This is a genomic window from Rheinheimera soli (assembly GCF_021290985.1).
GTDB lineage: Bacteria > Pseudomonadota > Gammaproteobacteria > Enterobacterales > Alteromonadaceae > Pararheinheimera > Pararheinheimera soli.
Map to the genome: position 1 here is coordinate 1 of NZ_JAJOYU010000032.1, position 50938 is coordinate 50938.

General features: G+C 46.3%; 48 protein-coding genes. 25 read left to right on the forward strand and 23 right to left on the reverse strand.

The window, feature by feature from the left end:
* Nucleotides 1-55: 55 nt before the first annotated feature.
* A complete protein-coding gene (locus LSG37_RS17470; protein WP_233081090.1) occupies nucleotides 56-1249 on the reverse strand; it encodes a Tle-like phospholipase domain-containing protein in 1194 nt (397 codons plus the stop codon).
* A gap of 213 nt (nucleotides 1250-1462) precedes the next feature.
* Here LSG37_RS17470 and LSG37_RS17475 point away from each other — a divergent pair, with 213 nt between their 5' ends.
* Both LSG37_RS17475 and LSG37_RS17480 read left to right on the forward strand, forming a co-directional pair.
* Complete coding sequence (locus tag LSG37_RS17475; RefSeq protein ID WP_233081091.1) at nucleotides 1463-2026, forward strand: Panacea domain-containing protein; 564 nt, start codon at nucleotides 1463-1465, stop codon at nucleotides 2024-2026.
* Nucleotides 2023-2427, forward strand: a complete 405-nt coding sequence (locus LSG37_RS17480) for a hypothetical protein (RefSeq protein ID WP_233081092.1) — start codon at nucleotides 2023-2025, stop codon at nucleotides 2425-2427. The genes LSG37_RS17475 and LSG37_RS17480 overlap by 4 nt, the downstream gene beginning before the upstream one ends.
* Nucleotides 2428-2494: 67 nt before the next feature.
* Here the strand turns inward: LSG37_RS17480 and LSG37_RS17485 are convergent, their stop codons facing one another.
* From LSG37_RS17485 to LSG37_RS17505, 5 genes are all read right to left on the reverse strand, one after another.
* Nucleotides 2495-3448 carry a tyrosine-type recombinase/integrase gene (locus LSG37_RS17485; RefSeq protein ID WP_233081093.1) on the reverse strand — a complete coding sequence of 318 codons (954 nt, stop codon included), beginning with the start codon at nucleotides 3446-3448 and terminating at the stop codon, nucleotides 2495-2497.
* On the reverse strand, nucleotides 3432-3887 hold the full coding sequence (locus tag LSG37_RS17490) for a hypothetical protein (RefSeq protein ID WP_233081094.1): 456 nt from the start codon (nucleotides 3885-3887) through the stop codon (nucleotides 3432-3434). Before LSG37_RS17490 ends, LSG37_RS17485 begins: the two co-directional genes overlap by 17 nt.
* Nucleotides 3887-4636, reverse strand: coding sequence for an IS21-like element helper ATPase IstB (gene istB, locus LSG37_RS17495; protein ID WP_233081095.1), 750 nt, complete (start codon nucleotides 4634-4636; stop codon nucleotides 3887-3889). Before istB ends, LSG37_RS17490 begins: the two co-directional genes overlap by 1 nt.
* 1 nt (nucleotide 4637) lies before the next feature.
* A complete protein-coding gene (istA, locus tag LSG37_RS17500; protein WP_233081096.1) occupies nucleotides 4638-6173 on the reverse strand; it encodes an IS21 family transposase in 1536 nt (511 codons plus the stop codon).
* A 273-nt stretch (nucleotides 6174-6446) separates the two neighbouring features.
* On the reverse strand, nucleotides 6447-6815 hold the full coding sequence (locus LSG37_RS17505; RefSeq protein ID WP_233081097.1) for a hypothetical protein: 369 nt from the start codon (nucleotides 6813-6815) through the stop codon (nucleotides 6447-6449).
* A 406-nt stretch (nucleotides 6816-7221) separates the two neighbouring features.
* Between LSG37_RS17505 and LSG37_RS17510 the strand changes: the two genes are divergently transcribed.
* Nucleotides 7222-7938, forward strand: a complete 717-nt coding sequence (locus LSG37_RS17510) for a hypothetical protein (RefSeq protein WP_233081098.1) — start codon at nucleotides 7222-7224, stop codon at nucleotides 7936-7938.
* 224 nt (nucleotides 7939-8162) lie between these two features.
* Here the strand turns inward: LSG37_RS17510 and LSG37_RS17515 are convergent, their stop codons facing one another.
* Nucleotides 8163-8813: a hypothetical protein gene (locus tag LSG37_RS17515; protein ID WP_233081099.1), complete on the reverse strand. Its 651-nt coding sequence runs from the start codon at nucleotides 8811-8813 to the stop codon at nucleotides 8163-8165.
* On the reverse strand, nucleotides 8810-16297 hold the full coding sequence (locus LSG37_RS17520) for an FG-GAP-like repeat-containing protein (RefSeq protein WP_233081100.1): 7488 nt from the start codon (nucleotides 16295-16297) through the stop codon (nucleotides 8810-8812). Before LSG37_RS17520 ends, LSG37_RS17515 begins: the two co-directional genes overlap by 4 nt.
* A 238-nt stretch (nucleotides 16298-16535) precedes the next feature.
* Here LSG37_RS17520 and LSG37_RS17525 point away from each other — a divergent pair, with 238 nt between their 5' ends.
* The 4 genes from LSG37_RS17525 (at nucleotide 16536) to argA (ending at nucleotide 19910) form a co-directional block, all read left to right on the forward strand.
* A complete protein-coding gene (locus LSG37_RS17525) occupies nucleotides 16536-16871 on the forward strand; it encodes a hypothetical protein (RefSeq protein WP_233081101.1) in 336 nt (111 codons plus the stop codon).
* A 52-nt stretch (nucleotides 16872-16923) separates the two neighbouring features.
* Entirely contained in the window at nucleotides 16924-17274 is a 351-nt protein-coding gene (locus LSG37_RS17530) for a hypothetical protein (RefSeq protein WP_233081102.1), read from the forward strand.
* 170 nt (nucleotides 17275-17444) lie between these two features.
* The gene (locus LSG37_RS17535) at nucleotides 17445-18290 is read left to right on the forward strand and encodes a hypothetical protein (protein ID WP_233081103.1); all 846 of its coding nucleotides are present in this window, start codon (nucleotides 17445-17447) and stop codon (nucleotides 18288-18290) included.
* A 300-nt stretch (nucleotides 18291-18590) separates the two neighbouring features.
* Nucleotides 18591-19910, forward strand: a complete 1320-nt coding sequence (gene argA / locus LSG37_RS17540; protein ID WP_233081104.1) for an amino-acid N-acetyltransferase — start codon at nucleotides 18591-18593, stop codon at nucleotides 19908-19910.
* On the opposite strand, the gene LSG37_RS17545 is transcribed toward argA, so the two are convergent.
* Entirely contained in the window at nucleotides 19905-20987 is a 1083-nt protein-coding gene (locus tag LSG37_RS17545) for a glycerol-3-phosphate dehydrogenase/oxidase (RefSeq protein WP_233081105.1), read from the reverse strand. The genes argA and LSG37_RS17545 overlap by 6 nt on opposite strands.
* Nucleotides 20988-21163: 176 nt before the next feature.
* Between LSG37_RS17545 and LSG37_RS17550 the strand changes: the two genes are divergently transcribed.
* Nucleotides 21164-21409: a DUF1272 domain-containing protein gene (locus LSG37_RS17550; RefSeq protein WP_233081106.1), complete on the forward strand. Its 246-nt coding sequence runs from the start codon at nucleotides 21164-21166 to the stop codon at nucleotides 21407-21409.
* On the opposite strand, the gene LSG37_RS17555 is transcribed toward LSG37_RS17550, so the two are convergent.
* From LSG37_RS17555 to proB, 3 genes are all read right to left on the reverse strand, one after another.
* Nucleotides 21406-21882, reverse strand: coding sequence for a hypothetical protein (locus LSG37_RS17555; RefSeq protein WP_233081107.1), 477 nt, complete (start codon nucleotides 21880-21882; stop codon nucleotides 21406-21408). The two genes, LSG37_RS17550 and LSG37_RS17555, sit on opposite strands and share 4 nt — an antisense overlap.
* A 67-nt stretch (nucleotides 21883-21949) precedes the next feature.
* Nucleotides 21950-23200: a glutamate-5-semialdehyde dehydrogenase gene (locus LSG37_RS17560; RefSeq protein ID WP_233081108.1), complete on the reverse strand. Its 1251-nt coding sequence runs from the start codon at nucleotides 23198-23200 to the stop codon at nucleotides 21950-21952.
* Nucleotides 23201-23202: 2 nt separating this feature from the next.
* The gene (gene proB, locus LSG37_RS17565; RefSeq protein ID WP_233081109.1) at nucleotides 23203-24321 is read right to left on the reverse strand and encodes a glutamate 5-kinase; all 1119 of its coding nucleotides are present in this window, start codon (nucleotides 24319-24321) and stop codon (nucleotides 23203-23205) included.
* A 239-nt stretch (nucleotides 24322-24560) separates the two neighbouring features.
* Between proB and LSG37_RS17570 the strand changes: the two genes are divergently transcribed.
* The 3 genes from LSG37_RS17570 (at nucleotide 24561) to LSG37_RS17580 (ending at nucleotide 26874) form a co-directional block, all read left to right on the forward strand.
* Entirely contained in the window at nucleotides 24561-25136 is a 576-nt protein-coding gene (locus LSG37_RS17570; RefSeq protein WP_233081110.1) for a gamma-glutamylcyclotransferase, read from the forward strand.
* A 126-nt stretch (nucleotides 25137-25262) separates the two neighbouring features.
* The gene (locus LSG37_RS17575; protein WP_233081111.1) at nucleotides 25263-25913 is read left to right on the forward strand and encodes a YiaD family glycine zipper/OmpA-like lipoprotein; all 651 of its coding nucleotides are present in this window, start codon (nucleotides 25263-25265) and stop codon (nucleotides 25911-25913) included.
* Between the two features lie 112 nt (nucleotides 25914-26025).
* Nucleotides 26026-26874, forward strand: coding sequence for an EamA family transporter (locus LSG37_RS17580; RefSeq protein WP_233081112.1), 849 nt, complete (start codon nucleotides 26026-26028; stop codon nucleotides 26872-26874).
* 26 nt (nucleotides 26875-26900) lie between these two features.
* On the opposite strand, the gene LSG37_RS17585 is transcribed toward LSG37_RS17580, so the two are convergent.
* The gene (locus LSG37_RS17585; protein WP_233081113.1) at nucleotides 26901-27476 is read right to left on the reverse strand and encodes a hypothetical protein; all 576 of its coding nucleotides are present in this window, start codon (nucleotides 27474-27476) and stop codon (nucleotides 26901-26903) included.
* A 126-nt stretch (nucleotides 27477-27602) separates the two neighbouring features.
* Nucleotides 27603-28460, reverse strand: a complete 858-nt coding sequence (gene speE, locus LSG37_RS17590; RefSeq protein ID WP_233081114.1) for a polyamine aminopropyltransferase — start codon at nucleotides 28458-28460, stop codon at nucleotides 27603-27605.
* Nucleotides 28461-28654: 194 nt separating this feature from the next.
* On the opposite strand from speE, the gene speA reads away from it, so the two are divergent.
* From speA to LSG37_RS17610, 4 genes are all read left to right on the forward strand, one after another.
* Complete coding sequence (gene speA / locus LSG37_RS17595; protein ID WP_233081115.1) at nucleotides 28655-30541, forward strand: biosynthetic arginine decarboxylase; 1887 nt, start codon at nucleotides 28655-28657, stop codon at nucleotides 30539-30541.
* Between the two features lie 128 nt (nucleotides 30542-30669).
* Nucleotides 30670-31563 (forward strand): 1-acylglycerol-3-phosphate O-acyltransferase, YihG family, encoded by an 894-nt coding sequence (gene yihG / locus LSG37_RS17600; RefSeq protein ID WP_233081116.1) that lies wholly within the window; start codon nucleotides 30670-30672, stop codon nucleotides 31561-31563.
* Entirely contained in the window at nucleotides 31563-32486 is a 924-nt protein-coding gene (yihG, locus tag LSG37_RS17605; RefSeq protein ID WP_233081117.1) for a 1-acylglycerol-3-phosphate O-acyltransferase, YihG family, read from the forward strand. The genes yihG (LSG37_RS17600) and yihG (LSG37_RS17605) overlap by 1 nt, the downstream gene beginning before the upstream one ends.
* On the forward strand, nucleotides 32480-33685 hold the full coding sequence (locus tag LSG37_RS17610) for a mechanosensitive ion channel family protein (protein ID WP_233081118.1): 1206 nt from the start codon (nucleotides 32480-32482) through the stop codon (nucleotides 33683-33685). The genes yihG (LSG37_RS17605) and LSG37_RS17610 overlap by 7 nt, the downstream gene beginning before the upstream one ends.
* On the opposite strand, the gene LSG37_RS17615 is transcribed toward LSG37_RS17610, so the two are convergent.
* Nucleotides 33682-34878 carry a methyltransferase gene (locus LSG37_RS17615; RefSeq protein ID WP_233081119.1) on the reverse strand — a complete coding sequence of 399 codons (1197 nt, stop codon included), beginning with the start codon at nucleotides 34876-34878 and terminating at the stop codon, nucleotides 33682-33684. The two genes, LSG37_RS17610 and LSG37_RS17615, sit on opposite strands and share 4 nt — an antisense overlap.
* A gap of 179 nt (nucleotides 34879-35057) precedes the next feature.
* On the opposite strand from LSG37_RS17615, the gene LSG37_RS17620 reads away from it, so the two are divergent.
* Nucleotides 35058-35453 (forward strand): response regulator, encoded by a 396-nt coding sequence (locus tag LSG37_RS17620; protein WP_233081120.1) that lies wholly within the window; start codon nucleotides 35058-35060, stop codon nucleotides 35451-35453.
* Between the two features lie 69 nt (nucleotides 35454-35522).
* Here the strand turns inward: LSG37_RS17620 and LSG37_RS17625 are convergent, their stop codons facing one another.
* Genes LSG37_RS17625 through LSG37_RS21455 form a run of 3 tightly spaced genes read right to left on the reverse strand, consistent with a single transcriptional unit; the run spans nucleotide 35523 to nucleotide 38613 of the window.
* A complete protein-coding gene (locus LSG37_RS17625) occupies nucleotides 35523-36500 on the reverse strand; it encodes an FHA domain-containing protein (protein WP_233081121.1) in 978 nt (325 codons plus the stop codon).
* Nucleotides 36491-37744, reverse strand: a complete 1254-nt coding sequence (locus LSG37_RS17630; protein ID WP_233081122.1) for a S1 family peptidase — start codon at nucleotides 37742-37744, stop codon at nucleotides 36491-36493. Before LSG37_RS17630 ends, LSG37_RS17625 begins: the two co-directional genes overlap by 10 nt.
* 23 nt (nucleotides 37745-37767) lie before the next feature.
* Nucleotides 37768-38613: a tetratricopeptide repeat protein gene (locus tag LSG37_RS21455; protein WP_233081123.1), complete on the reverse strand. Its 846-nt coding sequence runs from the start codon at nucleotides 38611-38613 to the stop codon at nucleotides 37768-37770.
* A gap of 473 nt (nucleotides 38614-39086) precedes the next feature.
* Here LSG37_RS21455 and LSG37_RS17640 point away from each other — a divergent pair, with 473 nt between their 5' ends.
* A complete protein-coding gene (locus LSG37_RS17640; RefSeq protein ID WP_233081124.1) occupies nucleotides 39087-39329 on the forward strand; it encodes a type II toxin-antitoxin system Phd/YefM family antitoxin in 243 nt (80 codons plus the stop codon).
* A gap of 14 nt (nucleotides 39330-39343) precedes the next feature.
* Nucleotides 39344-39637 (forward strand): type II toxin-antitoxin system RelE/ParE family toxin, encoded by a 294-nt coding sequence (locus LSG37_RS17645; RefSeq protein WP_366515573.1) that lies wholly within the window; start codon nucleotides 39344-39346, stop codon nucleotides 39635-39637.
* A 141-nt stretch (nucleotides 39638-39778) separates the two neighbouring features.
* Here the strand turns inward: LSG37_RS17645 and LSG37_RS17650 are convergent, their stop codons facing one another.
* Complete coding sequence (locus LSG37_RS17650) at nucleotides 39779-40567, reverse strand: DUF2971 domain-containing protein (protein WP_233081126.1); 789 nt, start codon at nucleotides 40565-40567, stop codon at nucleotides 39779-39781.
* Nucleotides 40568-41238: 671 nt separating this feature from the next.
* Between LSG37_RS17650 and LSG37_RS17655 the strand changes: the two genes are divergently transcribed.
* Both LSG37_RS17655 and ilvN read left to right on the forward strand, forming a co-directional pair.
* Entirely contained in the window at nucleotides 41239-42978 is a 1740-nt protein-coding gene (locus tag LSG37_RS17655) for an acetolactate synthase 3 large subunit (RefSeq protein WP_233081127.1), read from the forward strand.
* 1 nt (nucleotide 42979) lies between these two features.
* Nucleotides 42980-43471 carry an acetolactate synthase small subunit gene (gene ilvN, locus LSG37_RS17660; protein ID WP_008899063.1) on the forward strand — a complete coding sequence of 164 codons (492 nt, stop codon included), beginning with the start codon at nucleotides 42980-42982 and terminating at the stop codon, nucleotides 43469-43471.
* A 61-nt stretch (nucleotides 43472-43532) separates the two neighbouring features.
* On the opposite strand, the gene LSG37_RS17665 is transcribed toward ilvN, so the two are convergent.
* Both LSG37_RS17665 and LSG37_RS17670 read right to left on the reverse strand, forming a co-directional pair.
* Nucleotides 43533-44819: a cation:proton antiporter gene (locus tag LSG37_RS17665; protein WP_233081128.1), complete on the reverse strand. Its 1287-nt coding sequence runs from the start codon at nucleotides 44817-44819 to the stop codon at nucleotides 43533-43535.
* 171 nt (nucleotides 44820-44990) lie between these two features.
* A complete protein-coding gene (locus tag LSG37_RS17670; RefSeq protein WP_233081129.1) occupies nucleotides 44991-46235 on the reverse strand; it encodes an NRAMP family divalent metal transporter in 1245 nt (414 codons plus the stop codon).
* A gap of 161 nt (nucleotides 46236-46396) precedes the next feature.
* On the opposite strand from LSG37_RS17670, the gene LSG37_RS17675 reads away from it, so the two are divergent.
* Nucleotides 46397-46660 (forward strand): hypothetical protein, encoded by a 264-nt coding sequence (locus LSG37_RS17675; RefSeq protein WP_233081130.1) that lies wholly within the window; start codon nucleotides 46397-46399, stop codon nucleotides 46658-46660.
* A gap of 170 nt (nucleotides 46661-46830) precedes the next feature.
* Here the strand turns inward: LSG37_RS17675 and LSG37_RS17680 are convergent, their stop codons facing one another.
* On the reverse strand, nucleotides 46831-47397 hold the full coding sequence (locus LSG37_RS17680; RefSeq protein ID WP_233081131.1) for a GNAT family N-acetyltransferase: 567 nt from the start codon (nucleotides 47395-47397) through the stop codon (nucleotides 46831-46833).
* 90 nt (nucleotides 47398-47487) lie between these two features.
* Here LSG37_RS17680 and LSG37_RS17685 point away from each other — a divergent pair, with 90 nt between their 5' ends.
* Both LSG37_RS17685 and LSG37_RS17690 read left to right on the forward strand, forming a co-directional pair.
* Entirely contained in the window at nucleotides 47488-48828 is a 1341-nt protein-coding gene (locus LSG37_RS17685; protein WP_233081132.1) for an NAD(P)/FAD-dependent oxidoreductase, read from the forward strand.
* A gap of 134 nt (nucleotides 48829-48962) precedes the next feature.
* Nucleotides 48963-49163: a hypothetical protein gene (locus LSG37_RS17690; protein ID WP_233081133.1), complete on the forward strand. Its 201-nt coding sequence runs from the start codon at nucleotides 48963-48965 to the stop codon at nucleotides 49161-49163.
* On the opposite strand, the gene LSG37_RS17695 is transcribed toward LSG37_RS17690, so the two are convergent.
* Nucleotides 49096-49845, reverse strand: coding sequence for a substrate-binding periplasmic protein (locus LSG37_RS17695; protein WP_233081134.1), 750 nt, complete (start codon nucleotides 49843-49845; stop codon nucleotides 49096-49098). The genes LSG37_RS17690 and LSG37_RS17695 overlap by 68 nt on opposite strands.
* Nucleotides 49846-49922: 77 nt before the next feature.
* Between LSG37_RS17695 and LSG37_RS17700 the strand changes: the two genes are divergently transcribed.
* A complete protein-coding gene (locus LSG37_RS17700; protein ID WP_233081135.1) occupies nucleotides 49923-50183 on the forward strand; it encodes a GNAT family N-acetyltransferase in 261 nt (86 codons plus the stop codon).
* 198 nt (nucleotides 50184-50381) lie between these two features.
* Complete coding sequence (locus LSG37_RS17705) at nucleotides 50382-50921, forward strand: glycine zipper 2TM domain-containing protein (RefSeq protein ID WP_233081136.1); 540 nt, start codon at nucleotides 50382-50384, stop codon at nucleotides 50919-50921.
* The last annotated feature ends 17 nt before the right edge of the window (nucleotides 50922-50938 follow it).

A 50938-nucleotide genomic window follows, 5' to 3' on the forward strand; every position in this document is an offset into this window, starting at 1 on the left:
GCGGAGGCACAAGCACTGAGTGAACATACTAAAATTAAACAGCTGATGAACATCTTTAGCATGATGTACCTGCCCGTTTACACATGGATCCCATCCCGTGCGCTCCCGCATGCCCCAAGCCTATTTGTCGTCCAGGCACGCTGACCGGTGAAACGGAGTTCAGCACCCGAATACCATCATAACCACTGTAATAGTGGGTAATTTTAGGGGAATAGAGGCTACCTTTTATTGTGCTTGAATTAAGACCTGCGGCATTAAACAGTGTAGCCCTACCACCTGTGGTATAAGCAGCAGCCGCTGCCAAACCTCCACCCAAAGAATGGCCCACAAAACGGAGATTACTGTATTGACTTGAGTATCTTTTTGCCAAATTTTTTGCCCCAGAATATTGTGCAGATTCCATCCCTAAAGCCTGTAAAAAGTTTGTTTTCATGTCGGTTAAGAAACCACTAAAACTTGATGTATCTGTCCCTGCAAAACTGAGCACAGCGTCACCAGAATCGCTGACAAATAAACCTGCACGTAACCCGCTCGCATCGTCATTATGGATCTTGAGTAACTTATGACCTGCAACCTCCTGTCCCTCAACCGCACCATTGCCATCGTTGTAGATCATTTCCGCCATTTTCATATCTCCCTGGACTTCACTGTCTACTTCCTCTGCAGAGGAAGATAAAGCCGCAGCAAACGCACCTGAGAATGCACCATTCGCAAACTTGCCACCAGTAATTTTTGAAACGGTACCCCCAACAATAGAACCAACTACAACTTTCGAGATAGTGTTAGACATTCCTCTAGCAATACCGCCAACAGCAGCACCTAAACCGGCAGACACAAAACCATGGCCAAATTTTCCTCCCTGAATAAGAGAGGCAACCCCACCTATAGCTGCACTTGCAAACACATTCCCTACACTACCTCCTCCGGGCATCAGGGCTGTAGACAAACCTGACGTCAAAGCAGACTTAAGGCTACCTGTCAGCGCATACGTAGATAATGTGTTATATACAACCAAACATGCTTGGCAATAAAATGCCAATACAGCAGTAACAACAGCGTTCAAAATAGGTATATCTGCAATAGCTTTAAATAACTTCTTAAACAAATACCCACTAGGATCGGTATAACTCAGCGGATTATTCAGCACATAGCTATAGCGGTTATAACTCTGAGTATTAGTCGGTGCCTGCACAATAGGATCAGCCTGCATAAACCTGGCTAAAGTTGCATCGTAAATCCGGCCGTTCATATGAACCTGTTGTTACTATAACGTTAAATAGCCAGCAAAATCAAACGCTAACCTGCAGCTATCAATAACATTAAAAATGCGACAATCCGGCGTTTTTTACCTGAACAGTTCTCTTTACACTTACTGTATCTTTTTTGTACATTAGCGGGATAATTTACAAACATGCTTTCTTTGCCGATAACACGTATAATAAGCAGCAAAGGCAGGAGATATATGTACTCAGAAACTCGCGCAGCACAGATGGCAGCATTCATGCTTCAGTTACATGGTGGCCGTATGCCATACCTGAAGCTCATCAAGCTTATGTATTTGGCTGAAAGAAAGGCTATGGAATTATGGGGAGAATCCATCACAGGAGACTCCTTTGTTGCTATGCGTCATGGCCCTGTTCTGTCACAAACATACGACCTTATCAAAGCGGGTAGCAGATATCCTGTGGAGAAAGGTTGGGAATATTACGTCAAAGATGAAGCCAATCATGAAGTGAGTCTGGCCCGAGCCGTTGATGAAGATGATTTCGCTGATTTGAGTCTGTCCGAAACCGACATTCTTGAAAGTATTTTCAGCGAATTTGGCGCAAAGGATCAGTGGCAACTGGTTGATTACACCCATGATGGAAATTGCCCTGAATGGCGTGATCCGGATGGAAGCTCTCTCCCTATCCGCCCTCAGGATATTTTCATGGCGCTCACCAACGATATGAAAAAGACGACAAAGCTAACGGACAGATACCGTGAGAATTTGCAACTGAAGGAACAGAAACGCAAAATCTTATGACAACTGCCTTCGCTCCCGTCCGCCGTGGGACAATTCTTATCCCATCAGGTCCTGTAAAGCATCTTCATTTCGTCTGCAGTGATGTTCACTTTTCCCCACATAAAAATGGCGACAAAGTGTTACTCGTGAACATATCAACAATTGATCCAGATCTTTATTTTGACACTACCTGCATCCTCAAGCCCGGAGAGCATCCTTTCGTAAAACACGATAGTTTTATCTACTACCGATATGCCGAACTGTATTCACCCGATCGCATTACAGACGAAGTGATTAAAGGAAACTTCGATGTTCACCAGCCGTGTACTGAAGAACTAATGCAAAGGATCCTGGACGGCTTTCAAGTCACCAGAGAAGTCAAACGTTACGTACAAAAGTTCTACGAAGCACACTGTAAGTAAAGCGTACACTGCCTCAGTTCAGTAAAGAGGACGGCACCTATGCGCCGCCACTCTGAAATCTCTGATCCTATCTTATGCGTGCCGCCGGATGCGTTTTCTCATAAACCTCCCTGAGCTTAACGATAGTGACATGGGTGTAAATCTGAGTCGTTGAAATACTTGCATGCCCCAGCATCTCCTGCACATGACGTACATCCGCACCATATTCCAGCATCAGAGTGGCTGTGGCATGTCGGTAAAGGTTACAAGCGCCTTGCTTCCTGATCCCTGCCAAACGCACATATTTACTGGCAAGCTCAGATAGCTTTCGTGGCCGAAACGCTTTGCCCTGATTATCCAGAAACAAGGTACGGCCAGAATGCAGGTTTGCCAGGAGAGGACGAACCTGCTCCAAATAATGCTCTACCCAAGTGCATGCCCGTTTCGCAATGGGAACAAACCGGTCCTTATGGCCTTTTCCACAATTGACCCGCAACAATCGTTCCGTCAAATCTATATCGTCCAGAGTCAGTCGGGCTAATTCGCTGCGCCGGATCCCTGTAGCATAATAAGTCTCAAAAATAGCTCGGTCCCGCTTTCCCCAGTCTCCATATATCAACGTCTGGCTGAGTATTGCCTCAATTTCTTTTTCATTGAATATAGCCTTAGGGAGTACCCGTCCAATCAAAGGCAACTCAATACGATCCAAAACTGATGCAGCAATACAGCCTTTGATGTACATCGTATGCATAAAAACTTTCACGACCGTCAGCCGGTTTCGTTGCGTTCCCCGACTTAATGGCCGACCATGATTTGGCTGGCGATAACTGTGCAAATAGTTCTGGTATTGGTCCATCACATCCAGCGTAATGTGCATTAAACGGCTTACGTCAAAAACACCCGCCCATAGCATGAATAACTTCAGTCGACTGCGTTTAGACGCTATGGTTTCCGGGCTTTCTCCTTTGCAAGCACACAGCTGTAAATAATAACTGATGCACTCGTCAATCTGGTCACCAACAGGTTTAATCAAGCTGGTCATACATACCTCCTGAAGCAGAAACTGCTTCTCTTTGCCAGTCAATCCAGCGCGGCTTACCACTGGGTAATCTGGTTGCAACACGCTTTCCTTTGATGGCAAGCAGCATTCCATTGCCATCAAACACAGGGATCACAATGCAACCACGAAACAACTCGCGGCCATTTGCTTTAAATACTCCAAGTCGCTGCAAGGCACCACGCATAGCACCGCCTTCACTGTCCCTTGCACTTGGTAACTGCACACCAAGAGTGCGGTCACAATACCCCCACTGCCGTTGCTTCACGTCTTCCAGACTCAAATGCAGCGGAACCGCCGCAGATAACTGCTGGTAATGTGCAACTAACTGCTGATGGTAATAACGAACCACCTGCATCAGGTACACATTGTCCGTACTGGCATAAGGCGAATTCATTTTTAGGTGTTGGGCAGAACTACGCATTATTCACCTCCTGCAGCTAAACGCTGACGACGACGCATCGAACCACCCGTTAATTCAATACGATGTGAGCGGTGCACGATGCGGTCCAAAATAGCATCGGCGATAGTAGGCTCCCCGATATAGTCATGCCATTTATCCATCGGTAACTGGCTTGTGATCAAAAGAGAACTGCGACCGCTGCGCTCTTCTATCAACTCCAGTAATTCATGTCGCCCTGCAGTGGACAATGGCGTCATCGCCCAATCATCCAACACAAGCAATTTAACCTTCGCCAATTGCCCTCGCAGTTTGGGTAGTGAACCATCCCGCCGGGCAACATCCAGCTCTTCCATTAATAACGAAAACCGCTTGTACAGTGTTGGGGATCCCTGTCGAATCGCCTGATTGGCAAACGCACACGCCAACCAGGTTTTTCCTACGCCAGTGGGACCAGTCAGCACTAAGAACTGATCCCGTTGCACCCATTCGGATGAGGCCAAAGAGGCAATATAGCTACGCTCCAGCCCGCGAGACGCCTTGTAGTCCACATCTTCCATGCACGCCTGTACATATTTGAGTTTGGCCCGCTTAAACAAGCCCAGTTGCTTACGTTCGTCTCTGGATAACTGTTCGGCGTCAATTAACTGCGCCAACCGCTCTTCAAAGGAGCGACCAAGTGATTCAGGCGAGGCTAATTGTTTGTGCAGCGCGTCCGCCATACCAGGCAGATGCAAACGACATAACGCTTCAACACTATGATGATTCAGCATCTCAGAGCCCTCCACGGAAATAGTCGGCACCACGCACATTGTGATGCAGTGGTAACTGGCTCTGCACCGGAACCGCAGGCTCCTGACGCTGATCCAGTTTGCACTGCAAAATAGAACGCACGCTCTTGACCGTTAGCGATTGAATATCACAGGCACAGCGGCAGGCAAGCTCAAAGCGTTCAGAGCCATATGCCCTTGCCAGACGTTGCAGCTCTTTACAGGCGTTCCCGGCCGGAGCTGAGTGCTCAGGTCGTCCGGCAAACTGCGCCTTCACCAACGCCAGTGCTGCAGAGCCAACCGTTTCCGCCCACTGCACAAAACGTGGTAAACACAGTTCAGCATACTCCTGGTGAGTAGCGTGACGGTGACTATCCTGTGTACTTTGCCCCCCTTCAACGCTGCTTCGGGCATGAGTGGCTACACGCACGCCTTTGTGGATCAGCTCTACCGTATCTGCCGTCACCCGCACTTCCACCTTTTCCCCCGTCAGCAGATAGGGAACGGAATACGCATGGCCAAACACAAGCACATGGTAATCGGTCGGTACTTTTCTGGCAGGTAGCCACTCTGCCGGACAATACCGCTCCGCAGGTAGTGGCTGCAGTGCAGAGCGTTCAGTCTGTTCAAACCGGCTACGCCGACAACCGGGCATGCGCCTGAATGCTTTGCTATTCATCCGTTCCATCACTTCTTCAAGGGCCTGATTAATCTCAGCAAGGCTAAAGAAGGTACGTCCCCGAAAAACATGGGTGATATACCGCGACACCAGTTTCACGGCGTTTTCAACCAAGGATTTATCTTTAGGCCGCCGCACCCGGGCAGGTTCAACCACCAGGTTGTAGTGACTGGCCATTTCCTGATAATCCCGGTTCAAATGCGGTGACGCTCCGGCGCGGATCACCGCCGCTTTCAGGTTATCCGGTACCACCACTTTGGTCACACCACCAAAGTATTCAAACATCGCCACATGCGCAGCCACAAAACAGGCGGTCTGCTGACTGTTGCTGGCGCGAATAAAGGTCAGCAATGAATACCCCGGTAGGCCAACGAAAATCTGTGCATAGCGCTGGCATTGGGCTTTCGTATCCGTCCAGGGAATGGTTTTACCTGCATAATCCACGTAGCAGGTATCCCCCGGATAATGAGTTTGCCGCATCGACCAGCCTCGCCGGGCTTTGAACAACCGGTAAATCTCACAAAACTGGGAAAATGAATAGGCCGTTTCCGGCTCTGCACGGCAGTAGTCTTCCCAAATGTGCAGCCGGGTTTGCATTGGATCTTCGAGCAATCTGTCCATGTACAGTAAGTCAGGCATTCGCTTGTTAAGCGCCAGTGCCCGCACTTTATTAAACCGCTGGTTAAGAGTGTCGTCGTCCATCTGTTTGAGTGCCGACCAACTGGTATTCTGCTGCTTCAGCAGCGTCCGGTAACGCCTTACCGTATTGGGCGCCAGACACAACAATCTGGCAATACGCCGGTTAGAGTATGCTGTGTTTAGCAATAACCTGAGTACTTCCCTCAGTGTGAATGCAGTCATGGGGTTCACCTTGTTTTTTGGCAACACGACTCTGCATCAGGCAAATAAACCCAATGACCAGAACCGGTTGTAAAAGTAATCAATGGCGCAGCATCACAACGCGCTGCACCGGCTTGACAACAGCAAGGGGAGAAACAATACTTAGGCTCAAGTCAGGCCTTGTAAACTTTGACTCAAGTAATAAAACCTCGGAATGAACGTCCGGGGTTTTATTGTTTCTGGCCCTGTCGATTTTTTTCGGTTACATACTCACCTCCTTCCTGTATGGCCAGGTTAGTTTGTGCCCGCCAGACGCTGTTCGGCGAGCCACAGGGCCACATCCCTTGTCAGCGCAAATTTGCCGCGCCGTTCTGCAATAGGAAACACCGCCACTGGCACTGTTTGTCGGCTGACCGCCTGACGAAACGCATCAGCGCTGCCATAACCCAGGGCTTTTACCAACACCATGCCTGACATCAAGGGGCCATAACGCTCCTGCAGTTCTTCATAAAGCAAAAGTGACAACACGGCTTGCGGACTCGGCTGTGCCGGTTTTGCTTCGCGCTCAGAAACGGCCACACTGGTCCCCTGCAATTCCCTGAGTTCCAGACTTAAAGCCCTGGCCAATGCCGCAACAAATTCTTTATCTACCATGTTTTTCACAAACCATGCCCCTTAATCACAGGATCACATAAACTTTGAATGTAGCTGGTAAACAGGAAAAATCAGCGGGATCGGGAAAAGATGATTTCTGTGTTTTGATCCCGGAATAAACTGTGTTTGAAAATGACTAAGGTGCATATACAGGTGAATTTATGGCCCTAAACCACTTTCGCATCTGTTGATGCGAAATTCTGCCGACAATCTGAGCCGGAATATCTACCTGTTCCGGGCTCAGCTTTTTATCTATTTGGTCTGTGATCGACTGAAGATCCCACGGGCAGGACCCGATTTGGCTGAGTACTTTGAAGGTGACCGTAGCTTTGGCTCAAAATGGCGGCGCTATCTGGAACGAAAAACTGCACCTTCGACAGAAAGTTACCGGCTTATTCTGGACAGAGCCGCTACAGTGCCAGGGTTAAAAGCAGAGCTGCACAATTTTTATACCTCGCCCTTCTGGCAGGCGCTTAGCTTTGCACCCGGTCAACAGATAGAAAACACACAGCGCATGGCGTTTTACAAAACGCTGCCTGCCAAACTGCAATCTCACCTGTTCAAAAAAGCCAACGGCAGTGATGCAGCCGATGGCAATCGCATCCCGATCCTCAGCTGCTCACTGGAAGCCATTGCAGATGTGGCGGATCTGAATGCACTGGCCGCGCTTATTGTGCTGGCAACACAAGGACAGGAAGTTGGTTTATATTTCAGGGGCCAAATCAAATTAAAATTATTTAATCTGCTGTTGTATTTTCTTCGTTCATCCCCTTTTCATTATTTTTATTATGAAATCTTCTTCCTCGTCAAAACACTGTCTTTTACAGAAGAACAGCCAGACTTTGCCGATTATGCGAAGGATTATCTTTGGTTAAGCAGCCAGGACAAAATACAGAATTTTATAAGGATGGACGGCATTATTATTTCTATGGTCAAAGAAGCGGCATTAATAACCACAGAGCAGGAAGAACGGGATTTTTTAACCCTTCACAATAAATCAGGCAACAGCTTTTTAGAGATCGTATTGAACACCAGTCCAAGTACTGCATCCGACATCCGGCTAAGGAAGATGTACATAACCCGATTGAACCGCAAACGCCCCAAACATCGACATATCCCGCTGAGCAGCTAACCAGCGAGGCAGGCAGGGCTTTTTGGTTGAAGTGGGCAACACAAACCGGTTTTTATGAGCATACCAACCGGTGTCAACACTTGCAGGCACCGACAGCCATTGCCCGCCCTGCCGATGTGCCCTGACCACCGCAACCGGAAAAGGTTGACCGGGCTGCTGGTGGTTTTGCGTATTATTGACATAAAAAAAGACACCGCTGAATGGGTGTCGTTGTTGTCATGGTTTTACAAAGCTTCGTGTTTCCATGAATCAATTTTTGAAAACACCAAATCACTTATCAATCGAAAATTCTCAACTAAGTTCTTTTCTGTTGAGGAAAATCTAATGACAAGGTTGCCTCTTTTGATAGAAACTTTGCAAGAGGTTGGTATATTTTCGTCAATGCGCGAAGCCTTTATCCCATCAACACCGCCCAATGCTGTACATTCCAATACCCTTTCTGCAACCACTCCATTTGAGTTGAATACAGCCCCATTTTTCGGTATCGCTTTCCAGTGGTTACTAAATTGTTTTCTGAATACACGATAAACCTTTTCAAATTCAATAAATTCTACATCAGCAGTTGGAATAGCCTTAGAAAGAGCCATTTCAAAATCGCCTGCCTTTTCATCATAGATTATGATGGAAATAGGACTGTGAGGTAACCAACCATTTTGCCCTGTTAAATGACCAAACCCTTCTTCTTCAGAAAATGTGAGGGCAACCATATTACTAGCATCGTCAAATCCAGAAGAATCGCTAGTACTCTCATAAGAAACAATATAGTGTGAAGGGATCTTGTACCCATTACCGCCCAAAGTAATATACTTTTGTGTTTCCGAGCAAGATAGTAAGACCATCGGAACGAAAATTAAGAGCAGAAGCTTCTGTATCACCTTATCCGCTCTCCTAAATTATCACAACCAGTACACCAAATGCCTCGCATTAAATTTGGAGAGGAAGCTAAATGCCAACTCCCCCAATACACTCCTAATGTACCTCCAAATTGTGCAGGAGAAAGCCCATGAACAGGGAATATATCGTGATGGTATGCCGCTGCCTGCGTTGGGCTTAGTAAGCCTGGTATGCCAATATTGTTGTTGTAATCAAAGTCTACAGCATCAATATGAGCATTCATTAAATCCACCCCTAGTGCATTTAACGCATCCCCTTCCAAGCCTGTGTACATATTTGCCAACGCTCCCCCTTTAAAGAATGGTCCTATAAAATTCTCATCATTCACTATTGCCATTGCAGTCCTCGCGACACTATCCCCCTTTGCTAGCCTTGACTCCCAGAAAGACTTTCGATCTCCAGCTTCTGCAAAAGCTCTCTCTTCATCACTTATTGCCAAATTCCCATACTTCTCTTGCATGTAGTCTTTTAACGATTGCTCTCGCTTAGCCTGTGTATTCCCATTAAACGCTTGAGCAAATCCAGCAGTTACTGCTCCGTTTGCAAATTTACCGCCTGTTATTTTAGATATAGTCCCACCAATCACTGCGGCTGCTGATATCCTTACCTGATCCCACAAGCCTCCCTGCTGAGTGCCTACAAGACTGTTAATATTTATCGCTTTTGTTAGGCCAGCGCTAACAAACCCATGTCCAAACTTTCCGCCTTGCAGTACCGACGAAATACCTCCAGCCGTAGCATGAGCGCCGACATGCCCGACACCTCCAGCCTCCCAGAAGCCGGACTTAGCGTCAAAACTTGCACCTATTTGTTGAAATGCAGCCCCTGATACAGCACCTATAACAGCGCCCTTCAGGCTACCTGACGCAACTCCGCCGGCCATAAAACCATACATTGCTGCGTTCCACATATTTAACGCCGCCCATTGTCCAATGACTGGCACAAACAAGAGCGCAACACCTAAAAGAGGAGCAAACTTTCCTAACATTTTATTTAATTTTTTAAAGATGAACCCACTAGGATCGGTATAACTCAGCGGATTATTCAGTACATAGCTATAGCGGTTATAACTTTGGGTATTGGTCGGGGCCTGCACAAAAGGATCGGCCTGCATAAACCTTGCTAAGGTTGCATCGTAAATCCGGCCGTTCATATGAATAATATCCAGGCCTTCCACATTCTCATGGCCTGTATAAGCGCGGCGGCTGGCCGCTGGTGCTATAGGGTTCGCTCCCACAAAACCTGTCATAATCTGGCTTTGTTTGCCCCAGGCGTCGTACAAATAATGCGCTTTTAAGTTGCCGCTGCCATCTGTCACAGCCACAGTAGAACCTAAAGCGTCCCCATGCAGTACTTCGTATTGCTCTTCTGCGCCACTTTCAAAGTTGGTGATCACCACAGGGCCTATATACCAGCGGTGCTCTATGCTGGCTGTACTTTGGCTGCCAGTCGTTTTATGGTTTTGCTCGTACACTTTACCGGCATAAAAGGTTTCTGTGGTCGTAGCCACACCGTTTTCAGTGCGGCTGTCTTTACGGTAAAACCTTTGATTATCAGGGCCATAAGCAAATTCAGTGATAGTGCCATTTTGTTCAATTTTCAGGGGCATATCGCTGGAGGAATACTTAAACTCACGCTGGCCATCATGAGTGATATTGCCGTGCGCGTCGTAGACCATGCTGTAGTTTCTGTTACCTGTCACAGTGTTCAACTGATAAGGGTTGGTTTGATCATAGGTGTAGGTATTGTCTACAGTGCCCGTTTTGCGGGTGATATTGCCAAAACCGTCGTACCCCATACTTTCAGTGATAGTGCTGACATGGTTACCCAGCGCTGCATTAGTCACCGTCATCACCCTGTCTTTCAGCCTTGAATGACCTTCTTCTGAATACACAAAGTCTTCGCTGATGGTCTGGCTCAATACATGATTCTGGTCATAATACTGGCTGGTTCTGAGTTCTGTTGTGCCTTTGTTATCGTAGTCGTAGCTCACGTTATAAATAGAAAGACTGCCCTTAGACACAGTGATGCTGTCTATAAAACCACGGTCTTGATCAAAGGCTGTGACTCTGCTGGTTCCACCGTATAACTTCTCTTGTGTGACACGGCCTGCAGCGTCCAGGCTTTCTACTTCACTTAATAAAGTTCTGGCCGGGTATTCATAAACACCCTTCTGGTAACCATTTTGATATTCGAGGCTAATTACCCTACCTAAAGGCAGTACTTGCAGGCTGACCCGGCCATAGGCATCATAACTTGTAGATTGACTGAACGTTTTACCGCTATGCTTTTGCTCTGAACTGGCTGGGCGGCCATACACATCATAACTTTGGGTTTCACTATAGCGTGCTGCAGTTGCTGTCAGTTCGCTACAGTCACGTTTTTCTGCAATAGAATACTGAACCGTTTGTATCAGTTTACCGACATTTTTCTGAGCCGGGTCATTACCATAGCGGTAACAGGTTAGATCATAACCACCACCTTCATCGAGGCTGCGTTGCTGTGATTTCGCGACCAGTTGCCCCAGTTGGTTGTATTCCAGTGTGCTGGATTCATTGCGACCATTGAGCTGTGCAATCTGTTCACCAAAACCGTTGTAGCCGTAATACCATGTGCCTTTGGTTGCGTCTTGTGTCGATAATTTCCGGCCATAACTGTCATAGCTATGAGTAATAGTAACGACTTGTGACAAGGTGCCTGAATAGGCAGAACTCATAATGTCAATGATGGGAGGCTTTGGCGGATCAATTCCATCAATTGGCGGTTTGGGTGGGAGCGGAGCATCCGGGTACTCAGAGGTTCTCACAATAAATGACTGTGTGAGCAGATCACCAAAAGCTGAATACCTGAACTCCACACCATTTTTATTCAGGTTTGCATAAGCAGATGATGAACCTTTATAAGGATTTGTAGTATGGATGGTTCTGCCTGCCACGTCTTTATGTTCATCGCGCCAAAAACCATTCTCATCCACAGTAGAGGTTCGTAATCCCCAATATGTTACTTGTGAAGTTACACCGCCCGGATAAGTCACTTTTGTTGGGCGTTGGAATTTATCAAATGCAAAAGTCGTTAGCTTTCTGTGGGCAATATTGAAATAAGGATCAGATTGCTGAGTAAGATTGCCATGTTTGTCATACTCAAAGTCTACGTAGCTGTAGGAATTCGCATCAGCAAAAGTCGTACTGGCCTGCCGAACTTTGCGGCCATACTTATCTGTCACCACAAAAGTGGTTGGCGCACCAGGGGTTATTGTTTTGGAGATCAATAACCCCTGGGTACCACATATGCCGCCATATACACTGGAGCTACAAAACAGGGTTTCTGTGGTGCTGACATTACCATCCGCAGAGGTGACCTGAAAACCTTGTCCCCAACCATCCAAATGACTGGTCGAGCTGACCCCATTAGGACCGGTCGAAGTCACCGAATACAATATGCCTCTGGCAGAGCTCTGGCCGTTGTATAAATAATGTTCCTGCTGATTTAACGCGTTGGTTTTAGTAACAACAAAACGCCCATCAGTACTGTAGCTGGTCGTCTCTGAGCGGCTGCCACCTGAAGCAGTAACGGTCAAGGTCTCGATGTTACCGTACTTGTCATATGCATAGGTTTTAGTGCTGATATTCGAGCTATCACAATATGAGCCAGTTGAAGCTCTGCTTTTCAGGTTTTCCGGCACAGCAGTGAAAGCGCAATCGCTGCCTATAGTCTCGCTCTGCAAATATCCAGAATCGTAATACGCAAAAGTACTGGAACGGCTTTGAGTGGATGCAGGCTGATAGCTGGTCACAGCTTGTGTTTTTGTCACCACAGATGCAGACAAACGGCCATAGCGCAAATAATCTGTCACGTTAGTTGCATCATAAGCATGAATACTTTCGGTGCTATGTACTGAAGTTCCCTCTTCATCATATAAAGTGACAGTAGATTTAGTTAAATTACCCCATCCAGCTAACGAATCTCCTGTCGATGTTTTGTCATAGCTATTATGGGTCTCTATATGGCTTACAAAACTAAGCTTATCGGCACTATCAATTTGCCAGCCTTTTTCAACAGACTTTTCCAGATAAACATAAGGTCCATCGTTGGCACTCACTCCCTGAGCCCAAGTGGACGTGGCTTCACTGAGCAAGAGAGAGCCAAGCATACTGGTTGTCTTTACAGGCCTTCCGATGAAGGGCCAGTTCTGGTCATATTCTGTTGTTGTTTTAATGCCACTTTGCAAATCCCTGGTGGTGAGGCTAGAGAAACCCAAAGCACCACGGCCTTTTTTATGCAGCCTGTAGCCAGCATAATTGTAACTCACACCTACTGTCTCAACAGAAGAACCGCTGCTGTGGGTTTGAGAAGTAACAGTATCAACCAACCACATACCATATTTAGGCGAAATATAGTCAGGGTTCAGTTCTCCCGAGCTATTTATTGTAGGTTCTGCCTGATAAACAGAACTATCAGTCATCGGTTTGTAACTGATTTCCGTTTTCACACCAAAGCCATTAGTTACGGCTTTTAACTGATGTTTGGGAATGCCTGCAAGTTCTGCAGCAGACGATGCATGTGATAACACCTGCTGGTTAGACGTATTATTATGATATGCAGTCCAGCTTGCATTCTGAGCTGCTGTACTATTGGTAAATAATAAATCTGTGTCACCGTCTGCATTAATATCCGCCAAACGAACTACCGTTTGTTTGCTCACTGGAACAAAGGCTGCCAAGCCTTGTACCGTGCTGAAACCAAAGTTACCTGCATCATCAAAAGTGCTTGTCAGCATAATAACGCGATTGGAATTGGAAGGTTCTTGCCTTGCCTCGGAAAGATCCGGACAGACAGGTCCATCATGTTCAAACTCGCCGCCGCGAGCTGCTATTGAGGCCCCCTCTGTCATTAATTGACTGTAAGGAATAGTTCCTCCGGTATCACGACAGAAATAGCGGATTATGCTGGTAGATTCGATCGCCAGAATATCGGCTTTACCATTGTTATCCAGATCGGCTAATTGCACTAAATGCTTGTAATCTTCGGTGGTGTTTATAGCAGGTAAATTCAAACTGACAGGCGAAGAAAAAGCAGAAGTTGCAGACCCCAACTGCCCTGTTGATAACTGGTATTTCCAGGCGTTATTATGGATATACATTAAATCGGATAAACCATCGCCGTTTAAGTCGGCTGTTCTGTGATCTGTGCCAGCCAAAGAGAAGTCCTGGTACTCAAAACTTTGAGCTCCCTTGCTATAAATGAGTACCGATTTAGGTTCTGGACAGTTTGTTCCACAACGTGGCACCATGGCCGTTAACTGGACAACAACATCAGACACACCATCACCATTAAAATCGCCAACATGGGCCTGCCTCGTATTCATGTGTCTGTACTGCGGTACATCTGGATCTACCGAAACTTTCGGAAAAGCCTCAATAGGCACTGTATAAACCGTTGTTTGAGTAGGGGAGAAGGTTTTATCCACGTTTAAAAAAGCGACTATTGATTCATCTGAGAAACCTACCCAATCCATTAAGCCGTCACCATTTACATCGGCAAAGAATCTGTTTTTGTATGTCTCAAGATCAGCAGCCTTGTAATTCCAGCCAAGAACAGTCTTTTTAGTAAAACTGTAGCTTCGACTATAACTCTTACCTGGGGTACAGACAGAGTCCCCTTTAGATCTGCATGGAATCGGCACATCAACAGTATCAGGCTGGTAAATCGCAAACTTCCAACTACTGTCTTCCGGATAAAAAATGTCAACATTGCCGTCGCCATTTACATCCACAAAATTAATGAGTTCAGCGGAAGCAAGTTTTGATGTGATCACCTCTTCAGCACCAAAGCCACCTTCAGCTTTAGACATTTTGATGTACAAGGTTTTCCCATCCTCAGAGGTATAAACCATGTCAGCTCTGCCGTCCCCGTTAATGTCAAAAAATTGGGTTGTATTTTTTAGCCTTGAACTCAATGACTCTGAAGCATTAAACGCCAAAGTATTGCTTTGTTTATGATAATCAAACGTCAGAGGGTTCCGACAACTGACTCTGTCTGAAGCAAGACATTCCTGCACCCAATCCAGATAGCTATATTGGCTAGTGTCGTGCCCCAGATCGTAATAGCGGTATGCTTCACCATCCAATAAAACACTGATACTTTCCAAGCGATATTTTTGATAAAAGCTACCGCCATAACCAAAGCCAGCCCTGGGGAAAGGGTGTTTGTCATAGTGAAAGTTGATCGAAGCGAAAGGTGCGGAACTCGATGTGCCTGTATAACGAATACTATCGATAACAAATACGCCAGCCGACTCAACAGTACCAATATCAGAGGCTGACAAACCACCTTTACGGTAAACATATTCAATATAGTTGCCATAACCGTCTTTGATCCCTTTGAGTGCCCAGCTGCTTGCCACTGAACCAGCGGCTTTACCACCGGGTTCCACAAAAGCATCTGCATCGGATGTGCTAAAGTCAGTGTTGCCAAAATACATAGTTTCTTTAGCTTTGGTTTGAACTTCAAAACCTTGCGGTCCGGAGCCTGAACTATCCTGTCTTATGGCAGTAATTACTGAAAAGTCGTCAATTTCTAAACGATAGGTGGATCCAGCTTGACCATAAGTGCCGTCTGTGAGTATCAGTCGTTGGCCATCCAGACAATAACCATCATTGGCGTTCATGAAAACACCAGAAATAGCCCCGTCTTGTACTATAGATTTTGCACAACGATGAATGGAAGACAGGCCTGAAACATTCCAGCCCATGCCAGCTATACCTTCCCCTGCACCTGAGTTGTAGCTTAAAGAAACACTGGGTTGAACACCTGCAATACCTGCGGGAATGACGATTGGAATCTGATATGTGGCCTGACCTGACTCATCTACTCTGAATTGGGCTGCGGTTAAGCCAGGATTGTCACCATCAGCACTGGTTTTGATTTGCCCCGTATAAAGCATAGTCCCACTGCGCTGCCCCAGAAAAACTGTATTGTTATCCACAATATCCATAATGCCATCGGAGTTAACATCCTGAAGCACAAAAGCCGGACTCAGGTAACCTGTATTTAAAGAACGAACAACAGCATTGCTATTTAAATTGGTCAGAGATAAAGCCGGAAAGTGGGTGTTGTTTAACGACATAACCAGATCAGGCACGCCATCACCATCTATATCGCCAAAACGCAATTGGTCAACAAGAGCATTACCTGGGGTAAGAGCTAAAGCATTCCATTGAGACGAAGTCAATTCCTGCACTACCCAAGAGCCATTCACCAGGGAAAGTTTCAGCAGACCATTTTTAGGCGGGACAAACAAAGGCACTGATACATCTGAATGGATCAAAACAAATTTTTCTGGCGCCTTTAAATAAATATTACCAGCCGCATCGGTAAATACGCTGTACTGGCTAACATTTGCCTTTACAGGAACGGATGTTAATAACGCACATAAGGCAATTAAACGAAAAATCGCTTTGATCATCGAGGATTCATCCCTGAGTTTTGAGGCTAATGGCTTAAAAGGCTGGTTGATTTGCAGTGTCTTTCACAAAACAGCTATTTAGCTCGAGTGCGAAGGAAAATGGAGGACAGACCTTTAGTCGTAATATCGTAACCAAAACATTTACCATCAATCAACATAAAAGATGAAAACGGATACAAGAAGTGATAGGATTTTTTGCGCGCATCGGACCGGACTTAATCCTTTTAAGGATAAACATATGAATTTAAGAAAGATAATAAAAATTTTAGCATTAGTTCCTATGACCGCTTTCGCCCTTCAGCTTTCGCCTGTTTCAGAAATAAAAGCTTTACAAAGTTATACCAATTGGGGAAATGCAGATGTCGTGGTCGTGCTACAAAGCACTTCTGGTGTGTGTAAAGGATATTGGTTCAACAAAGACGACGCAGGATATCAGTCTAACCTGAGCATGCTCATAGCGGCTTATCAGGCTAATACAAAGCTGCAGTTACATGGTCATGAAGAGATATCTTCAAAATGGGCAGGCTCAGCGACACATTTTTGCAAGCTATATAGCGTGACATATTCCCGATAATGTATGAACGACATATAACTAAAATTTAGACATCTATTTTCACCAGAGAATTATGCACATGATTAAATGTTTTTCCGTAGTCCTTTTAGCATTCATATCTTTATCTGCAGCGGCCGAAAAGTGGACCAATGGCAATCTACTCATCAAGCATATTATCTGGCGGCCTGGCTACCACGGGTTTTATGTTGACCCTACTACGTATCACGATCCGGATAATTGCTCTGCAGGCCCAAAACAATATCTCTATGTGTTTGATGCGGCGACAGAAGCTGATGCTAAAACAATGGATCGCTTGTTTACATTGATGACTACAGCCATGGTTTCAAATAAACGTATTCATGCTTTCGTAAATGGCTGCCGCGGAGAGCTTCCTGTTGTGACTGGATTGCAACTTAACAATTAAAGTAGTACCTGCCCACTCTTGATTCTAAATTAAACCACCTTGAGTTCAGAGCACTGACTTGCATCACTTATTTATCCGCTTTTTCTCCTATAAAAGTAAGGCTTTTTTCTACTTTGGCTCTCATGCTGTCGACTACACCTGTTACAGCGCACAAAGCGCAGAGCGTACTTATGAACAGAATCAGCACACTGAAGCTTTTCCTCTTGGCGATGACAACCGCAAGTTGCCTGTATTTGTCAGCTTGTGGTGGCGGTGCGACAACTGCGACAGGCAATACTGGCGGCGGTGGTCAGGTTGCTCCGAACAATCCTGACTTTGGTCAGTTGCCACTGGCTACCGCAGTGCCGGACAACCGCTATGTCGATCATTATAAAATTCTGATGTTTGGCAACAGCCATGTACGCTCACACAATATGCCTGGCTTGATCCGGCAACTGATTCTGGCAGGACGACCAGGGGCTGTGGTGGATATCACTGTGGCTGATGGTTACGCTTATCTGGATGAACGTTTATCTGGCACCGCGGATTTAAAGTTACTGCAGTCCTTACGCTGGAGCCATGTGATTTTACAAGGTCAGAAGTACTCCACCTCTGGCCTTTATAGCTACCCTGTAGATGACAGCCTGATTTGGCTTAGGGCGGTAAAAGCGCAAAACGCCACCCCAGTGTTATTTCCGGAACATGGTCAGGATGGCAACAGCACAGAAGGCAGCCGTGTGCATCAGTTGCATCAGTCTATTGTGGCGACTGAGCCTGGTTGTGTTGCGCCTGTTGGCATGGCCTGGGACATGGTATTGCAGCAGGATCCTCAGATGATATTGCATGAAGCGGATGGCAATCATGCGGCTTTGGCTGGTACTTTTCTGACAGCTTTAGTGTTTTATCAAAGCATCACAGGAAACAATGCCGAATTGCTGGCGTATTTCCCGCAAATATCTTTAAGCTCTGAGCAACAACAGTTTTTACGTCAAATCGCCGCAGCCACTTTGCAACAGCATCCAGCCTGCCCTTTTTAATGGATAAATTAATATTCATGCAGTAAAGAAACATAACAACCCACAAAGATGAATAGCGGCACCCGAAGGTAAAACATAAAGCATTGATATAAAATATGTTTTACAAAAACACAGTCCCCATGCAAATTAACTGTTGGTTATTTATCCAAAATTGTTTAAAGTGCGCGCTCATTTGTACTGCCCATACAGCGTCAGCTATAGCTTTTGCATTATTTTGCTATGCTTAAGTTGCTGTCGTATTCCTGTCACAAGGCAGCCCTAGTCTTATTTTTGTTTTTGCCAGAAGGAAACAAAACCATAGTGCGCACTACAGAACTTGTTGATGGCTTTCGTCAGTCTGCCCCTTATGTGAATTCTCACCGTGGCAAAACCTTTGTGGTGATGCTGGGTGGTGAAGCCATAGATCAGCCCGGCTTTCGCAGCATTATTAATGACATAGCTTTGCTTAATACGCTCGGCATTAAAATAGTGCTGGTGTATGGTGCCCGGCCACAAATTAATAAGGCGCTGGAAAAGGCCGGTTTAAATTGCGATTACCACAACCGCATTCGGGTGACGGACGATGATTCGTTCCGTGTGATCAAACAAGTAGCAGGTTCTTTGCAGCTGGATATTACCGCTCGTTTGTCGATGAGCTTAAGCAATACTCCTATGCACAATGCGCAAATCAACGTAGTCAGTGGCAACTTTGTGATAGCCCAGCCTTTAGGTGTGGACGATGGCATCGACTATTTACACAGCGGCCGGGTGCGTCGTATTGATGTGCAGGGTATTCGGCGTCAATTGGATAACAACGGCATTGTCGTGATGGGTCCTGTTGCAGCTTCGGTGACAGGTGAAAGTTTTAATCTGACTGCCGAAGAAATTGCCACTCAGGTTGCCATTAAACTCAAAGCGGAAAAAATTATCGGTTTTAACGAAGCTGGCGGTATTGTCGGTGAAGATGGCGATATTACCGCAGAGTTAATGCCCAATTATGCTGAACATTTAATGTGGCAGATGGAACAAAAAGAAGATGCCTGCACAGCCACTATCGCCTTTTTGCATGCAGCTATCACAGCCTGTCGCTCTGGCGTGCCACGTTGTCACTTAGTCAGCTATGGCGAAAATGGTGCCATGCTGCAGGAATTATTCTCCCGTGACGGTATTGGTACCCAAATTGTGACTGAAGCGGCTGAACGTTTGCGTGCCGCCAGTATCACTGACATCGGCGGTATTCTGGATTTGATCCGCCCGTTGGAGCAGCAAGGTTTATTAGTTCGCCGCTCGCGCGAGCAACTGGAAATGGAAATCGATCAGTTTGTCGTGATTGAACGTGATGGTTTAATTATCGGTTGTGCCGCGCTTTATCCATTTCCGGAAGAAAATGTCGGTGAATTTGCCTGCTTAGCTGTACATGAACAATACCGGGATGCAGACCGTGGCAGCGCTTTGCTGAAAAATATTATTCAGCTGGCACGGCAACGTAAGTATTACCGCTTGTTTGCACTGACCACCCGCAGTATTCACTGGTTCCAGGAGCATGGTTTTGAACTGGTGACTGTGCAGGATTTACCAGAGAAAAAACAACAGTTGTACAACTACCAGCGTCGCTCAAAAATACTGGCACTGGATTTATAAATCTTTTTGTTGCACCTGCTCCACTACAGTCAGGGCCAAAGCTCTGGCTGTAGTCCATTTCCCACCTGAGACTGTTAATAACTGCTGTTGCCAATTCAGTGCGTATTCCCTGCTGGCTGTGCTGGCACTGTCACTGCCTCCTAATAAAGGCCGCACTCCGGCAAATTTGTCTTTTACATCTGTTGCTGTTTTCTGACCGACAAAATAATGGTTATACAGCTTCAGTAAATAGCTCTGCTCTGCATCACTGCACTCTATAGGTTCAGCCAGACTTTGCCGTACTTCTGTAGTGCCCAATAAAGTTTGCCCCTGATAAGGCAATACAAACACAATGCGGCGCTCACCCGGCACTTCCAGCATATGGCCATATCGGCTGACAGCTGGCAGCAATAAATGACTGCCCCTCACCAAGTCTAAAGCTTGTTGCACTGGCAGTTCAGACTGTTCTAACAACTGATTACTCCAGGGCCCTGCTACATTCACTACCAGATCAAAGACTTGCCAGTCAGAGCTGTTCCCGGCAAAGACCCCACCAGTAGCAGTGATTTGACTGACAGGGCAATGTTGATGGATTTGCACCCCAGCTTTGATGGCTTGCTCTGCCACCCAGAGCCCAAGTTTTCTGTCGTCCATCTGGCCATCAAAAAATAAATAAGCACCAGTTAAACCATCTGTTTTTAGTTGTGGAGAACAGCGTTTTGCCTGCTCTGCTGTCAGCCAGCGATGGCGGCCTATGCCTTTTTTGCCACTCAGCACGTCATAAAGCCACAAACCAATTTTGATTTGCCAGCGGGGCCTTTGGCCGTTCTGATAAATTGGATACAAAAGCGGTAATCTTTTAGTTAAATGCGGCGCTTTCTTCAGCCACCAGCGCCTTTCCTGCAAAGCTTCATGCACCAACCGAAACTCGCCCTGCTCCAGATAACGCAAACCACCATGCAGTAATTTGGAGGAGGATTTACTGGTCGCCTGCATCAGCTCATCGCGTTCAAACAACTCCACCTGATGGCCAGCCAAAGCTAATTGCCAGGCGGATGACAAACCGTTAATACCACCACCTATTACCGCTATTTTCATATGAGAACCCATTAAGTCTTTGATCTATAAAAGCAGATTAAGAGCAAATTGTCGAACTGAGTTGCCGGGCTGCCAAGCGGCTCTGGCTGATAAGCAACAGAGATTGGCCTGAATTCTGGCAGACAGCTGATGTTGCCTCTGCTGAAATAGATTGAAACGAATCAAAGGAGACAGTGATGTTAGAACTCAGACCCAATTGCGAATGTTGTGATACGGATTTGGCACCAGCAGACCAGGCTTATATCTGCTCTTTTGAATGTACCTTTTGCCCGGCTTGTACCAGCAAGATGGCTGGCATTTGTCCAAACTGCGGTGGAGAATTGGTCAAAAGGCCAGTGCGGCCCGCCAGTAAATTAAAGGCTAATCCACCTTCTTTGGTGCGGCTGCTGAAACCAGATTACGCCGAGATAATAGGATCTTAATTCATCAACGCCATGGCGGTTTGAATTTGCTGTTCGGTTAAGCCTTGGTCTTGCATCGAGCTGACTAAATTATTTTTTGAATCAACCAAGCCGCGACTTAAACTGCTGACTTCAGCTTGCAGCGCCTTTACCTTTTCCTGCTTTTCTTCAGGCGGCATAGAACTGTTACTCATCAGCTGTTGCAGCTCTTGTTGTTTTTTCTCCAGCTCTTCCTGCTTATCACGTATGGCTTTCAGAGCCTGCTTCACACTGTCAGGCAGCTCACTTTCCTCAATATCTTTGTCCCTTTCGGCTTTTTTGGATTTATCTAAACCCAGCGGCGACAGATCGACATGAATACCGACAGGAGCTTTACTGCTGTCTTTTTCCGGCTCTGGGGTGTTGTTAGCCGAAACAGAGGCTGGCGGCGTTGCTGCAGGCACTGCGTTTTGAATGCTCACATTGAGCATCTGGTTTAAGTCCATTTTTATCATCAGCTTTGCACCGAAAACAGAGAATCCACTCTGTTATCGGCGCCACTTCAATAAACTTGAACCCGCTTTAGCGGGTTTGGCCGTCGCCTATCACTATATATTTTTCTGTGGTCAGGGATTCCAGCCCCATAGGGCCGTAGGCGTGTAATTTGGACGTAGAAATACCAATTTCTGCCCCTAAACCCAATTCGCCGCCGTCACTGAAACGTGAGGACGCATTGACCATCACTACAGCACTGTTAATTTGCTTTAAAAACCGCTGTGCTGTACTGATATCCTGAGTGCAAATGACTTCAGTATGACCTGAGCTATGGCGCTGAATATGAGCAATAGCTTCGTCGTAATCAGCCACTGTTTTTACCGACATGGCTAAACGCAAATATTCGGTATCAAACTGAGCGTCATCTGCCTTGGTAGCAGCAGTGAAATAAGGCAAAGACAAGTCGCAGGCAAAGACTTCCACCTTTTGTTCTTCAAAAGCCGCAGACACTAAAGCTAAAAACTCCGACGCTACCGCCTGATGCACCAACAAAGTTTCCAGCGAATTACACACACCTGGCCGCTGGGTTTTGCCGTTTAATAACAACGCCATGGCTTTATCCAAATCCGCAGCTTTATCCACATACAAATGGCAGATGCCTTTGTAATGCTGAATGACCGGAATTTTGCTGTTGTCGCTGACAAAATGAATTAAACCTTCACCGCCTCGGGGTATCACTAAATCGACACTGTCTTTTTGTTGCAGTAATTCCAGTAATAAAGCCCGGTCTGGGTCTGGGATCACGCTAATGGCCGCCGGGTTTACCCCTTGTTTTGCCATGGCTTTGTGCAAGGAAGCAGCAATAGCCAGGCTGGACTGCAAAGCTTCACGGCCACCGCGTAATATCACCGCATTGCCTGATTTTAAACACAAAGCACCAGCGTCTGCCGTGACATTAGGCCTGGCTTCATAAATCATCGCGATCACGCCAAGCGGAATACACATTTTCCCGACCTGAATGCCATTAGGCCGTGGCGCCATCTGACGAATTTGCCCAACAGGATCTGGTAAAGCAGCGATGTAACGCACGGCATTGGCTAAAGTTTTAATCCGATCTTCGGTCAGCAATAAGCGGTCCAGCATAGCCTCTGCTAACTGCTTCTCGCGCCCTGCTGCCATATCTTTGGCATTGCCCGCCAGAATCAAAGCTGTATCGGCTTCTAACTGATCAGCCATTGCCAGCAACAGCTGATTTTTATCTGCTTCAGAGAGCTGCGCCAGCTGTAACGCTGCGATTTTGGCCTGCTGGCAAATGGCTTTAATATTTACATCGCTCATGCTCAGCCCTCCACCAGTGCTAAATCGTCGCGGTGCACCACCACTTCGCTTGGGCAATACCCCAAAATGCTTTCAATCTGCTGGCTATGCACACCACGGATTTTACCAAGCTCAGATACACTGTATTGGCTGATGCCTTTGGCCAGCTGCTTACCCGCCTCGTCACACAACCAAATCGCATCACCTTTATCAAAATCACCGCTGATGCTGCTGATACCTTTTGGCAGCAAAGAAGCACCTTTATGCAATAACGCCTGCACGGCACCGCTGTCGAGCTGTAGCTCGCCACGGGTTTTTAAACTGTGTAACAGCCAGTGTTTTTTTGCACTTAAACGCTCTTGCTGTTTATGAAACAGCGTGCCACAGGCTTTGCCTGCCAAGAGTGCCGCAAAACTGTCAGCTTTCTGACCATTAATAATTAAGGTATCAATGCCTTGCGACGTGGCTTTACTGGCAGCCTGCAACTTGGTGGTCATGCCACCTGTGCCAATGGCATGATGACTGCCTCCGGCCATGGCATAAATGTCCGCTGTGATCAGATGCACTTCAGGGATAAGTAAAGCACTGCTGTCTGAACGTGGATTGGCGGTATATAAACCGTCGACATCAGAGCAAATAATTAAGGCATCGGCATCCACAACAGTAGCGACTAAAGCAGCAAGGTTGTCGTTATCCCCCACTTTGAGTTCAGCAGTAGCTACAGTATCGTTTTCATTGACGATAGGCAGCACACCGTGATCGAGCAAAGTACGCAGCGTATTGTGGATATTTAAATAGCGGTTACGGTGCTGTAAATCATCATGGGTCAGCAGAATTTGCGCACAATCTACATCCAGCAGATTGCGCCAGCTTTGCATCATGCGGGTTTGGCCAACGGCCGCCATAGCTTGTTTGACATTAATGGGTAAGGGGTGATGAGCAAAGGGAATAGCGGCGCGGCCTGCAGCCACACTACCAGAAGATACCAATACCACTTCAACCCCTTGTTGCCTGCACTCGCTGATAAAGCCAGCGATCGCCAACAAATAACGGGTGGAGCAACCTTTTGCTTCCGGTGCAATAAGGGCACTGCCCACTTTGAGCACCAGACGTCGCCACTTTAACCCAGCCATAAAACCCATTTATCTCCAGTGATTTTTTAACCACCCGAGCATACTGGTTTAGACGTATATATGTCTATACCCGTCTTACTATCGGACGAGCTGCGATTTTTACCAGCCCGTTTAAAAGTTGCACATATAGCTCGTGAACTTAAGCTGCCAGATAGGTATTAGCAAAACACGTCGAATTGCATAAGTAAAAAGTCTTTCGTTAACATCGGCCTGAAAATACACTCATATTTTGGCCTGAGTAGAGCTTTATGTCACACAACACCATTTCCCTGAACAAACAACGCCAACCTTTGGATCACCTCGACTCTGTCTGGTTGTTTGGTTATGGCTCGCTGATTTATAAAACCGACTTTGAGTATTTGGCCGCTAAACCAGCCTGTATTTACGGTTGGGAACGCCGCTTTTGGCAAGGCTCATATGATCATCGTGGTACGCCTGATGCGCCTGGAAGAGTGTTAACCCTGATTGAAGCAGTTGGAGCACGTTGCGCCGGCATGGCTTATCAAATAACACCAGCGACTTTTGAACATTTGGACCATCGCGAAAAAAATGGTTATTTGCGTATATTTACCCCACTACACTGGCTGGATGAAACAGGTGAAGAGCAAGGGATTGTGTATTTAGCCAGCGCAGATAATGAGGCTTATTTGGGCCCGGATACAGACGCAGCCATAGCCGCGCATATAGCACGCAGCTGCGGTCCAAGTGGGCCTAACAGTGAATACGTGCTTGAGCTGGCACAGGCACTACGCGATATGAATGAGCAAGATGCGCATGTGGTTGCGATTGAACGTGAACTGTTAACGCTATTAAAGGGATCCTAAGCCAGAGAAAATAAAAAACGGGATGGTATTGGGCTACCTATATTGGTTTACAAATGCGCTAAAGGTTCAGCGCTAATTCAGTTGAACTGAGGTACAATTGCGTCACAAAAATTCAGGAGATTTCGCATGAAAGCCAAACACTTAGGTTTAGTCGCCTTATGTAGCACCTTAGTTTTATCAGGTTGTGCCAGCATGAACATAGCGCCGGAAAACCAAAACACCGCCAAAGGCGCAGCTATCGGTGCAGGTGTGGGTGCTGTGTTGGGTAAAGCCACAGGCAACCATAAAAATAAAAGACTGGCGATAGGTGCTGCTATTGGTGCTTTAGCTGGTGCTGCTGTGGGCCGTTATATGGACAATCAGGAAATGGCCTTGCGTGATCAATTATCCGGTACTGGTGTAAAAGTGCATCGTGACGGAGATATTTTACGTTTAGAAATTCCGTCACAAATTACTTTTGCAGTGAATCAATCTGCCATTCAGCCTCAGCTCTATTCGGTACTCAATGATGTAGCTAAAGTGCTGGGCGAATACGATAAAACTCTGTTAGTGATCAGTGGCCATACCGACGATACAGGCACTTACGATTACAATATGCAATTGTCAAAAAAACGTGCTGAAAGCGTAAAAGATTATTTAGTAGCGCAGCGCCTGAACCCGATTCGTATTGAAACTCAGGGTTTAGGCCCAAGCTACCCGGCAGTGCCAAACAACTCTGAAAGCAACAGAGCAATGAACCGCCGCGTTGAGATTCATATCGAAGCAATAACTCAATAATTTAGCCGTCGCCCTAATGGCTTAGGCTAAAGCCAGAGAGCTATTAAAAATTTAAAACTCCGGCTATGCTGCCGCTGCATTTATTGTAGAGCCAGCACACCGGAGTTTTTTTATGGGTTTATTGTGGTTAGTCACGCTGATTTGGGCTTTTAGTTTTTCACTGATTGGCGAATTTCTGGCAGGCCGGGTTGACCCTTATCTGGCCGTCAGCAGCCGCATGCTGTTGGCTCTGTTCTTGTTCCTGCCCTGGTTACTCAAAAGCACCAGTTCTAAACCTCAGGCTATGGCTCTTGCCGCCATAGGTGCTATCCAATTGGGGCTGATGTACCTGTTGCTGTATCACAGTTTCCTGTATTTGAGCGTGGCCGAAGTGCTACTCTTTACCATTCTGACCCCTGTATATATCTCGATACTGGATTACTTCTGGCGTTATAAAAAATTACACCTTCGTTGGTTAGGTCCTGCTCTGCTGGCCATTTTGGGCGCTTTAGTGATCCGGTATCAAAACTTAAGCTCAGATTTTTGGTGGGGTTTGCTGCTGATACAGGCAGCTAACTTATGTTTTGCTTTTGGTCAGGTGGCGTACCGTCAACTGAACTTAGGCTCCACAGGCGCGCAGCGTTATAACTTCGGCTGGTTTTTTGTCGGCGCAACTATCACCAGTCTGCTGGCAACCGCTTTATTTGCCGACTGGAACAAAATGCCGACGACCACTCTGGATTACGGCATTTTAGTCTGGCTGGGTGTAGTGGCTTCAGGTTTAGGTTATTGGCTGTGGAATGCAGGAGCACGCCAGGTCAATGCTAACCAGTTGGCGGTGATGAACAACGTGCTGATCCCCGCAGGCCTGGTGGTGAACTTTGTGTTCTGGCAACAAAATGTCAACTGGTGGACTTTATCCGCAGGTTCAGTGTTGATTTTAGCCAGTTTAGTCTGGGCAAGCCGGCAGAAAAATATGTAGGGGGGTGAGCTTCGCTCATGAGTCTGCTATTTCAGTGTCGATAAAACTACTTTGTCATCAAGATAAGCAACAAATCGCAGGCTCCAGTTGTACTTACTTTTTTGTTTGGACATGGACAGCGTACGCCAGGATAAGTCTGGAGCATTGAGCAAATGCCGCACTTCATCCACTTTAACTTCTCTTGGCACCATTATTTGCAATAGACAGATGTTATCCCTGCAGCCAAAGGCTTGCGGTTCCGCCTGAAACTTTTGCACTGCAGCTAACATCAGGTGCTTAAGCTTGAGCTCTGTTGTATGGTCTGCAGCTTTTTGCCTGGAGTAATGCAACTGCTCAGCAGCTTCTTTAAAATTCCGGCTTTTAAACACAGCTTCAAGCTCACGATTTAATAAGCTGCCATCCTTGCTCATCAGTTTTAAATGCCAGTTTTCGTGTAAATCCAGAGTGCAGCCGCGCCCATCCAGACATAAGGCGGAAGCTGACTCTACAAACTCTGAGTCAGGCTCCGCTTGCGCATGCTGTAGCTCTATAACCATATCTGGCATTGCAGCTTCTTGAGCGGGTTCGTTCTGCGGTAACGGCTTCGATACTAGATCCAGCATTTTTGTGATTCCGGGTTCTGCTGGTAACAAAGAATTGCTCTTTGATAACAGCAGCCATGCCCCCAGAACTATAACTACAGCGAACATCCATTTCATCGCAAGACTCCCTTGTCTTAAGTTAGGTTGTTATTTCTGCTCAAAAGCCTTCTTTACAAAATTAGGCAAAGCCATAGCCGCCTGATGTACTTCGGCATTGTAGTACTGGGTTTCAAAGGCAGGGTTTTGTGCAGCTTCAGCCCTGAAGCCGTCAAATTTGGCCTCTTTACGAGCCAAAGTACAAGTCCACCAACCGGATGGGTATACCATCTGCGGGAACAGCAGGCTTTGTAAATCAGCAAAACCAGCGTCTGTCATTGCATCACGCATGGCTTTGAGTAGCGGCATATGAATAAGAGGCGACTCACTTTGTTGCACTAAAATGCCACCTGGGCGCAGCGCTTTTAAGCAGCTTTCGTAAAAGGCACGGTTAAATAAACCTTCGCCCGGGCCTATAGGGTCGGTGGAGTCGACGATCACTACATCCAAAGATTCAGGTTCAGCGTCACGCATAAACTGAATACCGTCAGCAAATTTCAACGTAGCGCGTGGGTCGTTATTGGATGCGCACAGCTCTGGGAAGTATTTTTCCGCCATACGGGTGACTTGTTCGTCGATATCAATTTGCGTCACTTGTTCGATATCAGGGTGTTTTAACACTTCACGCAAAGTACCGCAGTCACCGCCACCTATAATCACTACCTGTTTTGGATTAGGGTGAGTAAATAACACAGGGTGGCTTAACATTTCGTGATAGAGGAAATTGTCGCGACTGCTGAGCATAATAACGCCGTCAATGACCATCAGATTACCAAAGTGGGTGGTCTCAAACATTTCGATATGTTGAAAAGGCGACTGCACCTCATCCAGTTTTTTTGTAATGGCTAAACCAAAAGCACTGCCACTGGCCGCAAAAATTTCAGTGAACCATTTATTGTCGCCCGACATACTTATCTCCTTAAAATAAACTAAGCTGGATGTCCCAGACTCGTATGAAACTGCACCTGCATTAGCTTCGCCGTGCTGCAACTTCAATGACTTTGGGGGTATTTTGCCAGTCAGGGCAATATGAGACAAACTTTTCATGTTTTTTTCACAGCATTGGCTTTAAAATAGCGCATCATTTTTTTAAGGGCACGACAATGGCAGATTGGGGTATCGAAAAAGCACGATCCATATATAACGTAGCAGTCTGGAGTGAAGGCTATTTTGATGTTAACAACAATGGCGACCTGGTGGCCTATCCGGATCAGGACCATAAAAAACCCGGTATTAATTTCCCGGAACTGACTGCCCGTTTTAAAGAGGAAGGCTTAACCCTGCCCGTATTGGTACGTTTTACCGATATTCTGCAGCACCGTGTTGGCACCTTAATTAATTCTTTTGCTCAGGCCAAACAAGAGCGTGAGTACAAAGGCGAATACACAGCCGTATACCCTATCAAAGTAAACCAGCAATTTTCCGTGGTGAAAAAGCTGGTGAGCCATGACAGCGGCAAAGTAGGTTTAGAAGCAGGTTCCAAACCTGAGCTGATGGCTATTTTAGGCGTCACCGACAAACCTTTGCGTATTGTTTGTAACGGCTACAAAGATTCTGAGTTCCTACGTTTAGCCACTATTGGCCAGATGATGGGTCATCAGGTTTATGTGGTGGTTGAAAAAATCACTGAATTAAAAACCTTAATCCGTGAAATCGACAGCTTAGGCCAGGCGCCTATGATTGGTATCCGTATCAAGCTGAATTCTGTGGGTAAAGGTAAGTGGCAAAATACCGGTGGTGAAAAAGGCAAGTTTGGTTTAACCGCCACTCAAGTGCTGCAAGCCATCGACATTTTGCGTGAAGCCGGCAAACTGGATCTGTTGCAGTTAGTGCATTTCCATATCGGTTCTCAAATTGCCAATATCCGCGATATTCACAATGCCATCCGTGAATGTGCCCGTCACTACGCTGAACTGCGCACTTTAGGTGTGCCTATCACTACGGTTGACGTGGGTGGTGGTTTAGGTGTGGACTACGAAGGGTCGAACTCACGTTCAGCCTGTTCGATGAACTACACCATGCTGGAATACGCCCGCAACGTGGTGTACGGCTTAAAAGAAGTCTGTGACGAATACGACTTACCACATCCGAACATTATCACTGAGTCTGGCCGTGCTATGACAGCTCACCACGCTGTTTTAATTACTGATGCGATTGATGTTGAACGCGCACCAGGCTTAGTCAATATGCCAGAACCAAGCGAAGACTCACCAGCCGTGATTTGGGCTTTGTGGGATTCATATAAAAACGTGACGCCACGTACAGCGGTAGAAGCCTACCACGATGCAGTGCATTATTTTACCGATGCGCACGCTCAGTATGTGCATGGTTTGCTGACGTTAAAAGACTGGTCGTTGCTGGAACAGATTTACTTTGCCACCATCAACAAAGTGAAAAACAAACTGGATTTATCGTCACGTTCACACCGTGATATTCACGATGAATTGAACGAGAAATTAGCCGACAAGTTGTTTGTGAACTTCTCTTTGTTCCAGTCTATGCCGGATGCCTGGGGTATTGACCAGTTATTCCCTGTGATGCCATTGGAACGTATGGATGAGTCGCTGGAACATCGCGCTATTATTCAGGACATTACCTGTGACTCAGACGGCGTACTGAAAAGTTATGCTGACGGTAACGGTATTGAATCCAGCTTGCCACTGCCTTCTTACAAAGAAGATTCACAGTTCCTGCTGGGTATGTTTATGGTCGGCGCTTACCAGGAAATTCTGGGCGACTTGCATAACCTGTTTGGTGACACCGACTCAGTGCATGTTGAATTGGATGACGAAGGCGGTTACCGTCTGACTAATGCGATTAAAGGCGACACAGTGGCTGACGTGTTACGTTATGTGCAGTTTGACGCGAAGAAGCTGCTTGCCTCTTATCAGAAGCAATTAGCACGGATGGACTTTACCCCAGAAATGCAGGCCTCTTATTTAGATGAACTGAAATCCGGGGTTTATGGTTACACCTACTTCGAAGATTAAGGTAAACTTGCCACTGATCGGATGAGAGAAAAGCAGGTATACCTGCTTTTCTTTTTTTAAACTATATCCCTAATGACCACTGGCTCAACACCTTGGGAAGTGGGAAATAACGAATAAGTGGTGACTGAATGCTGCATTTTTTACCAGCCCCTGTACGTGGCTCGCTTTCTTTTCTGCTGTACTTTATCAACACGATTTTTTGGGCCACCCCTATTCTGATCCTGGCCATAGTGAAATTACCTCCGGTAAAAATCTGGCAAACCTGGATCACCTATTTACTGGATTTCTGTGCCACCAGTTGGATTACGCTGAACAATTTAACCAGTCGTGTTTTTACCCGAGTTCGCTGGGATATCAAAGGCATAGATAACTTAAGCGTCAAAGACTGGTATCTGGTGATGGCGAATCATCAGTCCTGGGTTGATATTCTGGTGCTGCAAAAAGTCTTTAATCACAAAGCACCCTTTTTAAAATTTTTCCTGAAAAAAGAGCTGATTTATGTGCCTGTGATTGGCTTATGCTGGTGGGCGCTGGATTTCCCTTTTATGCAGCGTTTAACAGCCAAACAGCTGGCAGAAAAACCTGAACTGAAAGGCACAGATATTGCCACCACCCGTAAAGCCTGCGAAAAGTTTCGCTACAAGCCAGTGTCTGTGATGAATTTCCTTGAAGGCACCCGCTTTACTCAGCATAAACACGACAAACAACAATCGCCTTTCACTCATTTACTTAAACCTAAAGCTGGTGGTATTTCTTTTGTACTGAACGCTATGGGTGAACATTTACATAAGCTGCTGGACGTGACCATTTGTTACCCCAAAGGCATCCCCACTTTCTGGGACTATATTTCCGGCAAAGTGCACGACATTAAAGTGCGGGTCAGAGTATTGCCTATAGATCCAAACCTGATTGGTGATTATGACGACCCGGTGTTTAAGCAAAGATTTCAGGCCTGGGTGAATCAACTCTGGTTGGATAAAGATCTGTTATTAACAGAGCTGAAGCAAGGAGAGCGAAGCTAATGTTGTATTGGTTGCCTGTAGTATTTAAAGCCCCTTTGGCGTTTTTTATGTTTAGTTGCAACCTGGCCCTGTGGGGTACCTTGGTCACGCTGATTGGCATCGCCAAACTGCTATCGCCAAGCGCAACAGCCAGAGCATTCTGGTCTAAACCTGCGCATTGGTGTTATCGCGGCTGGTCGCGTTATAACAAAGGGCTGATGGAGCTGTTTAATAAAGTGGAATGGCAAGTCAGTGGTGTGGCTGAGCTGAAAAAAGACAGCTGGTATTTGCTGATCTCTAACCATAAAAGCTGGCTGGATATTCCGGTGCTAAGTCAGTTTGCATTAAACCGTATTCCTGAGCCTAAGTTCTTTTTAAAAGAAGAATTAAAATGGGTGCCTTTTATTGGTTCTGGATCCTGGGCTTTGGATATGCCTTTTATGAAGCGTTATAGCCAGGCAGTAGTTGCTAAAAATCCTGCACTCAAAGGCAAGGATATAGAAACTACCCGCAAATCCTGCGAAAAGTTTAAAAACACTCCAACCACTATTATTAATTTTGTGGAAGGTTCACGTTTCACCGCAGAAAAACACAAACAAAAACGTAGCCCATTCCGGCATTTATTACCGCCCAAAGCCGGTGGTATCGCTTTTACTCTGGCCAGCATGGGCCAACAGTTTCATTCGGTGTTGGATGTGACCATTCTGTACCCTGACAACCCCGGCCATGTGGCTTTGGATATGCTCTGTGGCCGTTTAAAACGCGTCGTAGTGTTGGTTGAAATTCTGCCTGTTGATCACGAAATTATTGGCGATTATTTTAACGACGAGTCCTTCAGAGTTAGCTTTCAGAACTGGCTGAATCAGCGCTGGCTGAAAAAAGATCAGACCATAGCGGCTTACCATCAACCAGAGTCATCAGCTTCGGAAAACGCCTTGTGTTAGACCTGTATTTACAACAAGTAGTCAGCTACTTTGGTCAGATCGTACCACCAGAACATCTGCTGATGTTAGCCATCAGACTACTGCTGGCTTTGGTATTGTTATGCCTGCTATTTGCACTGGCACGCCGTTATCTGATGCCTGTTATAGCTCATCTGCTGGATAAAGTAGATGGTGAATTAGAGCATCAGACAGAAAAAGAACGGTTGCAACTGGCCAGCCATGTAGCGCATTTAATACCAGCAGTGGTACTGATCAGCTCTGCTGAAAAGTTCTTTCTGCATTGGCCAGATTTTATGTCGGCTGTGCATCTGGGTCTTTGGATTTACCTCTATTGTTTTGCAGGCATGGCTTTTGCTGCGCTGATTAATTTTGCTACTGCTATTTATAGTGCTGTCGACCGTCAAAGTAATGTGCCTTATCTGGGGCTTGCTCAAATTCTGAAATTACTCGACTTTATCGTCGTAGGAATACTGATATTAAGCATGCTGCTGGATAAATCTCCGGTGTATTTACTCAGCGGTTTAGGTGCTTTAACTGCGGTGTTATTGTTGGTGTTCAAAGACACTATTTTAGGTTTAGTGGCCAGTATTCAGTTAGCTACCAATAACATGGTAAACAGAGGTGACTGGATTGAAATGCCGAAATACGGCGCAGATGGTGCAGTGACGGAAGTGGCGCTCACTACAGTCAAAGTGCAGAACTGGGACAATACCATTACCACTATCCCTACCTATGCACTGATCTCCGACTCCTTTAAAAACTGGCGTGGCATGCAACAATCCGGTGGCCGTCGTATTAAAAGAGCTATCAAAATTGATATTCACAGCATAGGCTTTCTGGACGAGCAGGAAATACAACAACTGCTGGAACAACAGGTGCTACAGCCATTTTTTGCTACACAACAGGCAAAGGACTTGTTACAGCAACCACACCTGACTAACCTGAGGCTGTTTCGTCATTACACTCAGTGGCTGTTGGAGCAAAACCCAAACATCAATCAGGATATGACCCTGATGGTGCGTCAGCTGGAATCTAACGAAGTAGGTTTGCCACTGGAAATTTACTGTTTCAGTTCAGATAAGATTTGGGCTAACTATGAGCAAATTCAGGCTGAAATTTTTGAGACCTTATTTGCAACTTTGCCGTTGTTTACCTTAAGTACCTTCCAGCGGATAGGTGGCAGGCAGCAGGAACTTTAGCCATGAGCTTTACAGGCGCTAATCATCAGATTGCGGGGGGTGAGTTGATAATCACAGAATTGTTTAACCTGGACCTGATAACCTTGTTGTTGCAAAAACAAGGCTCTGTCCAGCACCAGCCACTGTTCTAACAAAGGCCGGAACAAGGAACGGACCAGCTGCATTTTTTGCACTAATATATGCCGTTGTTGGCCAAGTTGCAGGTAATAATCCCAGTTTGTATCAACCGGGATCTGCCATTGATGTTGACCAGCCGCCCACTGTGCAAAAGCACTGAACTCACCGCTAAACCAATGTTTAGGCACTGAAGATAAAGGCCGGTAGTCTGTCACTTTTTGCAAAGCCTGATACAACTCCTGATAAGCCAGACGCCAAAACACTTCCGTCTGGCGCAAACGTGTCACCCGCTCACCAGCAGTCACCTGAGCCTGCACTGCCAGCTTGAGCTCGTCACGGCTTAACTGACCTAATCTGCTTTGCTGCGCCAAAGTGGATACAGCCTGATACTGCTCTGTAGCAATTAAATGATAACAACAAGGCACTATATCCAGTTGTTCTGTCCCTGCCTGACTTGCCAGTTGCAGCAAGCGAATATGCAAATCACCACAGGCATGCAAAGCCACTATCTGCTGGTCTGTGTTGAGGTGCTTAGCAGCATCTTCAGACAACACATCTGCCTGAACAAAACCCTGTGACAGCTTGAGTTTTTCCGCCTGTTGCTGACCTTCACTACAAAGCTGGGGCTGCCATTCCAGACTGGTTACTTTTCGCTGCATACTAAAAGAAAGCCAGCGCCCTAAATGGCCTTTGCCAGCACACCATTCCAGCACCGGCAAATCACTTTGCTGCATCTGCAAAGCAAAGGTTTGAATTTGCTCCAGTTTTCGACCTTTAATATCACGACTGAACCAAAAAGGCACTGCAGTCTGCTCTCTAGCTTTTTGCTGTGTTAAATGAAAAGGGCTGAACTGATTTAATTCGGGGAAAAACTCAGAGAAATAGCTACGGCGATACACTTCATCCTGATCCAACTTTTCGGTTTCGGCTGGTTCAAGCTGCTGTAAATGCTGACCTAACTTGGTATCAGCCCATGGCAAACTGGTTAAATGAAAAGGGCTAAAACGCCAGAACTGCTGATACTGACTTAATAACAAATCCAACTGCAAAAACTGTTCAGACAAAAGCTGAGGCATAAGCGAATAAACTATCTGTGGCGCTATCGAATGCCGACACTATACCACTGCACAGTCAAAAAGCTGTGCTGCCATTTTCTGCAGTTTTTTCTGAAACAGAGTCCGACTTGAACTGGCATCAGCGCTAAAAATCATGCACACTCAGCGTTATAAGTATGACCCGATAAAGAGATATTCAGGTGACAGAACTCAAACGTATTATGCACGTGGAAGACGACCCTTCCATTCAGGCTGTGGCCAAAGTAGCACTGGAAGTCGTAGGTGGTTTTACCGTTGAAACCTGCAGCGGTGGTGAAGAAGCATTAAATACTTTTCACGCTTTTCAGCCTCAGCTGATATTGCTGGATGTGATGATGCCGGGTATGGATGGTCCCAGCACATTAAAAAAGATGCAGACTGATTTTGATTTAAGCCAAATTCCTGTGGTTTTTATGACAGCCAAAGTGCAGGCCAATGAAATTGAATCTTACAAAGATTTGGGTGCTGCCGACGTGGTAGTCAAACCTTTTGATCCTATGACTCTGTCTGATCAAATCCGCGCTATCTGGCAGAAACTGCAGGGGTCAGAATCTTAACTCTGACTCTAATGTCGATTACGGAGCTAAATTCGATAGGAAGGTCAGAGCGCAAGCTCTGACCTTTTTTTATTCTTTATCTTTATCCTGCCGCTTTTGTTCCACTTGCTCAAATAACTGCTGCAGGTCCTGCTCATACTGCTGCATAGTTTTGCCCTGTCCCAAATAAAAAGGTAAAGGCAAGATACGCGGATCGTAACGCAAGCTACGGTCAAAAGGCGATGGTGGTGTCAGCAAACTGGCCCATTGGCCTGAAGTTGCTAATAAAGCTACGGCCAAAGCTAAAGCTGTCTGAGCACGCAAAGACCAGTGGGTTGCCAGCCAAAAATTACCACTAAACAATGCAAACAGGATCACTGTGTAGCCCACTACTTCAACCACCTGAGCCACACTTGAACCATCCAGATTAAAGCCCAGCCAATAACAAATCCCCCCCCACAAAGCACTGGCAGCGACAGCAGCATAAGTCAGACTTAACTGAGGTAAAAAATGACTTTCTTGCTGGTTAAACCGGCTCCACAACGCCAGAATGGCAGGCCAGATACAAAACAACAGCAAATTTCTTGGGATTTCCAGCAAACGCGCAGGCCACAGCTGTTCCAGTTGCTTTGGCAATGTCAGCCAGATTTCCACTACCTGATCGGCAGCCAGTATCAGGGCAAACAACAGGATAAAAGCCCAATGCCCCATAGCCTGTAATCTCTGCCCCATCACACTGAATGGCAACGTATCAGCCACAGGGTGTGCATCGTCATACAATCGTAGTGCCTGCTCACCGAGCCAACAGATTTCACCTGAACGTAATGGCTCTTTGGCTACCACAGCTTTGCGTCCGGATACAAAACTGCCATTGACTGAACTTAAATCCTCCAGCCACCAATAACCCTCTTCATCCTGTTGCAGTAAGGCGTGATAAGGACAAACATGTTTGTTAAATAAAATCACATCATTATCAAAAGCCCTGCCAAGACGCACCTGATGTTGCAAAAACTTGTGCCGCTCTGTGACTTTTTGCTGCTTATTCAGTACTTCCACTATTACTGCCATACCACAGCTCCAATAAACTTGCGGCTGAACTCTAAGGCAATTTGTTGATCCACCCCTGCTAAGGTGAAGTGGCTGATCACGCCTTGTTGCTGGTGGTCCATAGAAGCTGAAATATAAGCCACATCAAAAAGTTGCGGATAATTACGATAAGCTCGGATACAAAATATTGCTTTAGCATGCTGGCCTTCAACAGGGCTTAACAATTGGTTCTGGCAGGAAAAAGCCGTAACGTCATCTTCGCCTGCGCTGTTATCGGCATTCATCTGGCTAATGCTGAACTGATAACGGCGGAAAAACTGCAGTGGATGTAAGTCTTTGGCCTGAACCCATTCAAACTGCATTTCAATGCGGCCTGTGCTGAATTCTGACGACAAAAATATTTCTTCCGGCTGGTTACAAAAGGCATTCACCCTTTTGATATCGTCTTTGTCTTTCTCCACATTGGACATACCCCAACAGCGGATAAAAGGCACAATTTCGTCCGGCACTGTGGCAGGGCCAAAGTTTTTTAGTTGCCAGTCGGCTTCTAAAACTTGCTGAAACATGCGCTGCTGGTTACCGATCAATTGCTGCTGAATATCCAGTTTTAAGTCAGCCACTACAGCTTTTTCCAGCAACGCTTTTAAAGCAGCCGCAGGGACTAAAAAACCTAAATCATTACCAGCAGAAGCTACGTTCACTCCAATCACTTCGCCAGCGTCATTGACTGCCGGACCGCCACTCATGCCACTGTTAATAGCGCCGGTAAAATGAATGCGAGGGTAAAAGCTGTGCTTTTGCAGGCCATTGTAAGTACCAGGCACCACTATTAAGCCTAAGTCATGCGGGTTTCCCAGTGAATAGACTGTCGCCCCCTGCACTGGTGTTTGCTGTTGTAGCTGGAAACTTTTGGCTGCTTTGTAGTCAGTTTTTAGCAAAGCCAAATCGTTGACCACATCCACGGCCACTATTTCGAGTGCGCCTTTTTGCTGATTTTGTGCCAGAAACTCCAGCTGATACTTTTGCGGAAACAATACAGCTTCGGACACCACATGGTAGTTGGTAACAACCAAATCCGAATCGTGCAATAAAAAGCCACTGCCTATAGCCGACTTAGCGCCTGAGGCATGTTCCAGCACTTTAATTTGCAACAAAGCGTCAGCGTAATCGGCAAATACTTTTTCTGCCACAGCAGCGCTGTAGCTTTGCGCTGACCAACAGCACAGAACCAGCAACACCAGGCTGGTCCATGTTTTTCTCAGCATAGGGAGTCCTTTCAAACAATGAGTTAATACAAAAGGCTATAGAGTTTACGTCTGTAGCTGGAGGCTAAAGGCTCACCTTTGGGTAAAGTAGCTAGAATATCCAGATAGAGCTTTTTCGCCTCACCAAAGTTCAGATCCTGTTTTAATATTTCAAAGAGCAAAGCCAAAGCTTCAGCTGAACGTTGCACCTGATGGTACTGCACTGCAAGTTGTTGTTGCAGCTCTTTATTGTCAGGATCTGTGACTAAAGCCTGTTCCAGCGCTTTTACTTCAGGACTATCTGCAGCCTGTTGCGCTAATTCTAATCGGGCTTTAACACTCTGATATAACACATCCTGATCAGCCATTAATACAGTCGCCAGGGCTTTTTCGGCAGCCTCTAACTGACCCAGCTCTACTTGCACCAAAGCCAGTTGTAAACGAATATCCACCCTATCGCTTGCCAGCTCATTCGCCTCTTTTAACAAAGGATAAGCTTCAGTCCAGTTTTGCTGCTCCAGCAAAGGCATAGCCTGCTGTAATAATTGATCTTCAGGCTTAGGCAAAAAAGCACTCAGGCGCTGCAAAATAGCCTGTTCAGGTTCTTCACCCGCAAAACCATCCACCGGCTGACCTTCTTTAATAAAGAGCACTGTAGGCACTGAACGTACACCAAAATGAGCGGCGAGTTGCTGCTCCTGATCACAATCCACTACGGCAAGCGTCAGCGCATCCGGATAACTTTGAGCAATACGCTGCAATACCGGGCCTAAATTTAAGCAAGCCGGGCTGCGCTCTGAATAAAAATAAAACAGCACAGGCTGAGTAAAAGACTGCTCTAACAGTTCACGGACATTTTCTATAGTAACGGGCTTGATATTGGCTGACACAACTCACCTATTTTTATGCAAACCGGACAGCTCCGGTTTTATGGAATGCTTTGCATCACTATGTGGCCGGGACATTAGATTTGCAAGTCGGGGGTTGTGCATTGTTCATATAACGGTATGACAGCCTTTAAAAGCGTTTCGCCTTTGGCGAGATACTTTCTTTTGCTTCGCCAAAAGAAAGCTATCCAAAGAAAAGGCGACCCCAGGTCGCAGCGAAAGCCCGGCCCAAAATCGTGCGTCCAAGGCGGCTGGGTAACTCGCTCGTCGCTACCGCTCCTCACTCAGACACTCCCAGCCTTAAAACCTTGGCCACCCAATTTTGTCCGGCTCGCGCCCTAATGGGGATGGGAGAACATAGTTGGATCAGTTATCTTGCGGGTTTTCCTTTCACACAAATCGCACGATTTAATCACTTCAACCATTTTACTCAAGAGACTATACTGCTAGTGTAATTCCAGATACGGAGCTTATTTATGCAAACATTAACAGCAAATGACGCCAAACGAAATTTCGGTGAGCTACTTCTGAACGCGCAACGTGAACCGATCAAAATCAGCAAAAATAACAAAGATGCTGTGGTCGTGATGTCTATGCATGATTACCAGGCGCTTGAGGTGATGAAAGCGGATTACCTTAAACACTGCTTCAACTCTGCGCAAGAAGACTTAGCAAAGGGTAATGTCGTTGACGGCGAAGATTTTCTTAACGCCCTGTAACCACAAATATGCCGATGAAAAGATATAAATTAAGCCGTCTGGCTCAGGTTCAGTTACAGCAGATTAAACACTACACGATTCAAAACTTTTCTGAGTCGCAGTGGCAAAAGTACAAAGCAGGCCTGCTCTCTGGCTTGCAAATGTTAGCCGATAACCCGGATTTAGGCAGACCTTGTGACGACATCTACCCAAACGGATTCTATTTCCCCATTGGCAAACATACCGCGTACTTCACAAAAGAATATGACTTTATTCTGATCGTTGCTGTATTAGGCCAACCACAACTACCACAAAATCATTTGAGATAGCAGTGCTGTAATTTCTTATGGCGCAGGGTTAGGCATGGTCTTATCTAACGCGGTCAGAGGCATTTATCTAAGCGAACATAACTCCTAAATAATCGGCTCACTTGCAAGTTTCAGGCAGCTCAAAACCAAAGTCGATTGGCTTTAAATTACACCCAACTCTTTTGCCTTAATATGTGGCGTATAAAAAAATTCCTCGAACTCAAGTCCAAATTTATCAGAGCACTTTTTGCCACTCCAAAAACGGACATCGGGATTTTGTCCTTGTAATGTAAGACAAATAATTTCTACCAACGCATTGTCAATTTGTGAACCGAAATAGACGCCGGTTAGAGCACGCTGATGGTAGGCATACGCTATCGGAGCTTCAGCATGTATACAACGCCATTCGTTTTCATAGCTCCAAGCATTGGACTTCGTGTGCAGTAACTCAAGCGCACGCTCGTAGTTGGTATCTACAACCAATTCTTCGGCATTCAATTTGGGAAACTGATCTACATATTTGACTTTCCGAGCCTTACTAAAAGGCTCAAATGATGTATCGAACTCTAAACAAAAGCCGGTATGTTTCGCGCCATAATGAGACCACATAAGAAGATTGCAAAAGTCACTGGAAAAACACGAGACTCCTTTACCTTGTAAAGCAATTCCTAAAGTCTCATGCATCGCTCGATCTAATATTTCGAGTAATGAACTATCGCTCATACCATCTAATTGCTTTGCACTAAATTCAGGAAGGTTTCCTCTTTCTAGTAAGCTAGCCCGAAATCTTGTTAACGAGTCGGAGCTTAAATCTAGACTGATTGGCAATGAACAATCGAAGGGATCATTAAATTGACTGGGTAGTGAAAAGTAAATCTGCCCATTTTTTAAATTTGCTAATGTCTGAGTGCTAACACTTTCATATTTATATAACTTTTTCGGAATACTCATGTACCGTCCTAATTATAAAATTCTTGTATATCACGCATGAGCGTTTGACTTCACAGACACATTAGTATGTAAACGTGGAGAACAATTCTCAAAATCAAACATTTCCCGACATTTGTCCAGTGTTGCTTTACGTGTAACAAAAACCAACGCCAACTACTGGCACCAAATCCCCATTGGGGCGCGAGCCGGACAAAATTGGGTGGCCAAGGTTTTAAGGCTGGGAGTGTCTGAGTGAGGAGCGGTAGCGACGAGCGAGTTACCCAGCCGCCTTGGACGCACGATTTTGGGCCGGGATTTCGCTGCGACCTGGGGTCGCCTTTTCTTTGGATACTTTCTTTTGGCGAAGCAAAAGAAAGTATCTCGCCAGCGGCGAAACCGCTTTGCATGCAATCTCTGCAATTCGCGACAATATTCAAATTTTCAGTCGACTTTCAAAGCATCTTCCCTTAAATTAGCCATCAAGCCTGCTAAATAAAACAAAAACGACCAATGAGTCGGATCCATACCTCAAGGTATACAGGCACATAGTTTTGACAGACCCCTTACTCTGTCCGTCCACGTAAAAGAAATTATGCTGTTCTGCTTCGGCTGAGCAGTGATTTTTGCTTTGAGCTCAATTGCGCCCGCAATAGGGCTTAAAGTTCGCACGTGCAAACTATGAGACCTGAACAATGACAAGCCAAAACACCCAACCAGAACTGCTGTCTGGTGGAGCCATGCTGATCCGCGCCTTAGCTGACGAAGGCGTAGAGTATGTGTATGGTTACCCCGGCGGTGCCGTGTTACACATTTACGATGCTATGTTTCAACAGCATCAGGTGAAACACGTGCTGGTCCGCCATGAGCAAGCCGCGACCCATATGGCGGACGCCTACGCAAGAGCAAGCGGCAAAGCTGGTGTAGTGCTCGTTACCTCCGGCCCTGGTGCTACTAATGCGGTTACCGGCATAGCCACTGCTTATATGGATTCTATTCCTATGGTGGTGATCTGTGGTCAGGTGATGAGCCATCTGATTGGCGACGATGCCTTTCAGGAAACCGATATGCTGGGTATTTCCCGCCCTATCGTCAAACACAATATGTCGGTGCGCCGCCCTGAAGATATTCCGTATTTAGTCAAAAAAGCCTTTTATATAGCGCAAAGCGGCCGGCCTGGTCCTGTGGTGCTGGATATTCCAAAGGATATGACGATCCCAAGTCAAAAATTCCCTTATGAGTATCCCAAAGATATCAAACTGCGCTCTTACAACCCTAACGCGAAAGGCCACCCGGGTCAGATTAAAAAAGCCCTGACCACTTTATTAGCGGCGAAAAAACCTGTGCTTTATGCTGGTGGTGGCGTGATTTTAGGCCGGGCTTCAGACGAGCTGACTGTGTTAGCCCGCAAGCTGAATTTACCTGTCACCAACACCTTAATGGGTTTAGGTGCTTATCCGGCTTCCGATCCGCAGTTTATTGGCATGCTGGGCATGCACGGTAGTTATGAAGCCAATCAGGTGATGCATAACGCCGACGTGATTTTTGCCGTAGGTGCACGCTTTGATGATCGCGTGACCAACGCCACCAAAAAATTCTGCCCTAACGCCACCATTATTCATATCGACATTGACCCGGCCAGTATCTCCAAAACTATCAATGCCCATATTCCTATAGTGGGCTTAGTGAAACCTGTATTGCAGGAAATGCTGCACCAGTTGGAGAAAAACAAAGGCGAATTGGATCAGGACGCTTTAGGTCAGTGGTGGCATCAAATACAGCAATGGCGTGAAGTGCATGGTGGCCGTTATGACAGCAGCGCATCGCATTTAAAACCTCAGGCCGTAATTGAAGCTGTACACCGTCACACTAAAGGTGATGCTTATGTGACGTCCGACGTAGGTCAGCACCAGATGTTTGCCGCTCAGTATTATAAGTTTGATAAACCTAACCGCTGGATTAACTCAGGTGGCCTTGGCACCATGGGTTTTGGTTTACCGGCTGCTATGGGCGTCAAGCTGCATTACCCAGATGCTGAAGTCGTCTGCGTCACAGGTGAAGGCTCTATTCAGATGAACATTCAGGAGCTGTCCACCTGCAAACAATATGGCCTTGGTGTCAAAATCATTAACCTGAATAACGGCTATTTAGGCATGGTGAAACAGTGGCAAGATATGAACTACGACAGCCGCTACTCCAGCTCTTATATGGACTCCTTGCCTGACTTTGTGAAGCTGGCCGAAGCTTATGGCCATGTGGGTATTCGTGTCACCAAAGCCGAAGAATTAGAAGCAGCGTTAGAACGCGCTTTTGCCCTCAAAGACAAACTGGTGTTTTTAGATATTCATGTCGACCCAACTGAGCATGTGTATCCAATGCAAATACCAGGTGGCGCTATGAATGAAATGTTTTTAAGCAAAACGGAGCGGACTTAACATGCGGCATATTTTATCTGTATTGCTGGAAAACGAGTCCGGCGCTTTAGCCCGCGTAGTAGGTTTATTTGCACAGCGTGGTTATAACATTGATTCGCTTACGGTAGCTGCCACAGAAGACCCGACTATTTCGCGTCTGACACTGGTGACCCGCGGTGATGATCAGGTGATAGAACAAATCACCAAACAGCTGCACAAACTGATTGAAGTGGTGAAATTGGCTGATTTAAGTGAATCGGCTCATATTGAACGTGAACTGATGATGGTCAAAGTCAAAACCACGGCAGAACAACGCGAAGAAGTAAAACGTTGTGCTGATATCTTCCGTGGTCAGATTATTGATATCACAGCCAGCACCTACACCATTCAGGTGGTCGGCACTTCGGACAAGCTGGAAGCTTTTATTCAGGCCTTAAACGGCACCCAAATACTGGAAACAGTACGCAGTGGTGTGTCTGGCATTTCACGTGGTGAACGTACTTTAAGTTTGTAACAAACTGATTTTATTTGATTTAATAAAGCGGACTCTGGTCCGCTTTATTATTTTTATAACACTAGCTCTCACTTACAACCTGTGCTGATACAGCACTTTTCGCTACGACTTTCTTTTTCATATGTCGCCCATACACCAGTTCAAACAATGGTGTCGCCATGAGCGTAGTGACTATAGCCATCAGCACCATAATGGAAAACAATGCTGGTTCGATTACACCAAACTTCAGCGCTATATTGATAATAATAAGCTCCATCAGGCCACGGGCGTTCATTAAAGCGCCAACAGCCATAGCAGTTCTGTTATCACTGCCGGTGAGGCGTGCAGCAGCCCAGCACGCAATGCCTTTGGCAAAGACCGAAGCGGCCAGTATCACCAAAGCCACAGACATCACTTCCCAATCGGCCAGTATAGTCAGCTGAGTTTTTAACCCTGAATAGGTGAAAAACATAGGTAACAATACAAAAATAGTGATTTTTTCCAGGCGTTTACGTAAGTGCTCCACTATGGCACCACGGGGCATCGCAATACCTAAAATAAAGCCGCCGAACACAGCATGTAACCCAACCCATTCCATCGAATAAGCAGAGATAGCAAAGAGCATCAGCAGGAAAGCAAACTGGCCCCAGCTCATTTCACCTTTAGCTTCAATACGATCGGCCAGAGGCTGCAGCCAGCCAGTGACTTTGGTAAACATCAATGTGGCATAAGCAACACCACCTACTACAGCTTTTACCGCCAGCAAAGTGCCGCCACCAAAACTGCCTAACACCACAGCCATCACAGTCCAGGCCGCAGCATCGTCTATAGCACCGGCAGCTAAAGCCAAAGCGCCTAAAGAAGTGCCGGACAAACCCCGTTCATAAATAATACGGGCCAACATAGGGAAAGCAGTAATAGCTATAGCCGCGCCTAAAAACAATGCAGCATTGCCATAGGAAATATCGGCAGCAAATAAGCCCGGTATATCCAGTAGCCATACACACAATAAAGCGGCGACGGTAAATGGCACTAACATGCCAGCCAAAGACACGGCAATAGCACTACGCGCCTGCTGTTTAAACAAACTGGTATTAAATTCCAGTCCGACTAAAAACATATACAAACCTACGCCTAACTGAGCACCAAAATACAGCACAGGCATAGTGTCAGCAGGGAAAATTTGTTGTTGCCATTCTGGCCAGAATAAGCCAAATAACGAGGGGCCTAACACAACGCCGGCAATCATTTCACCAACCACTTTCGGTTGGCCAATAAAACGTGCCAGATAGCCAAAGATTTGCGCTGCGACAAGAATCACCGCCAGTTGCAGCAAAAAGGTGACTACAAACTCTAAAGAACTCATCATTTACACTTCTGTTGTTGCTGTTGATTGAAGAATGCATGTAGTGGGAAAGGTTGTGTTTTGTTGCTTTAATGCCGGTTTAAACCGATCTCTGAAATCGAGACTACAGAGCGGTTTAAGCCAGCGCAAGCGAATTTCTGCCCTTCTGTGCTAAGCGGGTGATTAGACGGGGTTTTATTTGCTCAGAAACCACCAGATAAACAGCAGCGAAAAGCCAAATAAATAAATCAGCCCCAACCAGGACAAGAGGCGGATCCAGGGCTGCATCAGGTGTTTTTGCTGACCCCGCATCAGACGGTAATTCAGCCAGGCAAACACAGGAGTGGTGACAAAAGCCAGACTCATGGCAAAGGTCAGCATAGGCCCAAGCGCAGATTTAAAAAATAAAATCACCGCCATCCCTGAAGCAGCCTGCGCCAGCAGCCAGTAGTTGTAACTGTTTTTTCGCTGCGTTTTTTGCCAACCCAGCAGCTGGAACGACTCATTGATAGTACGGGCATAACCATCCAGCACGGTCAGCGTAGTGCCAAACATACAAAGGAAAGCAACAAAAGCCACCAGCAACCTCGACCAGTCACCTATAGTACTGGCATACATAGCGACAAACTGGCTGGTGTACGCAGCACCAGCTAATTCTACTTTCTGATCCGAGCCATATTGCACCAAAGCGCCCAGTGACAAAAATACCAGAGCCAATGCAGTAGTGCTCCAGTAGCCTAAGTTAAAGTCAAACAAACCATCCTTTTTACTGACAGCCGTATGCTGCTGCTTGGCTTTAAGCCATAACGAATTAATAGCGGAGATTTCAATAGGAGCAGGCATCCAGCCCATCAGCGCGACTAAAAAGCCTAAATACATTAACTGCCAGGGCGAAGGGCCGACAAAATCCGGCGCTGCTGTTGGCCCCTTATTAAAGGCAATAATGGCGGCGGCTACTGTAGTGATGGTTAACAACACCATCACCCACTTAGAGACGCTGTCGAGTAACTTGTATTGGCCTGCCAGTAAAATCAGCAAACAGACGGCCAGCAATATCAGGCACAGCACTGTCAAGGACAACTGCACCGGCAGAAACAACTGCAGCAAGCTGGCTGTCAGCAATAGCACACCAGCCGTATTGACCACAGCAGCTATTAAATTCAGCCAGACAAAACTTAATAAATAACCCCGGCCTTGTTTTTTATAGCCTTCCAGCAAAGTTTCACCACTTTGCAGACTGTACTCGACACCAAAGCGGAAAAAGGGGTACTTCAATACATTCACCAGCAAAATCAGTACCGCCAGTTGCCAGCCAAACAAAGCACCAGCCTGAGTGGAAGCGACAATATGCGAACCACCAATAGCGGCCGTTGCTAATAAAACACCTGGCCCCAAAGCCTTCAATCTGCTGTGCCAGTTTGACGAATATCCCTGTTGCATAAGTTTTTGTTTTTATGTTTAAAAAGCCGTGACCCAGCTTAGCCAAAGCCAAAGCTGAACACCATCGGACAAATGGAAAAACTTCAGAGGTCGGTCCTTCGGCTTGCCGCTTTGCTTATGCTCTGGCATGCTGCGCTTAAATGAATATCTAGGAAATTCGCATGAGTCAGGAACCCTTAGTCGATCAGGAAATAATTTTTGAAGTGCTGGAAAACCAACTGGCCGATAATAATCCAAAACAAGTGAAAGAAACCCTGATGCGTTTATGCATGACAGGCCATAGCAGAGAAGATGCGTTGGAGCTGATGGCTTGTGCATTAGCACCGGAGATGGAAGCTGTGATTGAACGCAACGAAGCTTTTAATCTGCAGCGTTACATCGAACATCTGGCCTTGTTGCCGGAAATGCCTTGGGTGACGGAGTAAGCTACTCGGTTATTGTACAGGCGGGATAAACCCAATCGACACCGGATTGAACGATGGACGGGCGGGGATAAACCCGCGCCCCTACAACGCGATTTGCAAAATAAATCCGTAGGGGCGACCTTTATGGTCGCCCACCTGTAACGCCGCCACAGCCCAAGGACGTAGGATGTTCAGAAATAAATGATCATCTCGGCTGCCTCACAGCGACAATCAAAACCACAACGCACACATTCATAACCGTTATGGCTATCTTGCCGCCATTTATCCGGATGAATTTTTACCAGTTGCCCACCTTGTTTTGTGAAGTACTTCACAGCCGCATTGCCAAGGCTTTGCCGCCATAAATGCGCGACCCCTGCTTTTGCGCCTTGTTGTTTTAATGCAGTGATAGAGCGCTTCATCAATTCGCCCCCCACACCATGGCCCTGCCAATGAGGCGCTATGGTATTGCATTTAAAATAACTGGTATCCGTTATTTCTGTTTGCCATAAATCTGTGCTGCACCACTGATCGGGTTGCCACTGCCCCGCCGCCCAGCATAAACGGAACCCCACCAGTTGCTGAGCAGCATAAGCCACAAAGCTGGCATCTATGCCCTGCTTAATACTTAACTGGTGGTAATAAGCCAGAGACTGCTGATCCAGATAACCATCCCCATGCACCTGATTGGCTAATTGCAGCAAAGCAGCATAATCCTGCAATTGAAGCTGACGGTACTGAATAGCTATGGAATGCATAAAACACTCTTGGTTTTTTCTCTTGTTCTTGCCATGATCACTAAAAAACTCATCCATTACAATATAGCTGTACGACAAAAGGAAAAACGGATGTACGACCCGCTTATCGACCCCCATCCGGGCCAGGGCCAGGCTTACCCACACAGCTATTGGGCTGATCATTCAGGCGCAGCACCGGCAGATGATGGTCAGTTACAACAGGATTTATCAGTGGATGTCGCCATTATTGGTGCTGGTTACACAGGTTTATCCTGTGCTTATCATCTGGCAACTGAACATGGCGTAAAAGCAGTGGTGCTGGAGGCCAACAAAACCGCCTGGGGTTGTAGCGGCCGTAATGCCGGTTTTGTGCTGAAATCCTCAGGTCGGAAACCCTATTCAGTGATGCGGGCCCAGTATGGCGAAGCAGCCATGCACGGAATTTATAACGAATTTTGTGCTGGTCTTGAAACCGTTAAATCGCTGATCGCCACTGGTATAGAATGCGACCAGCAAGAATCAGGTTATTTACGGATGGCACATAAACCGTCGATGATCAAAAGCCTGCGGCAACAAGCAACCTTACTGCAAAAAGAATTTGGTTATCAGGTGGAACTGTTCAGCCGTGACGAACTGCATCAGCGTTTTGTCGCCGACCAGCACGCTTATGCAGCTTTGCGCTTTTACGATGGTTTTGGTGTTAACCCGCTGAAACTGGCATGGGGTTATCAGCAACTGGCGCAAAAAGCCGGAGCCAAAATTTATAGCGCAAGCCCTGTCACTCAATGGCAGCAAGAGGGTGAACAGCAACTGCTGATTACGCCGCAAGGCTTGGTTCGGGCGAAAAAAGTGGTGATCGCCAGCAATGGCTACACGCCAAAACTGCTGCACAGCGGTGTGCAGTCCCGCACCTTGCCTGTGTTGTCGCAAATTATTGTCACAGAACCTTTGTCTGAAGCTCAGCTGGCCGCCTGCAATTTTTTAACCTCGCAAGTGATTATGGATACCAGGGCTCTGAAGTATTACTACCGTAAATTACCGGATAACCGCATTTTGTTTGGTGGCCGCGGTGCTATTACCGGTCAGGGTGCAGAGGATCCTTATTTTGCGAACCGCTTGCTTGAGGTTTTAAAACTCAGTTTCCCGGCTTTACAGTCACTCAAATACGACTACAGCTGGTCAGGCTGGATTTGTATGACACTGGATGATATTCCACATCTGGCTCAGGCCGATGACAAAGGTAATGTGCTATACAGTATGGGCTATTGCGGCAGCGGCTTGACCTTTTCAGTTCAGGCCGGTAAACGACTGGCAGAACGTTTAATGGGAGTACCTTTGCCCGCCATTCCGATTTATCAGAAGGCTTTGCCGCAGTTTCCTTTGCCAGCGCTGCGGCGTTTAGGCCAGTGGGGCTATTTTCATTATGGCATGGTCAAAGATCGCTGGTTCTAATCCTCTTAACAGATCGAATTAGACGCGAGACGGGCGGGGACAAGCCCAGCCCCTACCGAAACCACAGCAAGTTCTTGGGTATATAAACAGAGTCAGGTAAACTGGCGGCCATATCTGGAGTAAGAAGTGACATCATGAGTTCAAGCAAAGCATTAAAAAAGAAAATCAGTAAAAGAGCCAAACAAAAGAAAAACATTCTGGTGAAAAACTCTATCCGGTTAAAACAAAAAGCGGAAGAAGCTCAGACTGAAAACACTGAAACTGATGCTACTCAAGTTGAGGCAGCTGAAGCTCCTGATTCACCTCAGAAAAATACTTCAGCTGCAGCTGAGTAAAAATGGGCTCTTGCTGTACCTCAGCTAGGGCTTTATCAAATTTTTTCCTTAATTGCGCATTTTTAAAAGCCGCACTGTATAAACTGGGCTTAAACACTGGCGCTAAATCAAAAGGCTGCATACTGTGGCCTGCCAATTTGGCGTAGTAATAAAAGATATTTCTGTCCATCACCACTACGTCACAACGTTCCAGCAATAACATTTGTAGTTGCTGGCTCTGATTGGCCACTTCCTGATAATTCATCACCAAACGCACTAGTTGTTGATATTCGGGGCCCAACAAAGTTCTGGCGTTATGAAAAGCCACCACAGAATAGGGTTTTAATTGCTCCAATTGATGCAGTTGCAAACTTTTGGATGACAGGCTGGCGGCTACATTCTGATAACGGATATAAGGCTGAGAATAATACAGGTGCTGCTGCTCTGGATCGCTCTTTTGCAAAGTTGCTATATCCGCTCTTCCCGCCAGCATTAAATCCTTAATCCTGGCGTTAGGCACATGCAAAAAAACTGCGTCGTAACCCATTTTTTTGCTTAATAAACGTAATAAATCCAGCTCATAACCTGAGCTGTCGTTTAAGTCGATATAAGGGGGTTTGTCCAGACCGACCAGAATCGTCAGCTCTGTTTTAGCCTGGGCTGTTAAACTAAAGGCGATACATAAAAACAATAACCATCTCATGCGTTTACCTCTATACCCGCCATTAGAAAAAGTTTAGTCTGGATCAGATCATCCTTAATCTGCAAAGGCCATTCTGCATGTCAGCATCAGTTGATATTCAACACCATCCTGAAGAACATCGTTTTGTTATTTTGTGGGAAAAAGAACAGGCGGAGCTTCTCTATAGCCTTGACCCAAACAGCAAGAAAATCAACTTTTACCGCACTTATGTTCCGGCAAGTGCCAGAGGAAAAGGGTTAGCCAGACAACTGGTCGAAGCGGGTCTGAGTTGGGCAAAAAAACAGGGCTATCAGATAGAAGCCAGTTGCTCTTATGTGCTGCCTTTTTTAAAGAATTAAAGCATGTTCCGAACATACTGAGACAGGATTTATCGCTGTCCCTCTGAAATTCAAATCCAATGCTGTGGGTGAGAGCGCACAGACAACGAAGCTGTGGCTTGAAATAACGGTTCAGTTTGAGTACAGCTTGACGCGCCTACACTATTGTCAACTTCATTGCCGAAGGCAATCGAACTTTATAACAAAGAATTGAGGTGTATGATGAACAAGTCTCTTATTGCAGGTTTAGTAGTAGGTGGTATCGCCGTTACTGCTTTAGGCTCTATGGCAGGCTACAGTTATTTAGACAAAGAACCGGAATACGCCGAAGTAGTTGCCAGCAAAGCTGTGTATGAAAGCTATAACGTACCGGTTGAACAGTGTACCGACCAGATTGTGCAGCAGAAAGCAGCAGTGCAGGATCAACATCAAATCGCAGGTACCGTTTTAGGTGCTGTGGTGGGTGGTGTACTGGGTAACCAGGTTGGCGGTGGTTCAGGTAAGAAGATTGCAACTGTTGCAGGTGCTGCAGCTGGTGGTTATGCCGGTAAACAAGTGCAGAACGACATGCAAAACAAGGATGTAGAAAGTACAACCCGCCGGGTTTGTAAAACAGTGCAGAAAAAAGAACAACGAATTGTTGGTTACGACGTAACCTATTTGTTGGACGGTAAAGTCCACAAAACCCGTTTAAATGAAGAACCAGCAGAACGCCTGCCGGTAAAAGATGGCCAGCTGCTTACAGCCAGCGCCAACTAAGAAAGTGCCCCAAATGC

Excerpts from the sequence above, each read along its gene's own strand:
- LSG37_RS17470 (WP_233081090.1), bottom strand. The coding sequence starts at position 1,249 with ATGAACGGCCGGATTTACGATGCAACTTTAGCCAGGTTTATGCAGGCT.
- LSG37_RS17475 (WP_233081091.1), top strand. The coding sequence starts at position 1,463 with ATGTACTCAGAAACTCGCGCAGCACAGATGGCAGCATTCATGCTTCAG.
- LSG37_RS17480 (WP_233081092.1), top strand. The coding sequence starts at position 2,023 with ATGACAACTGCCTTCGCTCCCGTCCGCCGTGGGACAATTCTTATCCCA.
- LSG37_RS17485 (WP_233081093.1), bottom strand. The coding sequence starts at position 3,448 with ATGACCAGCTTGATTAAACCTGTTGGTGACCAGATTGACGAGTGCATC.
- LSG37_RS17490 (WP_233081094.1), bottom strand. The coding sequence starts at position 3,887 with ATGCGTAGTTCTGCCCAACACCTAAAAATGAATTCGCCTTATGCCAGT.
- istB (WP_233081095.1), bottom strand. The coding sequence starts at position 4,636 with ATGCTGAATCATCATAGTGTTGAAGCGTTATGTCGTTTGCATCTGCCT.
- istA (WP_233081096.1), bottom strand. The coding sequence starts at position 6,173 with ATGACTGCATTCACACTGAGGGAAGTACTCAGGTTATTGCTAAACACA.
- LSG37_RS17520 (WP_233081100.1), bottom strand. The coding sequence starts at position 16,297 with ATGATCAAAGCGATTTTTCGTTTAATTGCCTTATGTGCGTTATTAACA.
- LSG37_RS17525 (WP_233081101.1), top strand. The coding sequence starts at position 16,536 with ATGAATTTAAGAAAGATAATAAAAATTTTAGCATTAGTTCCTATGACC.
- LSG37_RS17530 (WP_233081102.1), top strand. The coding sequence starts at position 16,924 with ATGCACATGATTAAATGTTTTTCCGTAGTCCTTTTAGCATTCATATCT.
- LSG37_RS17535 (WP_233081103.1), top strand. The coding sequence starts at position 17,445 with ATGAACAGAATCAGCACACTGAAGCTTTTCCTCTTGGCGATGACAACC.
- LSG37_RS17545 (WP_233081105.1), bottom strand. The coding sequence starts at position 20,987 with ATGAAAATAGCGGTAATAGGTGGTGGTATTAACGGTTTGTCATCCGCC.
- LSG37_RS17550 (WP_233081106.1), top strand. The coding sequence starts at position 21,164 with ATGTTAGAACTCAGACCCAATTGCGAATGTTGTGATACGGATTTGGCA.
- LSG37_RS17555 (WP_233081107.1), bottom strand. The coding sequence starts at position 21,882 with ATGATAAAAATGGACTTAAACCAGATGCTCAATGTGAGCATTCAAAAC.
- LSG37_RS17560 (WP_233081108.1), bottom strand. The coding sequence starts at position 23,200 with ATGAGCGATGTAAATATTAAAGCCATTTGCCAGCAGGCCAAAATCGCA.
- proB (WP_233081109.1), bottom strand. The coding sequence starts at position 24,321 with ATGGGTTTTATGGCTGGGTTAAAGTGGCGACGTCTGGTGCTCAAAGTG.
- LSG37_RS17570 (WP_233081110.1), top strand. The coding sequence starts at position 24,561 with ATGTCACACAACACCATTTCCCTGAACAAACAACGCCAACCTTTGGAT.
- LSG37_RS17575 (WP_233081111.1), top strand. The coding sequence starts at position 25,263 with ATGAAAGCCAAACACTTAGGTTTAGTCGCCTTATGTAGCACCTTAGTT.
- LSG37_RS17580 (WP_233081112.1), top strand. The coding sequence starts at position 26,026 with ATGGGTTTATTGTGGTTAGTCACGCTGATTTGGGCTTTTAGTTTTTCA.
- LSG37_RS17585 (WP_233081113.1), bottom strand. The coding sequence starts at position 27,476 with ATGCTGGATCTAGTATCGAAGCCGTTACCGCAGAACGAACCCGCTCAA.
- speE (WP_233081114.1), bottom strand. The coding sequence starts at position 28,460 with ATGTCGGGCGACAATAAATGGTTCACTGAAATTTTTGCGGCCAGTGGC.
- speA (WP_233081115.1), top strand. The coding sequence starts at position 28,655 with ATGGCAGATTGGGGTATCGAAAAAGCACGATCCATATATAACGTAGCA.
- yihG (WP_233081116.1), top strand. The coding sequence starts at position 30,670 with ATGCTGCATTTTTTACCAGCCCCTGTACGTGGCTCGCTTTCTTTTCTG.
- yihG (WP_233081117.1), top strand. The coding sequence starts at position 31,563 with ATGTTGTATTGGTTGCCTGTAGTATTTAAAGCCCCTTTGGCGTTTTTT.
- LSG37_RS17615 (WP_233081119.1), bottom strand. The coding sequence starts at position 34,878 with ATGCCTCAGCTTTTGTCTGAACAGTTTTTGCAGTTGGATTTGTTATTA.
- LSG37_RS17625 (WP_233081121.1), bottom strand. The coding sequence starts at position 36,500 with ATGGCAGTAATAGTGGAAGTACTGAATAAGCAGCAAAAAGTCACAGAG.
- LSG37_RS17630 (WP_233081122.1), bottom strand. The coding sequence starts at position 37,744 with ATGCTGAGAAAAACATGGACCAGCCTGGTGTTGCTGGTTCTGTGCTGT.
- LSG37_RS17640 (WP_233081124.1), top strand. The coding sequence starts at position 39,087 with ATGCAAACATTAACAGCAAATGACGCCAAACGAAATTTCGGTGAGCTA.
- LSG37_RS17645 (WP_366515573.1), top strand. The coding sequence starts at position 39,344 with ATGAAAAGATATAAATTAAGCCGTCTGGCTCAGGTTCAGTTACAGCAG.
- LSG37_RS17650 (WP_233081126.1), bottom strand. The coding sequence starts at position 40,567 with ATGAGTATTCCGAAAAAGTTATATAAATATGAAAGTGTTAGCACTCAG.
- LSG37_RS17655 (WP_233081127.1), top strand. The coding sequence starts at position 41,239 with ATGACAAGCCAAAACACCCAACCAGAACTGCTGTCTGGTGGAGCCATG.
- ilvN (WP_008899063.1), top strand. The coding sequence starts at position 42,980 with ATGCGGCATATTTTATCTGTATTGCTGGAAAACGAGTCCGGCGCTTTA.
- LSG37_RS17665 (WP_233081128.1), bottom strand. The coding sequence starts at position 44,819 with ATGATGAGTTCTTTAGAGTTTGTAGTCACCTTTTTGCTGCAACTGGCG.
- LSG37_RS17670 (WP_233081129.1), bottom strand. The coding sequence starts at position 46,235 with ATGCAACAGGGATATTCGTCAAACTGGCACAGCAGATTGAAGGCTTTG.
- LSG37_RS17675 (WP_233081130.1), top strand. The coding sequence starts at position 46,397 with ATGAGTCAGGAACCCTTAGTCGATCAGGAAATAATTTTTGAAGTGCTG.
- LSG37_RS17680 (WP_233081131.1), bottom strand. The coding sequence starts at position 47,397 with ATGCATTCCATAGCTATTCAGTACCGTCAGCTTCAATTGCAGGATTAT.
- LSG37_RS17685 (WP_233081132.1), top strand. The coding sequence starts at position 47,488 with ATGTACGACCCGCTTATCGACCCCCATCCGGGCCAGGGCCAGGCTTAC.
- LSG37_RS17690 (WP_233081133.1), top strand. The coding sequence starts at position 48,963 with ATGAGTTCAAGCAAAGCATTAAAAAAGAAAATCAGTAAAAGAGCCAAA.
- LSG37_RS17695 (WP_233081134.1), bottom strand. The coding sequence starts at position 49,845 with ATGAGATGGTTATTGTTTTTATGTATCGCCTTTAGTTTAACAGCCCAG.
- LSG37_RS17700 (WP_233081135.1), top strand. The coding sequence starts at position 49,923 with ATGTCAGCATCAGTTGATATTCAACACCATCCTGAAGAACATCGTTTT.
- LSG37_RS17705 (WP_233081136.1), top strand. The coding sequence starts at position 50,382 with ATGATGAACAAGTCTCTTATTGCAGGTTTAGTAGTAGGTGGTATCGCC.